Below are 55,683 nucleotides of genomic sequence, written 5' to 3'. Positions count from 1 at the left end.
TCTGGAATATCCAGTCCCTCTAATTCTACTTCTGGTGAAACACGCATGGGAATGAGCCTGTTCAGCCCCTTAAAGAACAGATAAGACAGACCAAAAGCCCAAATCACCAAGGTAATGCACCCAATTACCTGAGCCAGGAACTGACCAAAATCCCCATAAAATAATCCCTTGACCGGGCCAGGAACCCCATTCCACATCCCTCCATAGTAAGCAGAACCATCGGCAAATAGACCGACGGCCAGCACTCCCCAAAGACCACAGACGGCATGAACCGAAATCGCACCCACCGGATCATCCACGTTCAGGTGATCCCAGAATTCGACTGAAATGCAAACTAGCAAGCCCGCGATCGCTCCAATGGTGAATCCGGTGGGTGCGCCTACAAAGCCAGAGGCGTCAGTAATAGACACCAGGCCAGCCAGCAGACCATTCGCCACCATAGCTGGATCGAGTTTACCTACCCTGAAGACCATATAAGCAGCAGCAGTTAGGGTACCCCCAGCACTAGCCAGCATTGTGACTACTGCAATGATACCCACTCGGTTCATCCCCCCTCCGGCAACCCCGAGTGTACTGCCAGCGTTAAAGCCGAACCAGCCAAACGCGAGGATGAGGGTTCCCAATAATCCCATTGGGATATGATGTCCAGGAATCGCATTCGTAGAACCATCGGCATTGTACCTGCCAATGCGTGGGCCTAAGACAATGGCTCTGGCGATCGCACACAATCCTCCAACTCCGTGTACCACCCCAGACCCTGCAAAATCCACGTAGCCATGTCTCCCAACCCAAAATTAACGTCCAGTTGAGACAACCAACCTCTTCCCCAGGCCCAGTTTCCGAATAGGGGGTAGAGAATCATAGAGATGAAGAAGCCGTAGATAAAGAACGTTTTCAGGTTCCATCGTTCTGCCATCGAGCCTGTGGGAATCGTGGCAGCGGTGTCCATAAACACCATCTGAAATAGAAAGAGCGCATAGGTTCCTACATCGTAAGTTTTACCAGTTAAAAACCAATCGTTGACTGCAAAGAGGCCAAATGGCTTGCCAAACAAATTCAAGGTGACTTCTTTTGAGATATCTAATCCGGCAGTACCTCCTAAAGAAGCTGCAGGCATGGCTCCGTGCATCAGGGCAAATCCGGCCATCCAAAAACCAGTTAAGCCAACCACGTAGATCAAAAAATTTATCATCATCGTGTGGGAGGCGTTTTTGGCACGGGTAAAACCTGTTTCCATTAAGGCAAATCCTGCCTGCATAAACATCACCAGAAAGCCTGTGATCAGTGTCCACATCAGATTAATGGCGATTCGGTTTTACCCCCACACTATCGGCTAACTGAGCAGCGAATGGTTCCTTTGTAGCTTGCACCTTATAGGTCTTGTAGTCTCTCAAGCGATCGGCATAATCTGGAGCCTTCTGATCAATTGGCTGGTCGATCACAATACCATTCCCTTCTGCATTTTGTACATCAGCCGCAGTACCCGTTTTGTTGCCTCCCAGATCTCCAGCCAGAGCATATTGAGCGATCAATACAGTGCAGAATACCAGCACCGCTGGCATCATCATCCGGATTAAAAATTTAAGTAATTTGCTACTCTCTTTATGATTTCTTCGCCAACTCTGTTGTCTCATTTCCTATCTCCATAAAGCTGTCTAATGTACCTCAGATTTCTTGTGCAAAAAAGATGCCGCTGAGCACCTAGCAGCACAGGAACAAACGACTTGAAGCAACCCCCTTAATGCTGGAATAGGGCTTCAGGGAAGCTTTTACACAGGAAACATCAGATGGCTGATCCAGTTTTCATGGGAATAATCTCTTTTTACAGGTATTTCCTCGAAGGATCCGTAATAACGCTATAAAAATAGCTTATAGATATAAAATATTTCTCTCTACTGCCGATCTAGATGTCATATAGTGGTTCCTGATCGGATGAAGTACAGCAGGAACCCTGCTGAATAGGCGTTACAGGCATCTCTATGTACCTCACGCCAGCGAGAACCGCTATAGTGCAGTAAGGCGAAAATAATCCTTCGGTTGACTCTATAGCTGTTTCGGGGAGATAGGTAATAGGATCTCCAAGGGGCTGGAGAGTAGGGCTTTACCACGCTTGCGAGCATTGTGAACCACCTCGAAGAACCCCAGATACAGGGGCAATTTTTCTTGAGAAATGCCACGATGAGGCCGCCACCAGGAACGCAGCAACGACCAAAACCCTTCCATTGTATTGACATGGACTTCATAGAAGCCATCGCCAATCTACTAGCAGAAATTGGCTGGCAAAATGGGCGGCGTATCTATGGCACTCTTTTGCACATTGACATCATTGACCAAAAACTTTGGATTCAACGGGATGGTATAGAGGAGGGGATTGCTGATGAACTTGTTGCGTTAGGGGTTCCCAAACAGCAAATTTTTTGGGCTTTAAGCCGATCGATCGCCGCAAAGTCACCGAATTTGCCATCTGATGATCATCATTTCCACAAGCTCACGCTCAAGAATCGATGCAGCTTGGCTTCAAGCTCTATGATGCCTTGCATCTAGCATTTGTTCAGGCTGCTTCGGTAGATATTTTTGACGACGGACGATCGCCTGCTGAGGAAAGCCAAGCAGTATCCTAAAGTCATCGCGATCGCCAAAAGTAGCGCAGCAATATGGTGAAATGGTAGCGACAGCCAATTGTCATCTGTCTACCGTTAGATCTCATTCGTTATCATCAGATTCCCATGAACATGACTCGTCGCCAGTTCCCCGTTGTTCTATCTGCTTTAGCTGTGATAGTTACAGCCTGTACGTCTGCCAATCCTGGTACTTTCACTGGAGGAGCGCCGCAAACTGCAGGAAATGGGTCGATCGCGATCGGGGTGGGGGTGGCGCAAACCAGTAATGTGGCCTTGTTGGGTCAGGAACAGGTGGCCGGAGCCAAAATTGCGGAGAAGTACTTCAATGACAAAGGCGGCATCAACGGAACTCCCATCCGCCTCGTGCTACAGGATACGGCAGGGGATGAGCAGGGGGCGATTAACGCTTTCCAAAGCCTGATCAATCAAGGGAAGGTCGCGGGAATTGTCGGGCCAACGTTGTCTCAGCAGGCATTTAGCGCGGATCCGATCGCAGATCGGGCCAAAGTTCCAGTGATCGGCCCCTCAAACACAGCTAAAGGAATTCCTCAAATCGGTGAATTTGTCTCGCGGGTATCGGCTCCCGTGACAGTTGTGGCTCCTAACTCGGTAAAAGCTGCCCTGAAGCTGAATCCCAATATTAAAAAAGTAGCCGTTTTCTACGCTCAGAACGATGCCTTCAGTAAATCAGAAACAGAAGTCTTTCAGCAGACGGTTAAAGATCAGAACCTGGAACTGGTGACAGTGCAGAAATTTCAAACCACCGACACTGATTTTCAAACCCAGGCTACTTCTGCACTTAACCTCAAACCTGACCTGGTGATTATCTCAGGACTGGCGGCAGATGGCGGTAATCTGGTGCGGCAACTTCGAGAATTAGGCTATCAGGGATTAATTATTGGTGGCAATGGCCTCAATACCTCCAACATTTTTCCAGTTTGCAAATCACTTTGTGATGGCGTGCTAATTGCCCAGGCTTACAGTCCCGAAACTGCGAATGACATCAACAAAGCCTTTCGGGATGCTTACGTCGCCCAGTACAAAAAGGATCCCCCCCAATTCAGCGCCCAAGCCTTTACAGGGATTCAGGTGTTTGTGGATGCTTTAAAGGAACTGGATAAAACCGCCAAAGTGACTCAAAAGCCCTTACCCGATCTGCGAGTTGCTTTAAATCAACAACTGCTTAAAGGGAAATACACCACACCGCTCGGTGAAATTTCCTTCACGCCTGAAGGGGAGATTGTTCAAAAGGATTTTTATGTAGCTCAAATCAAAATGGATCCCGATGGCAATAACGGCAAGTTTACTTTTTTGAAGTAGCCATAATGTCGGACAAGAGCGATCGCTGCTACTGGCTTGAAGCAAGAACAGAATAGCCAAAATAATATCGTTACTCTAGACAATCCAACGGATATAGAAATGATGCTTACTCGCGATGGGTTTATCGTTGTCATCATTTGTATAATGTTTTGCTGATGAGTCATTGCAGATATGCCTGACCTCACAGGCATATCGTATAAATGTCATTAGTATAAATTTCATCAGTAATGCATGATCATTGTCACGGATTACTTGATTGTTTTGTTAAATCCACAATCTCTTCAAAGCAGAAGTCATCCACTAGTTGAGTCAGGGCATTGGCAAGAGAAGCCTGGTCTTCATGAATCTGTTGAATCAATTGAGCAACTAATTTGGCATTCACTTTCATTGCGGCCTGATTCAATTGCTGAACCCACTCTACAGGAATCACAGAGAAACTATCAGTGGTCAGGGTAAAGGGCATAGACTCTTCGTTGACTGCAGGTTGGGCGTGCTGCTTCGCGGATACCACAAAGGTCGGATAGGATTGCGGCTCCGCATAAACGGACTGCAATCCCAGATATTCTGCCATCTTTTCAAAAATGACTTCCGCTTTAAAAGGTTTTCGCACAAAGTCATTACACCCCATCGAAAGAGCAATCCGTCGATCTTCCTCAAACACACTCCCCGTCAGCGCAATGACGATCTGTAGTTCCTGTCTCGTTGCGGCGCAAGCGGCTTTAATCCGTTTGGTTGCCTCATACCCGTTCATCACAGGCATCCGAATATCCATCCAGATGAAATGCGGTGACCAGGCTTCCCATTGGGCGATCGCTTTCTCCCCATTCGCCGCTTCCTGTACCTCAAACCCGATCGGGGCCAATAGTTCAACCAGAATCTGACGGTTCTCCAGCCGATCTTCCACAATCAAGATGCGGTAGGCGGGTTCTCCTGGGGCCAAGCCAATCACTTGCTGATGCGATGTTCCATGCAGATATCCTGCCGCCTCAACGACCTAGGCTTGAATGGATAATCGAAAGGTAGCTCCCTCACCTACCACACTGGTCACGGAAATTTCGCCTCCCATCAAGTGAGCAAACTTCTGGCTGATGGCCAGCCCCAACCCCGTTCCCTCCTGGGATTTGCGTTCGGTTTCCGTTTGCACAAAGGCTTCAAATAAGTGTTCCAATTCTTCGGGCGCAATCCCAGGGCCGGTGTCTTCGACTGCAAAATAAAGAGTGGCAGGAGGTTTTGGATTTTGGACTTTGGGTTTTCCTTTGTTCTGTCTGCTTCCGCCATTGAAACATTTGGTATAACCAATCAATCAGTCCTAGGAGATCAAAGTCATTCTCGTTGAGCGTAATTCTGCCCGCCTCGATCTTGGACATTTCCAGAACATCATTAATCAGCGTCAGTAAATGTTCCCCACTGCGCTTAATGATATGTGGACTACATCAGCAAACCGTTTCAGGTAGAAGAGGTACTGGTGCGGGTCGAAAATCAACTGGCGCTCCGCAGATTACAGGTGCAACGCCAGGCGCGCAATCAACAGCTAGAGGCTGCTGAGGCGGAACTTCGACGTGCCCTGGAACAGGAACAGGCATTAAATCAGCGGATTGAGGAGCTGGCAACCCTGGAAGAGCGCAACCGCATTGCCCGCGACATTCACGATTCTCTGGGACACGCTCTGGTCGCGCTCAATATTCAAATGGAGACAGCACTAGCCCTGTGGAAGGATAATCCAGAGCAGGCTTACGAGTTTTTAGTGGAAGCAAAGCAGTTAGGTTCTAATGCATTGCAGGCAACTCGCCAATCGGTTTCAGATATGCGCTCTGATCCACTTCAGGGTCGGTTATTGGGGGATGCGATCGCTACCCTCTTGCAAGAATTTCAGCGCACGACCGGGGTGCAACCGGAGTATCAAATTCAACTATCTTGTCCCCTGTCTCATCAACTCAGTACGGTGATCTACCGAATTGTGCAGGAAGGACTGACGAACATCTGTAAACACGCTCAGGCCACTGCTGTGCAACTGCAGCTGCGATCGCAGGACTCCGGCCTCTCCCTGACCCTGCAAGATAATGGCAGCGGCTTTCAGATAGCAGCCAATCACTCTGGGTTTGGCCTGCAAGGAATGCGCGAACTGATGTGATTTTGATGGACATCCGGATGCCGATTATAGATGGGGTAACGGCTACGGAGCATTTGTGTCAACAATTTCCAGGAATCAAAATTCTGGTTCTCACTACCTTTGACGATGCCCAGTACATTGCAGAAGCATTGCGAGTAGGCGCAAAGGGCTATCTTCTCAAAGACACCCCTTCCGATGAACTAGCCGAGGTAATTCGTTCCATTCATCGGGGCTATACCCAATTTGGGCCAGGAATTCTGGAAAAGATAATGGCTCGCACACCCACCTCCGAGGCCGATCCTCCCGAAGCGTTGCCACCCGGTCTGCAAGCTCTCACGGCCCGCGAAAAACAGGTGCTGCGGATGATTGCTACGGGAGCCAGTAATCGAGAAATTGCCCAGGCATTGTTTCTCTCGGAAGGGACGGTGCGAAACCATATCTCCCATATTCTCACTCGCCTCAATCTCCGCGATCGCACCCAGGCCGCGATTATTGCTAACTCTTGTCTGTCCTGGTTGGAAAAGGAGTAAGCCCATGACAAATGTCATGGTGCGATCGTGACTTTTAGGGGGTAGAAGCCATGACATTTAGAGGATGAAGGCTCCCTTGCCGATTCGATATTCTATGAGCATCGAACTTAAGGAGGCCCCTCCAACGACTCTCATGTATCGCGGTATTGCCTACAACCAGTCTGCTGCAGTAAGTGTTTCTACCCCCAACAGAGTGATCGGAAAGTACCGGGGTGCCGAGACGCATATTGTTCACCCAACTGAAGCACTAGTGCATCCATCCCGCTGCAACCTGAAATACCGGGGAGTTCCCTATCAGTCCACAGCTAACCCGGTGTTACCAAGCGGCTGGGTGACTGCGTTTTAAACTGTCGAGTCTCCGGGGTTGGTTTCGCTGTCAAATGAACATCAACACAGCAGCATTAATTGCGAAACCCACCCCCACAGGCATCTGCTGGGATCACAATCTAACCTGATATTTTAATCTGGTATTAGTTCCCATAGTCCGGTGGCAGGATTTCAGGTTTCAGAATCTGTTGAATTCGCTCCAAGGTCTGGGTAGCTAGTTGTGCTGGAGAGATTTGGTTATCTGACTGGATTTGCAAGTCGGCTTGGGCGTAGAGCGATCGCCGCTGCTCCATCAAGTCTGATAAGCGGGTTGCTAAATCTGCGGTTTGGAGTAGGGGACGGGTGGTATCTGCTTCCAGACGATGCTGTAATACCGCAATGGGAGCATCCAGCCAGACAACAATTCCGTGACGCAGGTAGCTCCAGTTGGCTTGCCGCAGGACAATTCCTCCACCTGTAGCAATCACTAAACATTTATAGGCAGACAGTTGGGATAACACCTGAGTTTCCAGGTTCCGAAAAGCGGCTTCTCCCTGCTCGGCGAACAGATCGGCGATCGTTTGTCTGGTGGCTTGCTCAATCACAGCATCGGTATCGAAAAACTGGTAGCCTAACTGGTGGGCGATCTCCCGGCCTACGGTGGTCTTGCCCGTTCCCATCATGCCGATTAAGTAAATATTGGTGCCCTTTAAAGAATCCTTCACAAATCTATTAAGTAAGTCAGTAAACACAAACGCTGAGATAGGACTGCCCTTTGTCCTCTGTCATTGGTCGCTGGGGACAAGCCGCTAATCGACCAAACCCATGGTAACTAACGCTGGGGACGATCGCGCCCCTCTCTTTCCCAGGATGCGTCATTGTCCTCTTCAAACCAATCGTCGGCATTTTCCTCAGCCATCGGAGGTCCGTCATCCAGAGGCCGATAAGGGGGGACAATCACCCGATAATCGGCGTCGACTACGGGTTCTTTGGGGCGAGGTGGCGGTTCTGAGTCGCGGTAGCTGTAGGAGTAGGTGGAACCAGAACGATCACGGCGACGGGGTTCCTGGGGTTTTTCAAACTCGGTGCGTGGCCGTTGAGTAGGGGGTGTTTCAGGGCAGAAGGCTGGAGTGCGATCACGCGGAGTTTCCTCCCAATCCTCACTGGCAGGGGCTTCCCAATCATCCAGAGAATCCGGAGCGGCGGCAGTCGATGTAGATGTGGCGGTTGATGATGCGTGCGGAGTGGATGTCTCGTAACCGCTCCAATCCTGCCATGCGGAATCATCCTGGCGGTAGGTCTTGGCTGCGTCCTCTGCAGCCCTAGCTGAATCTGCTCGAGGCGTGGCTGGAGCAGGGGGATTTTCTGCCGCTCGTCGCATTGCTCGTTTAAACTGCGATCGCAGGAACTGCCGCGCCACAAAATGGGACAGACTAAACAGAAAGCTAATCGCCATTGTCGTTAAAGCACACGCGGCCAACGCTCCCAACACCCACCAGGAGAACGGCAACGCGGGAGTTTTTATTCCTAAAAACGTTAGCGCCAGGGTCGGAGTCAGGTTCTGGAGCGTGAACAGAACTACTACAGCGGCGATCGTCAGCAGCAGAATCAGACGAAATAGCATGATTTGAGCACTCTCCCATCAGCCTTTAGCCTTCAGCTTATCTCACAACCCTCCTGGCTGGCTGAGATTTTCTTGAACGCAGCGCTAACATTACGGCATAAAAATAAGGCTGAAGTTTGGAGCAATTAGATTAACTGGGCTTCCCGTTCTCGCTGCATGGTGTGCAGTTCTTGCTCTAGTTCCTTGATGTGAAGCCATCCTACAAAACCGCTGTAAAGACAATTTCCTTGAGGACAAGCAACAAAGACATGGGGAATGCCCAGAGGATCTTTCCAGAGCCGCAGGGTTACGCCATTTTCAAAGGTAAAGAACACTTTGGCCCAGCGAAAGTCCCGGTAGTGCCCATCCGTCATCCCAGGAATTTGTTGCAAGCGATGAATCAGGATATGGGCGAGGTCTGGTTCAGGATGGGGGCCTTTCGGTAAGAGCCAAAACTCTTGAATGGCTACTGCCACGGCAGGATGGTTTCTCAGGGCGGCATGAGAGACTCCTGATAAAAGCACAAACTCTGCCCCAAAGATCTTAGTGGATGACACTGGAATCGTGCCATCACTACCGCCATCAATGTCTCCGGCAATCACTAGGGTGGGAATCTGAGCGGCGATCGCCTCCGCCAGGGTTCTGCGATTCACGCCTAAATCTCGCGCCATTCCCAATCCAATTCCCAAAGGATCCAGGATTCGGGCTAAATCTGCTCCTCCCACAGGCGACCCCACCAGCACTAATGACTCGACATCGTCAAACCATTCAGGATGGCGGTTCAAGACCTCCAGCCAGATCAGCCCACCCAGAGAATGGCCAATGATGCGAATCGGAACTTTGGGGTAACGTAGAGATGTGTTGATTACCAGTTCTTCAACTGTCTGGATCAATGGTTCAATCCGCAGCCAAGTACGCAGATACCCCAAACTGGGAGTAATCACCAAGGTATTGGACTTTGCAAGACTGGAAGCGAGGACTGCAATTCCCTGGCAATCGTCGGCCCAACCATGTTGAGCATAAAGAATAAAGTCTGGTTTGTCAGATGCCATGCCTCACCTATTTTGCTGAATCAGCTTCTGTTACACAGTATTGCGTCATTGCGTCTGGATAATAATCAAACCTTGTCAAAGAGGATGTTTGAGAAGTTCTCCTGCTGGTAACGAAACGATTTAGATCCCCCCTAAATCCCCCTTGAAAAGGGGGATTTAGGGGGGATCAACAGGTGCCTTTCGTCACACAAATGACTTTTCAAACACCCTTTGAGTCTTGACCCGTAGTTTCTCTGAGCGAAAAACAACCGTTTTCTAACTGCATCTGGTTTAACTATTAATTGCAATTGCTACGGTTAGATAAGGCCTCTTTAACCTTGAAGATAAAGGTTTTTCAGGTATGGCAGTTTCTAGGTTACCAGTTATAGCTTTGCCTATTATTAGCAGACTTTAACTGGTGGCAAAGGGAGCAGGCAGAAGAAGCACTTGACTGGTTTGCACTAGAATAAACGGGCTATGACATTGACCTGTACGGATCACGGGCTACTCTTTACCGTGTATTCTGTCTAAACAGGTTTTTCTGCCCTGGCGTAAAGGTTGCCGCTATGTCGAGTCAAGTTGCCCATTCTCAAAATACTTTTAGGGTTTCAGAAGCATCCCTCTCTGCTGGTGGGCAACACTGGGTAGAGGTACTGGTGGATTGTCCTGGTGCTCAGGGGCTGTATACCTATCAGGTGCCCCCTGATCTAATGGTGCAACCGGGAGATATTCTGAGTGTCCCCTTTGGTCGTCAGCAGGTAGGCGCGATCGCCATCGACTGCCCCACCTACCTTCCCGCAGGACTAGAGTTAGCGCAGGTGCGAGCCGTTGACGCGATCGTCCACGCAGGCTTCTTCTCCCCCCGCTACTGGAGCCTGCTTAAACAAGTTGCTGCTTACTACGGCACCTCCCTGATGGCTGTCATTCGGATCGCCCTTCCTCCTGGATTATTAGCCCGATCGCAACGCCGCATCCGCCTCACAGAACCTTCTGCTGATGGGAATTATCCTTCCTCCCCTTCCCCCTCCTCCTCTTCTCCCAATTCCCAATTCCCAATTCCCAATTCCCAATCCCTCTCCCCTTCTGCCCAACATCTCCTTTCCCTGCTCCAATCGAGCAAGACCGGAAACTATAGCTGGCAATACTTGCAGCGCCAGGTTCCGGGAGCCTATCACGGCTTGCAGGAACTATTGAAAGCAGGTTGGGTCGAAAGTTACCTGGAAGCGCCCGCTCCTGTCCGTCCGAAGCAACGGCAAGCCGTTACCCTAACCTCACAATCCTTTGCGCTGGATGACCTGAGTACCCGCCAGCAAGAAATTTTGCAGGTACTCAAGCGGCAGGGCGGAGAGCGCTGGTTAACCGATGTATTACAGGAATGTCAGACTAGTTCTGCAACGTTGAAAAGTCTGGCCCGGAAAGGCTATCTCACCATTCAACCTCAGGAAGTGCTGCGATCAGATACATCTGGAACGATCGTTGCTGACACCCCAAAGCCCCTCACTCCAGATCAATCTGCGGTACTAGAACAACTGCTGGCCCTAAGTGGCTTCAATCAAGTTCTGTTGCATGGAGTCACCGGATCTGGCAAGACGGAGATTTATCTGCAAGCGATCGCGCCCCTCCTCCAACAGGGAAAATCTGCCCTGGTGCTGGTGCCGGAAATTGGCTTAACGCCGCAACTCACCGATCGCTTTCGTGCCCGCTTCGGTGCTCAAGTTTGCGTCTACCACAGTGCCCTATCTGATGGAGAACGGTACGACACCTGGCGACAGTTACTCAAGGGAGAAAGCCAGGTGGTGATTGGCACGCGATCGGCCATCTTTGTCCCCCTCTCCAATCTCGGTCTGATCATCCTGGACGAAGAACATGACAGTAGTTTCAAGCAAGATCAGCCTGCTCCCTGCTATCACGCCCGCACCGTCGCTCAATGGCGAGCCGAACTGGAAAACTGCCCCCTCCTGCTGGGATCGGCCACCCCCGCTCTGGAAAGTTGGGTACTTTGCCACGATCAATCCAAAATCCAAAATCCAAAATCCAAAATCGATTCAGAACCCTTCAATTCAAAATTCAAAATTCAAAATTCAAAATTCCTGTCCCTGCCCACTCGCGTTCACGATCGCCCCCTGCCCACAATCCAGGTGATCGATATGCGCCAGGAATTGGCCCAGGGCAATCGCTCTATTTTTAGCCAGACCTTGCAACGAGCACTGCAAACCCTCCAGGAAGAGGGGCAGCAGGGTATTTTGTTTGTTCCGCGACGGGGCCACAGTACCTTTGTCTCCTGTCGCAGTTGTGGGTATGTGATGGCCTGTCCCCATTGCGATGTCTCTCTCACCTATCACCAGCCCGTTGCCGGCTCCCGGTCTACTCTGCGCTGCCACTATTGCAATTACCAGCAGAGCCAACCCGATCGTTGTCCCTGCTGTGACTCACTGTACTTCAAACATTTTGGCAGCGGTACTCAGCGAGTCGTCCAGGAACTGGCTCAGGAATTTCCTGAGTTAAGAATCCTGCGGTTTGATAGCGATACCACCCGCACCAAAGGGGCACACCGATCGCTGTTGACTCGCTTTGCTGAGGGAGAAGCCGATCTACTGGTTGGTACTCAAATGCTGACAAAAGGAATTGACCTGCCTCAGGTGACCTTAGTGGGCATTGTGGCGGCAGATGGTCTGCTCCATTTCTCTGATTACCGGGCCAGTGAACGCACGTTTCAAATTCTGACCCAGGTGGCAGGTCGCAGTGGTCGGGGCGATCGGGCTGGACAGGTACTCTTGCAAACCTACTCTCCTGACCATCCCGTCATCAAGGCCGTTCAGCAACAGGATTATGCCGCCTTCGTTACCACTGAATTGCAACAGCGACAGGCTCTTCGCTATCCTCCCTACAGCCAACTGCTGCTGTTCCGACTCAGTAGCGAAAATCCTGTGGCCGTGCAACAAACCGCAGACCGAATTGCCCAATTCCTGGCTCCTCTGGAAGCGATGGGTGTGGAGCGATTAGGCCCAGCCCCGGCCACAATTCTGCGAGTTGCCCGTCGCTACCGCTGGCAGATTCTTCTGAAATTCCCGCTGATCGGCACTCCTGAAGCCGTTTCTCTGGTGGATCTGGCCCAGCTACGATCGCTCTGCCCCAGCACCGTCAGCCTGACTCTAGATGTTGATCCACTAACCATTGGCTAAGAATGAAGCTTGATGCTGCTACAAGACGCTGATTGAAGTCGCCAATGAGCTGGAAATAATTCAGCTAAACTTGTATCTATGAAGGCTCAAAGTGCCACGATACAATATCTAAGGCGGGTTTATCAGTGTTAAGCAGATGCAGGCTCTCGATACGATCGCGGCGGTTCCCGGTCACTTCTGGCAATGGCGGCAACAATCGATTTATTACGTGAAAGCAGGAGAACGACGGCTCGATCGTCCTCCTTTGTTGTTGATCCACGGCTTCGGGGCCTCCACCGACCACTGGCGCAAAAACGTTGCTGGGTTAAGCCAGGACTTTGAAGTGTGGGCGATTGATTTGCTGGGCTTTGGCCGATCGGCAAAACCGGAGATTCCCTACAGTGGCGACGTCTGGCGCGATCAGCTACATGATTTCATTACGGAGGTAATTGGTCAACCTGTGGTGCTGGCCGGCAATTCGCTGGGTGGTTATGCGGCCCTTTGCGTGGCGGCTCAACGGCCTCAATCTGCTGTTGGATTGGTACTGATTAACAGTGCTGGCCCCTTTACCGATATTCAGGGCACAACTAAACCCGATCCAGTGCGAGCGGTGATGGGCAGTGTGGTGAGAACCCTATTCCAGCAGGACTGGGCCAGCTTTTTGCTGTTTCAATATGTGCGACAAAAGCCGATGATTCGCAAAACCCTGGAAAAGGTGTATCTGGATCAAAGTGCCGTGACCGATCGGCTAGTGGAAGAAATCTATCAGCCCTCCTGTGATCCGGGTGCGCCCAAGGTGTTTGCCTCTGTCTTCCGCACTCCTCAGGGAGAAAAAGTGGATGTTCTACTTGGCCAACTTACCTGCCCCCTGCTAATGCTGTGGGGCGAAGCCGATCCCTGGATTAATGCCAGAGAACGGGGTGCCAAGTTTCGTCACTACCATCCTCAATTGACGGAATACTATCTGCGGGCAGGTCACTGTCCCCACGATGAAGTCCCCGATCAGGTGAATGAGTTGCTGCGATCGTGGGTCTTGTCTTTATAGCCATCTGCCCCAATGTAAGACTGACCACCGGTACTAGCATCGATGAACAAAACCGCATCGGGTTGAGGTTCATTGTCTAAATCCAGGCGAACCGTTGGATTGTCTCCCAATCGGACGTTTGGAGTGGCAACTTTATAACTCCAGAGCCAACCGATTACATCGCCATGAGGTTCAGTGTGGGGTTCAAAGCGGAGGGGAGAAGCCATGTAAACGATTCCTTCTATCAGTTCGGCCTTTTTCAGGTCAGGCATAGCTGTATAGCGGTGTTCAAACTCCAGGTGAGTCAGACGATCGCCATTTTCCAGCGGCGGAATCGACAGGCCAATTCGATTGAAGGATGCAGGGGAAGAAGTCATGGCAATCACCCAGACAGGAACTAAGGATATTACTGCTGAGACAATCGCTTCACATCTTCACTGCCCAGCAATTTGTGAGCCTCCTGTAAAATCGTGGGAATTTTGTCAGCATGGGGACTGTTTTTCAGGAATGGCTTAATCTCATCCATGTCGATCTGATCCACTTTCACCCCAGGAAACCAGTGGCTGGCCTGTCCCAGCATGTTGTAACGGACTTTGGCAAACTCGATCAGGTCATAGGCAGTCGCCAGATTCCACAACCACAGAATGGTGCGAACATTGAAGCCTCCCGGCATGACTTCTGGTGCAGGTAAACCCACCTCCCAGGTGGTGTACCAGTCTTGCCCTAAACGCGCGATCGCTTCCTGCTCCAAGCGCTGCTGAATCGGAGCCAGAATTGCCTCGGCGTGATCGAGATTATTCAATGCCTTCAAATGCTCATCAAAATCCTGGGGACGGGCTGCTCCCACACTCAAGGTATGTACCTGGGGATGACTGAGACAGAACAAGTCATTAAATACGATCGGACTAAGTGGCGCACAAAGATCTACCAATCGTTGCGGTGGGTTGTAAAGCATTCCGCCTTTGTCAGAGGGGCTGATGATAAAAACGCCCATATCCTGACGGGTGGCAGCAGCGATCGCATCCCAGTTGCGCTGATTGATGTAATACCAGTGCAGGTTCACATAGTCGAATTGCCCTGTCTCGCAAGCTTGAATAATCACGTTAGTAGAGGCGTGGGTAGAAAAGCCAATAAACCGAATCCGTCCCTGCCGCTGAAACTCCTGGGCCACCTCCAGACAGCCGCCCGGACGAATGGCCCATTCCAGAATCTCAGCCGTATTAATGCCATGCAGTCCCAATAAATCAACTGTGTCTAGCTTTAAGTAGTTCAGGGAGGTTTCTAAGTGGCTGCGAAATTCTTGAGGATCAGCCGTCGGAGCTACCTTGGTTTGAACGATTAGCTTCTCACGAGGTAGAGTCGGCAAAATCTGACCCAATTGCATCTCAGAACTACCGTAGCCGCGAGCTGTCTCAATGTGATTAATGCCAACTTCCAGCGATCGCCGAATCGTGGCTGCTAAATTGGCCTGATTATCCGCTGGTACTTCCGACAGGGGAACATCCTGCCACTTGTATTGATAGCGCATCCCGCCGCAGGAAAACACAGGCATTTGCAGTTCAGTTCGGCCAAACCGTCGATATTGCATAGGAGGGAACAGATTAAACACCATTCACTATCCACTATCTCCTATTCATTCATTTCCTGGTTCAATTCCCTGCGATCGCAACCGTGCTCTCATCCGCTCAACTTCTCACTTACTTGGCAACTTCTGCGCGTTGACATTCCTGTTCTGCCCGTTGGTGTTCCTCCTCGGCGATTTACTGCATAGCCCGTTTGGGAGCAGAATGAGTTCTCACTTGGGGTTCACGAGGTGAAGAATTGGCCCTGGAACAGTGCCCTGAGACATAGAACCCCCTTGAGTTTTTCCCCATGGTAGGCGTTAAACCCTATTTCCTGATTTCCCGGACATTAGGCTTACCATCTACGACTTCACCCACCAAAACCAGATCGGTCATACCAACAAACAGGCCATTTTCCAGTACACCGGGAATATTGTTGAGGGTTTGCTCCAGTTCAGCAGGATTATCGATACCGTTGGGAAATTTTACATCTAGAATTAAGTTGCCCTGATCGGTAACCACTGGACCTGCTTTCTTAACACCCATTCGTAACGTGGGTTGGCCGCCCAATTTTTCAATGGCGATCGCAACTGGATTCAACGCTTTAGGCACGACTTCCACTGGTAATAAAAAGTTGAGATTGAGTTTTTCCACTAGTTTGCCGCTATCCACAATCACAACAAATTGTCTAGCAAAGGATTCCACCAGTTTTTCTTGAAAATGAGCCGCTCCACCGCCTTTAATCAGATTCAGGTTGGGATCCACTTCATCGGCCCCATCGATCGCAATATCGATCGCATCCACCACATCTAGACTGGTTAAAGGAATGCCGCACTCCCGCGCCAGCACTTCTCCCTGAAACGAGGTGGTAATTCCTCGAATATCTTGCAACTCGCCGGAGCGCAGGCGAGCACCCAAGGCTTGAATCATAAATGCTGCCGTTGACCCGGTTCCCAGTCCTACAATAGAACCTGACTGCACCATCGCTGCAGCCGCTTCTCCAACCTGCTTTTTACTCAGCGTTACCGGATCTAGATCTACAGACATAGTTTCTCAATATCAATGGACAGTAGTGGGGAAGTTCTAAGTTCTAAGTTCTAAGTTTTAAGTTTTGAGTTGGAACTTACCTTCTGCTAACTCAAAATTGAGAGCTTAAAACTTAAAGCTATTCAAACTTCTTCCTTCGTCAGTCTACTATCTTGGCGTGACCATCTATGAGCCAAACCGACGATTTTTCAGAGGTCGAATATCAAGTCTGGTGTGATCGGGCGGATGCCTCAAAGCAACTGGGCCAGTACGAGGACGCGATTGAGCACTGCGATCGTGCTCTGGAGATTTGTCCTACGGGGCATTCGGCCTGGAATCATCGAGGCATTGCTTTGCATCGTCTGGGGCGCTACGAGGAGGCGGTGGCCAGTTACGACCGGGCCATTCAAAGTCTGCCAACCTTTCATACTGCCTGGTATAACCGGGGGCTGTCCTTAGAAAAGCTCAATCAGAAGATTGCGGCGCTGGCCAGCTATGAAACGGTAGTGCAGCTACAACCGGAGCATGCCCTAGCGTGGCGTCAACGAGGAAAAATTTTTGCGGCCCTGGAACGGTACGAGGACGCAATCGTCAGTTATGACAAGGTATTAAGCCTGGTGCCGGACGATGCAGAGTCTTGGAAGCGACGGGGGCAGAGTTTGCGGCGGTTGGGACAGGATGAGGCGGCTTTAAGTAGTTATGGAACGGCTCTGGAACTGGATCCTGACGACTGCTCGACCTGGAAAGCGCAAGCTAATTTACTGTTTGATCTGCAACGCGATAACGAAGGGCTGCAATGTTTGGATAGGGTGTTGGAGCTAGACCCAAATGACTACCAAACCTGGAACTTAAAGGCGATCGTGCTGGCAAGATTAGACCAATGGGAACAGGAAGTTGATAGCCGCGATAGTGCTTTACAACTGAACTCTACCGACCCAGAGATGTGGACTCAACAAGCGGCTTCGTTACAGAAATTGCGCCGTTATGAAGAAGCCGTGATCAGTTATGACCATGCTTTAGAACTGCAACCGGATAACTATCAACTCTGGCATCAGCGAGGACTGGTACTACGGCGATTAGGTCAGTTTGAAGGGGCAATCGCCAGTTTCAATCAAGCCTTGAGTCTCAATCCTGATTATTACCCTGCAACTCGCAGCCGCCTGTACCTGTTGCTTTCCACGGGGCAGATTGTGGGGCATTTGTTGGGTAATTGCAGTGCGATCGAGCGTCAGTCCCTCTGGAACGACTTGCAAAATGTTGGTCAGTCTTTCGTCAAAACCAAACTGCCGGCTTTGGTGATTTTGGGCCTAACGGCACTGTTCAGTACTCACAGTAAAGGCTTAGCGATCGCGATCGCGGCTGTCTTCACCATTATTGCCATTTGGAGCGATTTAATCCGGGAAGCAGACAAGGGTTAACCGCTATCGAGGTATTACAGCCTGTCTAGGCTACACCTTGCCACCAACCGCTGCCAGAATTTGATCCAGACTCAGTTGCAATTCGGGAAAGACGAGTGACTCAACCCGCTGCTCATCTCGGAATTGCTTCACTTGATACTTGCCTGCCTCGTTCAACGAATAAACCGAAAAAGTTGGTTGCTTGGGAGTGCCTCAGATCGCCGATTTTTAGGCGGGGGACTGATAGCGACTAAGAAAGACCTGGCAGAAATCGCAGATCTAGGAAACAGGCTACATTCTTTCTAACGTCGGAATCCCTAGCAGGGAAAGCCCTAGTTTGAGTGTGCGGGCAGTCAAGTCACAGAGGGCGAGGCGGGAGGTGCGCAGGGGTTCTTCGGCTTGCAGGACGGGGCAGCGATCGTAGAACTGGTTGAATTTCTGGCTGAGTTCAAACAGGTATTGACACAGCCGATTGGGGAATAACTCCTGCCCCACCTGATCCACAATTTCATCCAGTTGCAACAGGTGTCTGGCTAAGACAAATTCGCTGTCTTCCTGCAGCAGAATTTTGGCATCCGCTCCCAACTGTTCAAAGTCAATCTGACCTTTGCGGCTGATGCCCTGCACTCGTACATAGGCATACAGCATATAGGGTGCCGTATTGCCTTGCAAAGCCAGCATTTTATCGAAGCTGAAAATGTAATTACTGGTGCGGTTCTGGCTCAAGTCAGCATATTTAACCGCACTGATACCCACAACTTGAGCGACATGATTGATAAATTCTGGAGTTTCCTGCCGTCCCTCTTCCTGGATCCGGGCTTCTAAATCGGCACGGGCGCGATCGACCGCTTCATCCAGCAAATCTCGCAGGCGGACGGTTTCGCCCGATCGGGTTTTCAGCTTTTTGCCATCCTCGCCCTGTACTAAACCAAAGGGGACGTGAACTACATCAATTTCGTCTGGTAGCCATCCAGCCCGACGCGCCACCTGAAAGACTTGAGCAAAGTGGTTAGCCTGTCCGGCATCGGTGACGTAAATAATTCGGTTGGCTTGATCCTGCTGTATGCGGTAGCGCAAAGCAGCTAAATCCGTTGTGGCGTAGTTGTAGCCGCCGTCAGATTTTTGCACAATCAGGGGCAGGGGATTTCCTTCCTTATTGGTAAATCCTTCCAGAAACACACATTTAGCGCCCTGATCTTGCTCCAGCAACCCCAACTTCTCCAAGTCAGCTACCACATCCGGTAGCAAAGGATTGTAGAAAGACTCTCCTCGTTCCGTGATATTGATATCCAGCAGATCGTAAATCACTTGAAATTCCCGACGAGATTGGTCACACAGCAGTTGCCAAGCGCGACGGCTATCCTCATCTCCTGACTGTAATTGAACAACTTCCAACCGGGAGGCTTCCCGGAAGGCTGGATCTTCATCAAACCGCTGTTTAGCTTTTTTGTAGAAGGCTACCAGGTCGCCCAAATCGATCGCGTCTGCGGTGGTCAGTGCCTCCGGAGCAACTTCTCGCAGGTAAGTGATCAACATCCCAAACTGCGTGCCCCAATCGCCGACATGGTTCAGGCGTAAGACATCGTGACCCTCAAATTCCAGAATTCGGGCAATACAGTCGCCAATGATGGTCGATCGCAAATGGCCGACATGCATTTCCTTGGCAATGTTGGGACTGGAGAAATCAACAATCACCCGTTGCGGATTCTTGGCTGGCTCTACTCCCAATCGAGGATCGGTTTGCATGCGGGCCAGTTGGTTTTCCAGGTAGCTCGCTTTCAAGGTCAGGTTGATGAACCCCGGCCCTGCGATCGCAGGAGGTTCACATGTATCTGCCAGTGCGAGATGTTGCACAATTTGTTCTGCGATCGCTCGGGGAGACTTCCCCAATGGTTTTGCCAGAGACATTGCCACATTGGACTGAAAATCCCCAAACTTGGGATTACTGGTTGGCATCAACATCGGATCGGCGTTGCCAAAGTCCTCTCCAAAGGCGGCGACTAGCGCATGCTGAAACTGGTTTTTTAACTGGGCGATCGTCGAGTTCATTGTTCGCAGTAGATCGTGGACAGTGAATAGCTGGCAAGGAGCGCGATGATGAGAGGGAGTGATGGTGTGACTTCCACCCTTTCATTATCCCTTTGCCTCTGCCATCTTGCTCATCCGCTCACTCTCCTATCATCTCATCATCTCACTCTTCCACCTTTCCTGGGTTTTCGTCTTTTACCAGAGGGAAACTACCGCATGCCACGTCTCTACGATTTGTGGGTAACAACTGTTTAGGAAATCGCCTTAGACGAAGCGCATACTTAAATCTAACCAGGACGATCGCGTTACAGGGGCACTGCTGGAAATGTAATCTACTCCTGTTTCAGCCACAGCCCGAATTGTATCCAGGGTAATATTGCCGGAAGCTTCAATCTTGATCCGTTCATTGGTCTGCCGAATCCGTTGCACCGCCTGTTGCATCATCTCCAGGGACATATTATCCAGCATGATGATATCGGCCCCATGCTGTAAGGCTTCATCCACCATCTGCAGAGTTTCGGTTTCCACTTCAATGGTCAGGGGATAGGGCATATGGGCACGCACCTGAGCGATCGCCGCCCCAATTCCTCCCGCTGCTGCAATGTGATTGTCCTTAATCATTACTGCATCATCCAGGCCCAGGCGATGGTTGACCGCTCCGCCAACCTGCGTGGCATACTTCTCCAGCAATCGCAAACCCGGTGTAGTTTTACGAGTATCCACCAATTGGCACGGCAAGTCGTCAATTAAATCCACATACTTACGAGTCAGGGTTGCAATTCCACTCAGCCGCATGGCCAGATTTAGGGCGACGCGCTCTGCCATTAATAAGGCATCCATGGGGCCTGTTAGCGTGGCGATCGGCTGTCCTTGCTCGCACCATTGCCCTTCTTCAACCGTGGGCTGGAAGGAAACCTGATGATTGAGCAGATGGAAGACCCGGGCAGCAATCGGCAATCCAGCGACCAGACCAGATTCTTTGATCAGCCATTGAGCCTGACCAACTTGAGCGCTGGCCGGAAAGAGAGCTTGCGTTGTGCGATCGCCCCGTCCAATATCTTCCAGCAACCAGTTTTGCAATAGGGAATCCAGCACCAAAAACGGTGGCAAAATAGCCGTTGAATGTTTCATTCCCTTTCCTGACCCCCACAATCTCATACCGCTATTCATGACCCACCATCCACTATTCCCTATCCACCCGATCTCAATCCAAAATCGCCCATCCCACATCCAAAATGCTATCAACCATCAGTTGGCACGATCGCTTTGGCGAGGGCGATCGTTATAGGGTTTTAGCCTTATAGCCTGCTCATTGGAGTTGCCATAGTTGCTAGTATTTTGGAGTAAGGAAACTATTTATTGTCTCAAGGGGATTTATCACTCGCTGCTTTTGGGGATGATTACAGTGGAAATCCTCAAAAGAATCGTTTTGTATGGCATCCTCCTGGGGTTCTGCAATACAGTTCCTTGTTCATCGTCCTACCTTCAATAATATTCATGCAGACTGAAGCATTTAGTGAACTGTTTCCGCTACTAGCTGCCGCCAATACAGAAACATTATCGTGGTTGCTGGCCGCTGCTGTTGAACATGAGTATCCAGCGGGGCGAGCGGTGCTGATGGAAGATGCCTGGGGCAATGCGGTTTATTTTATTGTCTCCGGTTGGGTGAAAGTGCGGCGATTATCCGGGATAGGTGAAGATAAAGTCGTCACTTTGGCAATTTTGGGTAAGGGCGACTTCTTTGGCGAAATGGCCATCTTAGATGAATCTCCCCGTTCAACCGATGTGATTGCAATGTCTGCCGTTAAGCTACTTAGCATTTCGGCCCAACGATTTATTCAAACTCTTTTCAAAGACCCACAACTGCACCATCGTATGTTGCAGCTCATGGTGCGTCGGCTACGTCAAACCAACTTACGCTTCCAACTCCAACACCAACCGCCTGCTATAAAACTTGCGAATAGCCTGGTGTCCCTGGGCGAAAACTATGGTCAGCATACACCCAATGGCACTGAAATCTTTAATATTCCGGCTCAAGATCTGGCGGATGTGAGTGGTATCGGAGTTGAAGAAACCTCCAAGATTATGGAGAAGTTAGAAAGTAAGGGATGGATTACAATCGATCCGGCCAAACAGGCACTTTATCTCGTCAATATGAAGCAGTTGGTCAATTTGGCGAGTAAGGTGTGAGACTGGGGAAAGGGCAGGTCCGCATCGTAAAGGAGCAAATATCAGTATGAATCGTGAAGCGTTTGGGGGAGAACAGGACGCTCAATTTGCCCCCTGGGAAAATTTCAGACCAGGCTCCGAGTTAAAAGATTCACCAGATCATCCTCTGCCCTCTGCACCCGGCTTGCAACTGCACTATCAAGTAGCAATGCCCCACCCCGAAAATCACCTGTTCGAAATCACATTGACGGTGCGGGGATGGCAAAGCGATCGCCTCAATCTGAAAATGCCCGTCTGGACTCCAGGCTCTTACTTGGTTCGGGAATATGCTCGACATTTGCAAGATTTTACAGCTGTAGATGGGCAGATGGGCGCTCCTTTAAGCTGGCAGAAGGTGGGAAAAAACCACTGGCAGGTAAATTCCCAGGGAGCAGATGAGGTCACTATCCGATACCGCATTTATGCCAACGAGTTGACTGTGCGAACCAACCATTTAGATGGTACTCATGGTTACTTCAATGGGGCTGCTCTGTTCTTCTACATTCCGGGCTATGAGCTTTATCCAGTGCAAGTGACGATCTCCCCCCCAAAACCGGAGTGGCAAATTGTGACGGCTCTACCACCAGTGGCCGGAGAGGTAAATACCTTTATTGCTAAGAATTTCGATACGCTGGTGGATAGCCCCTTTGAGATCGGTCATCATACTGTGTTTGAGTTTGAGGCTATGGGCAAACCCCATCAACTGGTCGTCTGGGGTGAGGGTAATCTTGAGCCAGAGCGTTTGATCGCGGATATGCAAAAAGTGATTCAAACAGAAGCTGATCTGTTTGGAGGCTTGCCCTACGACCGCTATGTGTTTTTGCTTCACCTTGCTGGCCAGGGATTTGGCGGTTTAGAGCATAAAAATAGCTGCTCCTTGATCTATCAGCGCTTTGGGTTCCGCAATAAGGACAAATACGATCGCTTCATCCAGTTAGTCGCCCATGAATTTTTCCATCTGTGGAATGTCAAGCGGATTCGACCGCAAGCTTTAGAATCTTTTGATTACGATCAAGAAAACTATACGCCGTCCCTCTGGTTCAGTGAAGGAACCACGAGTTATTACGACTTGCTTATTCCTTACCGGGCAGGTGTGTATGATGCTCAAACTTACCTGTCTGCCCTGAGTAAGGAAATCACCCGATTCCTGACTACTCCTGGACGGAAAGTACAGCCGCTGGCTGAATCCAGCTTTGATGCCTGGATTAAGCTCTACCGCCAGGATGCCAACAGCCCCAACACCCAGATGTCTTACTATCTGAAGGGCGAAATGGTGTCTCTGCTGCTAGATTTGCTGATCCGGGAGCGGCACAACCATCAGCGATCGCTGGATGATGTGATGCGTCAGATGTGGGAACAGTTTGGCAAGCCAGAAATTGGGTTCACATCCGAGCAGTTGCAGCAGGTAATTGAAGCGATCTCAGGCTGTGACCTTTCCGATTTCTTCGATCTCGCCCTGCACAGCACGGAAGAATTGCCCTTTGATGAGTATTTGCAGCCCTTTGGGTTAAGGCTGGTTGGAGACGGGGACGAGAGCGTTCCCTATCTGGGTTTGACGCTGAAAACAGAAAATAACCGGGATGTGATCAAGTTTGTGGAAAGTGAGTCTCCTGCCCAGATGGCTGGAATCGACATGGGGGACGAGCTATTAGCGATTAACGGAATTCGGGTCAATGCCGACCAGTTGCAAGAACGCCTGCGTGACTTCCGGCCCGGTGATACCATTCAATGCACCTTTTTCCACCAGGATGAATTGCGATCGGCCTCAGTGACCCTCTCCCAGCCCCGCCCCAATCGTTATCAATTAGTTCCAGTAGAGCGGCCTTCCCGCAAGCAAGAACAGTATTTTCAGGGATGGCTGGGAATCCCCTTGGCTAAGATAACCAGGCCAGAGCGGTAGGATGTCTTAGGCAATAGCTGGAACGCATCAATGCCTGAGATGAACGTCAGGCTGGCGATCGCTCTTCTCAACCAGACTCTTCAAGTTAATCACCTGCTGAATCCAACGAATTTTAACCTTTCTCTGGAATTCGACTGGCAACCGGAGTAGGAATCTCGCTACAGTTTATTAGGATGTTTGCCAGGAAAAATCAGTGCGACTGTTCACCACGATCGCAGGGTTACGCTCCTACCTGGAGTTGCACCGCTTTAGCTCGCCCCAGCTAAAGGAAATTGCTGTCGGTGAAAATCCTGCCTTAATCCTGCCGCTGGATGTTGGTTTAGTGCCGACTATGGGGGCACTCCACAACGGACATTTAAGCTTGATTCGACGAGCACGACGAGAAAATAAAATTGTGGTCGTCAGCATTTTCGTGAACCCGCTGCAATTTGGCCCCAATGAGGACTTTCAACGCTATCCCCGCACTTTGGAACAGGATAGTGTGTTGTGCGAAGCCGCAGGTGTGGATGCTTTATTTGTTCCGGATGCGATAGAGATGGGAGTGGCGGAGAGAAGGCGTGGGGGAAATGGAGAAGGTAGGGAAGATGGGGAAAGCCACCCCACACCCCACACCCTACACCACACCATTCCCGTGACTCAGGTGCTTCCTCCCTCTGGGATGATCTCTAGTTTATGTGGTCGCACGCGAGTGGGGCATTTTCAGGGAGTGGCGACGATCGTTACCAAATTGTTGAATATTGTGCAGCCGCAACGGGCTTACTTTGGGCAGAAAGATGCTCAACAATTGGCGGTCATCCGGAAAATGGTCGCAGATCTGAATTTACCGGTGGAAATTGTCGGCTGTCCGATCGTGCGGGAAGCCAGTGGTCTGGCGATAAGTTCACGAAATCGTTATCTGACGGCTGAGGAACAGCAGCAAGCCGCCTCGATTTATCAAGGCCTGAAAAATGCAGACAAACTTTTTCAATCCGGAGAGCGTTTGAGTAGTACCCTGATTGAGGCGGTTAAGGAGGTATTAAAAACAGTGCCTGCGATCGCCCCTGAATATATTGAACTTGTTCACCCCATGACTATGGAGCCTTTAACTGAAGTGCAAAATGCTGGTTTGCTGGCTGTGGCCGCTCGCCTGGGTTCTACCCGCCTGATTGATAATATTCTGTTAATCAACCGCCAACCAATTGTGGCGATCGATGGGCCAGCCGGAGCCGGCAAGTCTACCGTGGCTCGGCGGGTTGCTGCAACACTGGGTTTGTTCTACCTGGATACGGGAGCCATGTATCGGGCACTCACCTGGCTCGTCCTGCAGTCCGGCATCAGCATTGAAGATCAACCGGAGATTGCAGAATTAGTCAGCCGATGTGAGATTGAGTTTAGGGAACGGGGATCGGAGATTAGGAATCGGGAATCGGGAATCGGAGATCAGGTCAACCTTCCACCTTCCACCTTCCACCTTCCACCTTCCCCTTCCATCTGGATTAATGGGCAAGAAGTGACGCAGGCCATTCGGAGTTTGGAGGTGACCTCGCAGGTTTCGGCGATCGCGACTCAACCTGCTGTAAGGGAGGCGCTGGTGCGGCAACAGCAACGGTATGGCCAGCAGGGGGGGATTGTGGTTGAGGGACGGGACATTGGTACCTATGTCTTTCCGGATGCGGAGTTGAAAATCTTTTTAACGGCCTCGGTGCAGGAGCGGGCACGCCGTCGTCAGAAGGACCTGCAGACTCAAGGGATCGCCGATATCAGTCTGGGTGAGTTGGAGCAAGCAATTCAGGAGCGCGATCGCAAAGACAGCACTCGTGCGCTGGCTCCCCTACGGAAGGCCGATGATGCGATCGAACTGAATACTGATGACTTGACTGTTGAACAGGTGGTGGACAAAATTGTTGATTTGTATCGATCAGCCATCTGTGTTTGCGGATAAGCTATCTCAATCGGGTTCAGCTAGAGAACAGTCGTTTTCCGATCAGACAAACTTCGGTTCTGGACTTGGACAAGGTTTGTCTCAACCAAGTCCAGCGAGAAAACGATCGTTGTTTAAATATCAGAAATTTGTAACATCTAATACCTTTCATGACCGGATGTAGCCGCATCATCGGTCTGGGAAGGGGAGTCTATTCATCTCTGTATGCAGGCTACTGGTGGGTAATTGGTACAGCATTCTATGCAATAGGGCGATCGCGGCATGAAAAGCTCACTGAGACGAATGTTGATGGGAGGAGCTTTTTTATCGCTCACCCTGGTGATTGCTGTAACTGGGTATCTGCTAGCAGGTTGGAACCTGCTGGATGCGCTTTACATGGTAGTGATTATGGCGTTCGGGGTTGGCTTTGGTGAGATGGGGCCAATGCCCCCTCAGTTAAGAGTTTTCACCATGTTTGTTATCATTGCCGGATGCACTTCTGTAGCCTACATTCTGGGCGGCTTCCTGCAGATGATTACTGAGGGCAAAGTCAAGCGGGCATTAGGGGTAAGGCGAATGATGCGGGAAATTGACACCCTGACGGATCATGTCATTATCTGTGGTTATGGACGGATTGGCCAAATTCTGGCTCGCAAGATGGATGAAGCAGGACAAGTGTTTGTCTTAATTGACAATGACAGTCAACGCGTTGCTGCTGCCGAAGCCAAGGGATATCTCGTCCGTCTGGGTAGCGCTATGGATGAAAATGTTTTGGAGTCCGTTGGCATTCATCGTGCCAAGTATCTAGCTACCGTGCTGCCAGACAATGCCGCCAATGTATTTATTACCCTTACGGCTCGGAGCCTGAATCCCAATCTGTTTATTTTGTCGCGGGGAGAATACCCTTCAACAGAAAGAAAACTGATCCAGGCCGGAGCCGATCGCGTGGTTTCTCCAGCCGCGATCGGGGCATTGCGAATGGCTCACATGATTACCCATCCGGCAGCCCTGGAATTTTTAGACAAGGATAGCGGACGGGCTACCCTGAATGAATTGCTGTCCCAATTGGATATTCAGGTAGATGAATTGATGATTACCGCCAGTTCCAACCTCTTAGGAGCAACTATTGAGAGTGTGGAAATTCAGGGAAAAGGCACCTTTATCGTAGTTGCACTGCGCAAAGCCGATGGGTCTACTATTATTCGTCCCAAACCTGACGAGCCTCTAACCGAAGGCGACACTCTCATCTTGATGGGGCACACAGGTGATATTCCTAAATTTGCCAAGCACCACGCCCTCGAGCGACAAATGCAATATCGTGGAGCCAGGTTCTCCAGTCGATTGAAGTAAAAATTGATATGGCAACTTCCCCTGCTTTAGCCTATTCTCTGCTTCGTGATGCCACCTCTCTCCTCTTGTATCAATCGGTTTTAGAGAATGAAGTTGGACAGTCTTTTTTACACCTACTCCAGGCTATCCATCAGGTTGAGCAGTCCACCACTCCCGATCCTGCGGCCCATCTAGAGTGTTTGCGAGCATACAGCGGCTGGTTTAACCATCTGGCCAATTGCAATCAGGACTGGGCAGAGCATTTAGTCACTCGCATTCTGCGGGATGACAATCCATTTACCCGACAGGCTAGTTGCTGGGATCGGTCTGAGCTACCTGAACCCCTGGTTAACGCGGCTCGCCAGGATTTGCAAGGGTTGCAGCATCTGGCGGATTGCAACAGTTTGCGACTGAGCACCTGGATTGCTACAACCTGCCTGGTTCCGTCGCCATCAATCTGGCAAACTGACTCTCACCCACAGCCAGGTTCTCCCTGGGAATGGTTTCAACAGTCTCAAGACTGGCAAATGCTTGTGGAACCTCTGGCCCGCTATTACCGTACTCATGGCACAGGTATTGTTTCAGAATATCGAGCCTTGCGCTGGCAGTCGGGCCATCTGGTGGGAATTCCTTACCCGGATCCGGTGCAACTAACCCACCTAGTTGGGTACGAGGCACAGCGAGAGGCATTGTTAAAAAATACCGAATTTCTGCTGGCGGGCTATCCAGCTTTGCATGTCTTGCTTTATGGCAGTCGGGGATCGGGAAAGTCTTCCCTGGTGAAGGCATTGTTACATGAGTATGGAGAGGCAGGCTTACGGTTGATTGAGGTCGGTAAGTCAGATTTACGCGATTTGCCTGCGATCGCTGACCAACTGCGAGAACTTCCCCAAAAGTTTATCATTTTTGTGGATGATCTGTCCTTCGAGGAAGATGAGGACACCTTTAAAGCCTTGAAAGTCGTTTTGGAAGGCAACTTAACGGCCCGTCCGCAAAATGTTGTAGTCTATGCAACGTCGAATCGGCGGCATTTAATCCGGGAGTTTTTTGGCGATCGGCCCTGCCCTAAAGACAGTGATGAAGTTCACGCCTGGGATACGGTACAGGAAAAGCTGTCGTTTAGCGATCGCTTTGGTCTCACCTTGACCTTTGAACCCCCAAACCAGGCCAGCTATCTACAAATCGTCCACCATCTGGCCCAGCAAGCCGGAATTGATTTACCTGAATCGGATCTGGACTTTCAGGCACTCCAGTGGGCAACCCAACATAATGGTCGCTCTGGACGAACGGCCCGCCAATTTATTGATTTTCTCAAGGCCGATTTGTCTCTCTTTGGGGAAAGTCAGTAGGACACTTTCTGAATTCTGCTACTTCGCCCATCGGTACTCTTGACAGGTTGCATCACCTGATACACTATCTGGATGTTTTAGGTGCCTGATCCTGTAGCGTTCTAAAAGCCACTATGGAGCTTGGAAATTGGTTTGCTTCAGGCGGGGTGGTGATGTTGCCCCTGCTCGGCTTCTCCATTCTGGCCGTAGCATTAATTATTGAACGAATTGCCTTTTGGATGCGAGTTGCCCACCGTCAGGATCGACTGGTACGAGATGTGCTGGCCCTCTATAAGCGCAATCCTCAAACTGCGTTTCTGAGGTTGCAGGAAAACCTCGATTTACCCATGGCACGGATTTTTTTGGCAGCTCTGGAACTCGATCGTCCAAACCCTGAAGAATTTCGTCTGGCTCTGGAAAGTGCCGCTCAAGCAGAAATCCCCTTACTGAAACGATTTAACACCGTCTTTGAAACGATTATTAGCCTCTCTCCCCTACTGGGTTTACTGGGTACCGTTTTGGGTTTGATCCAATCCTTCGCCTCACTAAAAGTGGGAGATATTGGCGGCAGTAATACAGTCAGTGTAAGCGCTGGCGTGAGTGAAGCCCTGATTTCTACCGCTTCTGGTCTGGCGGTTGCCATCTTCACGCTGCTGTTTGCCAATACCTTCCGGGGGCTGTATTTACGGCAAGTCGCCTTGATTCAAGAATATGGTGGACAGCTGGAATTGCTCTACCGTCGTCGCTCGGAACAGCAAGGAGTTACCCCCTATGCGTCTACCTGAAGAACCCGATCTGCCGTTTCAGATCAACATCGTGCCGATGATCGATGTGATTTTTGCCATTCTGACATTTTTCATCATGTCTTCCCTGTTCCTGACGCGATCAACCGGCTTACCCGTTAACCTGCCCAAAGCCACAACCGCTCAAGACCAACGTTCCAGCAAATTGACAGTTACTGTTGATGCTAGGGGAAATCTTCGTCTCAACCAACAGCCCATTCAACTGAACGACTTGCAATCCCGCGTTCGCGCTTTATCGGGAAGCGGTTCACAATTGGTCATTATTAACGCCGACCAGCAAGTAAGCCACGGTCAAGTGGTAGCTATCATGGATCAACTGCGGCAGATTCCGGGAGTTAAGCTGGCGATCGCGACAAAATAGTTAGCAATAGTTAGCAATCCAGATGATGGCACACCTTCGAGGTAGAAGAAACAGGAAAAGACTTCAAAGTGGCTGAAGATGAGCTGGGACTCAAGTAGCTTCAGTACCTTCAGACGGTTCAAACCAAGGCCGCCTTGGTGCCTTTAGCCCGCTAGTTAACATGCTTCCAATGATGGATGGCTCAAGCATTGGTGGCTCTTTTGAGACTTTGCCATCCCCAGTTTCCACTCCAGCACAAGTCGAGGATCTTGAGAGGGACTATTTTTCCAGAACTGCGGCGATTAATGAAAGGGCAACAACTGGGGCAGTAACAGCACGGAGAATGCGATCGCCGAGAGAGACGGGTTGGTAACCTGTAGCGATCGCTTGCTCAACTTCAGAATCTGTCCAACCTCCTTCAGGGCCGATCGCGATGGAGAGGAAGGATGTGGAGGGTGGGGAGTGGGGGAGATGCGGGATCGTGTGTTGTAAACAATTGAATAGGTGAGGGGCAGGGTAGCGGGTGACGCAGAGGTAGTGAGGGGAGTGGGTTAGTTCGGAAGGGGGTAAGGTTTTGAGGTGTTCCTGAAAAGGAATGGGTTCCTGAATGGTGGGGACGATTTGCCGTTCGGATTGTTCGGCGGCTTCCTGGGCAATGCGTCGCCAGCGTTCCAGTTTTTGAGGGCTGGGATGGAGCAGGGTGCGATCGCTGATCACTGGAGTAATGCAACTCACTCCCAATTCCGTCACCTGCCGGACTACCTCGTCAAAGGCATTACCTTTCGGCAGGGCCATGACCAGAGTGATCGAGATCGGAAGTTCGGTTTGGCCTGCGATCGCCTCCAGAATTTCGGCTTGCAGGTCTGCGTGGGAAGGATGAACCAGTTGCACAAGCCAGGAATAACCCTGACCATCCATCACAATCACGCGATCGCCCTCCCGTAGGCGCAGAACCCGACTCAAATAATGCCGTTGTTCAGCGGTGAAATGAACCACGGGCGGCACAATTTGAGTCGGATTGACAACAATCCGTTGCAACATGGCTCACCTCTCCTGGGAAGCCTGCAGTGGATATACATCTTTGATCACTCTAGCCTCGATATACCATAGACCTTTACGCCTACAATCAATCCTTTCTGGAGGGGGTTCGGGGGACGCAGCCGTCTCCTGAATTCGGGGGGCGGGGGCTGTCCCCCAAGGATTGAACTTGGCAAAACTAACCGTACATAGTAGTCCTCATTAGACTAAATCGCTGGACTCAAGACCCGGTCTGCTGCGGTTTCTGGATTGACTTCAGGAGAATCTTTCTCAGACGCAGGAACCAGTTGCCAGAATTTGGGCAGGTATTCGGACCAGTGCTCCAGAATCTGTTTCGCTTTGGGACTGCGGGTGCGATCGTAATGGGTTTGGATCAGATCCTTCAACTGCTGTTCCCCAACGGGAGACACAATCCGTTGCGGTTTAGCATTCTCTGGGTTGACCTTGATCTGGAAACTGCCATCTTCATCCAGGAAGTACGCCAGTCCACCCGTCATTCCGGCTCCCACATTGCGGCCTGTTTTACCCAGCACCACAATCACGCCCCCGGTCATGTACTCGCAGCAGTGATCCCCTGCCCCTTCAATCACGGCCTTGGCCTGAGAGTTGCGGACTCCAAACCGTTCTCCCGCCTGCCCCGCCGCATACAGCGTACCGCCTGTGGCGCCGTAGAGACAGGTGTTGCCAAGAATGACATTCTCCGACGGCTTATAGGTTGCATCAGCAGGAGGCACGATGATAATTTCGCCTCCATGCATCCCTTTACCTACGTAGTCGTTGGCTTCTCCCTCCAGTCTGAGGGTCAGACCGGGTAGGTTAAAGGCTCCAAAGCTCTGACCCACGGCTCCAGTGCAGTTGAGTGTAATTTGGCCACTGAACCCGTTGTTGCCGTATTGCTTGGCGATTGCTCCAGCTAACCGGGCACCGATCGTGCGATCGGTATTGACAACCTTCACAGCTTTGGTGACATTTCCCTGCTGGGCGATCGCCGCTTGAATGTCGGGGTCGGCCAGTAGCTCATCATCCAGGACAGGGCCATTGCTATGCACCTCTTCATGGATCAGCCAGGAGCGATCGCTGCGAGTATCCGGTAGCTTGGTCAAACAATCCAGGTTCAAGCTTTGGGTTTTAGCGAGTTTGACCCCTTCCCGGAGTTTCAACAGATCGGCGCGACCAATCACTTCATTCAGGGTGCGGTATCCCAGTCGAGCCAGGAGCGATCGTACTTCTTCCGCCACGAACAGGAAGAAATTCACCACATATTCGGGAATGCCGGTAAAGCGTTTCCGCAGTTCCTCTTTCTGGCTGGCCACTCCAACGGGGCAATTGTTGGTGTGGCAGATGCGGGCCATAATGCAACCCTCCGCGATCATGGCGATCGAGCCAAAGCCGAACTCTTCGCCGCCCATGAGCGCTGCCATCATCACATCCCATCCGGTTCTTAAACCACCGTCTACCCGCAAGATGACCCGATCGCGCAGTTGATTTTGCATCAGCACTCGGTGAACTTCGGTTAACCCCAATTCCCAGGGGCTACCCGCATGTTTGATGGAACTCAAGGGAGAAGCTCCAGTGCCGCCTTCGTGTCCCGAAATTTGAATAATGTCGGCATTGGCTTTGGCAACTCCAGCGGCAATTGTCCCAATCCCCACTTCTGCCACCAGTTTCACGGATACCTGAGCCTGAGGATTAATCTGGTGCAGGTCGAAGATCAACTGGGCCAGATCTTCGATCGAATAAATGTCGTGATGGGGAGGGGGCGAAATCAGGGTTACTCCCGGTTTAGAACGCCGCAGCATGGCAATGTAAGGACTCACCTTGGTGCCAGGAAGTTGCCCCCCTTCACCGGGTTTCGCGCCCTGAGCTAGCTTGATTTCCAGTTGCTGGGCATTCATCAAGTACTCTGGAGTTACCCCAAACCGACCAGAGGCAATTTGCTTAATCGCAGAACTGGCGGTGTCACCATTTTTCAGTCCTTTCAAATGGGGCAGGGTGGGAGACAGCCCGGCGCTATCTACATCGGTCAGGGGCTTAAACCGAATTGGATCCTCACCGCCTTCACCGGAATTGGATCTGCCGCCCAGTCGGTTCATCGCGATCGCCAATGTCTCGTGAGCCTCACGGGAAAGGGCACCGAGAGACATGCCCCCGGTACAAAAGCGCTTGACAACCTCCGTAGCGGGCTCCACCTCTTCCAGGGGAATCGAGGGGCGATCGCTCTTGAAGTCCAATAAGTCCCGGAGAGCAGTTAGGGGGCGATTTTCCATGTACTGCTTATACAGTTTGTAATGGTCGTAGGACTTTTCCTCTACGGCCTTATGCAGGTACTTAGACATTTCCGGGCTGTTGATGTGATATTCCCCACCGGGGCGATAGTTAACGAAGCCAAAGTTTTCCAGCTTCTTAATCGTCAGTTCCGGGAATGCCCGACTGTGGATGGAAAGGATTTCATGGGCCAGGTCAGCCACAGTCAGTCCACCCAGACGGGATGCAGTGCCTATAAAGCCAAGCGACAGAAGATCGGAACCAATCCCGATCGCTTCAAAAATTTGCGCTCCCTGATAGCTGGACAGCAGAGAAATCCCCATCTTGGACAGAATCTTCAGCAGGCCATCTGCGATCGACTTGCGGTAGTTAATCTCAGCCGTCTCCAGGGAAATAGCTTTCAGCTTGCCTCGCTCCATGAAGCTTTGAGTTCTGGGATCTGCCCACCACTGCCGCACGGTTTCCAAGGCTAGGTAGGGACACACAGCACTGGCTCCAAAGCCAGTCAGGCAGGCAAAATGGTGTGTACTCCAGCATTGAGCTGTATCCACCACTAGCGAAGCTTTCATTCGCAATCCCTGACGAATCAGGTGATGGTGCACGGCTCCTACAGCCAATAGGGGTGGAATGTAGCTGTATTCAGCACTGATAAGAGCCGGACTACCATCAGCGGCAACCCGGTCGCTCAGAATCAGAATCTTCTTCCCATCACGTACAGCGGCTGCCGCCTTTTGGCACAACTCCTTGACCGCCTGGTGTAATCCATCCGGGCCGCTGGCAATCGCAAACAGAGTTGATAAATCGGCAGTGGCAAATCCTGACTGCCGCACCTGTTCCAGTTCAGGGTCATTCAGAACTGGGGACTCCAGTTTCAATAAGTGAGCAAATTCTGGTTTTTCTTCCAGGATGTTGCCCCGCTCTCCCAGTTGGATGGAGAGGGACATCACCAACCGTTCCCGGTAAGGATCGATCGCTGGATTCGTTACCTGAGCAAAGCGCTGTTTGAAATAGTCGTACAGCAGGTGAGGTTTTTCGGACAGCACGGCCAGAGGAATGTCATCACCCATACAGAAAGTTGGCTCTTTCCCCTGAGCGGCCATCTCCTGAATAATCATTTCCACATCTTCTGCTGTATACCCAAAAGCGGTTTGACAGCGCAGTAGAGCCTCCTTAGCCATCTTCGGTGTGGCTTCTGTTGTCGTTTGGGGTTGCAATTCATAGCGATGCTGCTTCAGCCATTGCCCATAGGGTTTAGCACTGGCAACCCGCTGCTTGATGTCCCAATTCTTGAGCAGTTCATGGGTTTCCAGATCGACGGAAATCATCTGACCTGGGCCTAAGCGACCCTTTTCCATAATTTCGGCTTCAGGAATATCGACGACTCCTGCTTCGGAGGCAACCACAATATAGCCATCACGGGTGATGACATAGCGGGCCGGGCGCAGCCCATTGCGATCGAGTGTCGCTCCCACCACTTTGCCATCACTGAACACCAGCAACGCAGGGCCATCCCAGGGTTCCTGCAGACCGCTGTAGTATTCGTAAAAGTCGATAATTTCAGGATGATCCGCCAGATCTGGCTGGTTTTTGTAGGCCTCTGGCACCATAATCATCAGCGATTCCTGAGGACTGCGGCCCGATCGCACCAGCAGTTCAAGCACATTGTCCAGGTTAGCGGAATCGCTGTTTTCGGCACGGACGGTGGGCATTAAATCCGGTAAGCGATCGCCCCAGCAGGGATGGGCCAGATCCGCCTGCCGTGCCATCATCCAGTTGATATTGCCCAGCAGCGTATTAATTTCACCGTTGTGTCCCAGCAGCCGCATTGGTTGAGCCAGCGGCCACTTCGGCATAGTGTTGGTACTGAAGCGACGGTGGTAGACGGCGAAAGAACTCTTGTAGTCAGGATGGCGTAAATCGGTGTAAAACTCGCCCAAAACGGCCGATCGCACCATGCCTTTGTAAACGATCGTGCGGCAGGAGAAAGAACAAATGTAGAAATTTTCAAAGGCTTGGGGATTGCCCGCTGTTTTAGCTTTGGCTTCAACTGCCTGCAGCACTCGCTTCCGCACCAGATACAGTTGCCGCTCGATCTCATCTCCTGGCTTCTCGGAGCGCACAAAGATCTGCTCAATCTGGGGCTGGTTTGCCCGCGCCTGGATTCCCAAAACTTCTGGACGCACCGGAACCGTGCGCCAACCGAGTACCGCCACTCCTTCCTCCGCGAGCGTTTGCTCCAGAAGTTGACGGGCGATCGCTGCCATTTCGCTTTCCTGCGGCAAAAATACCATGCCTACCGCAATGTGCTCTGGATTGGTAAATGGGATATTGTTTGCCCTAAACCACTGGCTGAACAGATCCCAGGGAATCGCTGTCATAATCCCTGCACCATCGCCAGAGTCCTGGTCGGCACTACAGCCGCCTCGATGTTCTAAACAGGTCACCGCTGCCAGCGCTTTTTCTACCAGATCATGACTGGCATTCGCTTTGGGGGTTGCAATAAATCCTACCCCACAGGCATCCCGCTCTTCGACCAGCCAGCGTTGCCCCTGAAACCCTCCGTTGACTTGAAATTGATGACTGTCCTGGTGTGCCGTTGTGTTACCCATGAGATAATGTGCTTTGCTGATTAGGTCAAAAATTTTTCTAAGACGATGGCGCGTTTCCTCACGCTACCGCTTGACAGCCTGAAGATCGGATTCTTCTTGAAGCAACAGTCTTCCCTAAAAAAGAAAAATTGTTGCTGGGTTCAATGCTTTGCAGCCGAGAGACGCTTCACACAGATCACTATAAAGGGGATCTGGTGCTAAAAAAAGGATTCGCCCCAAACTAGGGATCTTTAAACATACCTGTAAAGGGAATCTGTGCAGAGTCCACCAGGAACCAAATCGTTGAGCGAATGTCGAGTAATTCTTGTAGTGCTGGCACCACCAACGAGTAGACTACTCACCGTGACAGGCCACACGTTTAAGCATTCGGAATCATCATGCCTTTGTTCGATTTGTCCCACAGGTTTCTTCCTCGACCCAGGCTCCTTCTCCTTTGTGGAGTGGCATTTGGGGCTGCTCTGGTTGGCATTGTCGATGGCAGCCAACTGCATGTGGGGATGACTGAACGCGCGATCGCCCAACCGCTCCCAACATTTCCATCTCCCACTCCTGCTATCCTATCTCCCACTCAAATGCCTGTGGGGGCAGCAACAGTCCAACAGGGAGCGCAGATTACCTTAAATGGTCGATCGATCGCGGTTGCCTGGATGCAGTGGCGATCGCCCACAGGTGATCTCCGGACTGGAATCACCGATGCGGGGTTACAGAGCATCATGGGTATCCAATTCCTGAATACCGACAACGTAGCTCAACAGCCGTTTCAGTGGTTTGCCAGTACTGCCAGCTTGCCAACTCGCCTGACGTCCTCTCTCCGTTACCTGGACATCACCGATCTGGCACAGCAGGCCGGATGGCAAGTTCAGGCAACTCCTGAAACCTTACAGATCGTGACACCTGCCGCGAAGGTAATAGGAATTCGTCAGTCCAAACAATCCTGGGGCGATCGCTGGGTGATCCAGGTCGATCGTTCTATTCCCTGGCAGACAGATTTCCAGGGACAGGAACTGGTACTGACTCTAGAAGCTCAGATAGATCCCGCCCTAGTGCAACCGTTAAAACCGAATTCCGGTACCGATCGACAATCCCTGAAACTGGAGTCAATTTCTACCCATCAGAGCCGCTTACGCCTCACCCTGCCCTCTGGTTTGCGACCCCGCGTTTGGAGTACATCAGCCCCCGATCGCATTGTTGTTGATATTCGTCCGGATAGCCTAGTGGAACAAAATATTTTGTGGGCACCGGGGTTGCGCTGGCGGCAGCAGATTGTCACTGTGGGAAATCGTCCCATGCCGGTGCAGTGGCTGGAAGTCAACCCCCGGCAGCCCGGACTGAGTATGAAGCCGATCGCCCCCAATCCCACTTCCATGCTGGGAACGGCTCTCCTGGCCCAAACGGCTACCCAGAATCAGGTTGCGGCTGCCATCAATGGCGGATTTTTTAACCGGAATCGCCAACTGCCGCTGGGGGCAATTCGTCAGGATGGGCAATGGTTATCTGGCCCAGTTTTGAACCGAGGGGCAATTGCCTGGGATACATCGGGCAATGCGCTGTTCGATCGCCTGACCCTTCAGGAAACTCTCATGGCTGGCAATGGTCAACGATTGCCCCTGACTCATTTGAACAGTGGCTATTTACAGGCAGGGATGGCTCGCTATACGAATCATTGGGGGCCGACCTACACGCCCCTGTCAGACAACGAAATTGTGGTGACGGTGCAGAATAACCAGGTTTCTCATCAACAGGCGATCGCCAAGGCAGGCACATCCCCTGTCCCCATTCCTACTGATGGTTATCTTCTGGTGCTCCGCTCTAACCAGGCAGCAGCCTCCCTTTTGCCCGCTGGTACTCCCTTGCAACTTGAATCTGCCACCAATCCACCCACCTTCAACCAATTTCCCCAAATTATCGGGGCTGGCCCACTTTTGATACAAAATGGTCAAATCGTTCTCAATCCCCAGGCTGAGGGGTTCAGTCAGGCATTCATTACAGAGACGGCTCCTCGTAGCGCGATCGGGCAAACCGCTAATGGGACATTTCTTCTGGTCACAGCCTACAACCGTCTCGATGGCACGGAGTTATCGCTCATGGATATGGCGCAATTAATGCAACAATTGGGCGCGATCGCAGCCTTAAATCTGGATGGGGGTAGTTCCAGTACGCTTTTTTTAGGAGGAGAGGTGCGCGATCGTCCCCCTCGTACCGCCGCCCGAGTTCACAACGGCATTGGCATCTTTCTAGCTCCAAATCCTTGAGGAGAGAGAACGGAACTGACTGCTGACTATCTACCATCCCCCTGTCAGAGGTGATCTGGCGGTTAAAACCGCGACTACACTCCCCAAGTCTGCGTCAGCAGACTCAATAAAATCAAGGTTTTCAGTAACCTGCGTCGGCAGGTTTTTCGGTATAGCCGCGACTTCAGTCACCAAGGTGATGAATATTTCTCTGACTCTCTGACCGGATCATAAAATTTCTATCAATTTAAGCCTTCAGAGGCTGACATACCTGGGGGCAGATTTGTTAGTGTTACTGACGGATAAATTACCTGAATCTTTGCGTGTTGCTGATTACGTTTCAATTTTCATATTTCGTCTACCAATTTCGGGTCTTTGGTTCTCTGAAAATTGAAATAACAAGGCATAAACCAAGTTCGTCTAGATAACGGTTGTTTCCCTATTAGGAAAACCAGAATGCTGGACTTGGACAAGCTTTATTTTCAGAATCTCAATGTTTTCAGAATTTTAATTTTGCCAGTACAAAGGAGAAAATACTGTGTCTTCAGCTCAAGAAGTTCAAGCCGTGTCTGCAGTAGCTCTGGTTAGTCCTGCCGTTTCAAAAGGCGTAGCAGCCACTGAGCTACGTCCCTGGGGAGCATTTACAGTCCTGGAAGAAGGGCGGGGATACAAAATCAAGCGGATTGAGGTAAAACCCGGTCATCGACTGAGTTTACAAATGCATCATCATCGGAGTGAACACTGGATTGTTGTTTCCGGCACGGCTAAGGTAATTTGTGGTGACAAGGAAGAAATTCTTCATAGCAATCAGTCAACTTATGTGCCTCAGTGTACAGCCCATCGCTTAGAAAATCCCGGTGTAATTCCCCTAGTGCTGATCGAAGTGCAAAACGGCGAGTACCTGGGGGAAGATGACATTATTCGCTTCCAAGATGACTATTCTCGGACCCCCGCTTAGGACAAATTGGGATCCTAAATATCCAAATATTTGATAACTGAGAAAAATGGGGAAGAGAAATACAAGCTCTCTACCCTATTATGATTTCTTTGCATTCTATACAGTGATTGTATACAGTGATTGCGAGGAGTAGCTGATTCTGAGAAAATTGAGCCATGATTCAGCTAAGCCCAACAGCAACGATCGAAATTCTCAGATTACGCGCCAAAAGTCAGGAACCCGATCCAAAATTGCGGATTGCAGTCGTCAACGGCGGTTGTCTGCCGCTATCCTATTCGCTCTCCTTTGAGAGTGGGGAACAGCCTGGAGATCAAACCTATCGCTGTAACGAGATCACGGTATTGATTAACTCCCAAGCTTTGCCCTATGTGAATGGGCTTGTCATTGATTACTCAGAAGACTTGATGGGGGGTGGATTTCGCTTCCACAATCCCAATGCGCTGCAAACCTGCAGCTGTGGCAACTCTTTTGCCATTGGCTGATGGACAAGCTAAAAACGACCTTTCCCCTTTCCTTTATGGAACAGTTAAAAATTTTAGATTGACATTGACTCGTTAGGATTGGTACCCTGGTAATTTGGAAAAAGTTAGAAGGGATACCGCCGCGTATAGTTAGACATGCCCACTATCCAGCAACTTATTCGTAGTGAACGCGAAAAATTAATCAAGAAGACAAAATCTCCAGCTCTCAAGAGCTGTCCTCAGCGCCGTGGAGTGTGCACCCGGGTTTACACCACAACACCCAAGAAGCCCAACTCCGCTCTACGTAAGGTGGCACGGGTTCGTTTAACATCTGGTTTTGAAGTGACAGCCTATATTCCTGGAATTGGGCATAACCTGCAGGAGCACTCAGTCGTTATGATCCGAGGCGGTCGGGTAAAAGATTTGCCCGGTGTTCGCTATCACATTATTCGTGGAACGCTGGATACGGCTGGCGTGAAGGACCGTAAACAGGGTCGTTCTAAGTATGGAGCCAAGCGACCCAAGTAAGTCGTGATGGTGCTGTAATCCCTCCTAATTCTGGTATATCAATCAGGTTTTACCTCCATTGCCCAAGTTCGGGTTGATGTCAGACCTGAATTTTAGAATCAGTGATGGGAGTTCTCCTCTAGTTTGTTGGTTTGTTTTAGTTCTTCAACACAGTCTCTGTTGCTAAAGGTTACCTATGTCCCGTCGTACTGTTATTCAAAAGCGCCCAATTCCGTCTGATCCGGTCTACAACTCCCGGCTGGTAACCATGATGGCACGGCGGATTATGAGAAGTGGCAAGAAATCTCTGGCCACCCGGATTGTTTACGATGCCTTTAAAACCATTGAGCAACGCACTGGCTCTGACCCGATCGAAGTGTTTGAGCAAGCTGTTAAAAATGTGACTCCGTTGGTTGAAGTGAAAGCCCGTCGGGTTGGTGGGGCAACCTATCAGGTTCCCGTTGAAGTGCGCTCCGATCGGGGGACTGCTCTCGCGCTTCGCTGGTTGATCCAATTTGCTCGCCAGCGCACCGGCAAGTCAATGGCCAGTAAGTTGGCAAATGAGTTGATGGATGCGGCCAATCAAACAGGCAGTGCCATCCGGAAGCGTGAAGAAACGCATAGAATGGCAGAGGCGAATAAGGCATTTGCTCACTATCGCTACTAAGCGCCCATCACCAGTTGCAAGCTCACACTTGTAAGCAAAAGGTATAAAATCTTAACAGAAGCAGTAAGGAATTTCTGCGGCAGAGACTAAGGAGGTAGCTGTGCCACGTACTGTCCCGCTCGATAGGGTTCGAAATATTGGTATTGCTGCGCATATTGATGCGGGTAAGACCACTACAACTGAGCGTATTTTGTTTTATTCTGGCGTGGTTCACAAAATGGGTGAGGTCCACGAGGGAACTGCCGTAACAGATTGGATGGAGCAGGAGCGGGAGCGTGGAATCACGATTACAGCTGCTGCGATTAGTACATCCTGGACTCGGCGCGATCCCGAAAATCCCACTCAGCCTCTGGCTGGGGAACCGGAATACAAGATCAATATTATTGATACCCCTGGACACGTAGACTTCACGATCGAGGTAGAACGTTCCATGCGGGTACTGGATGGGGTGATCACGGTGCTTTGTTCTGTCGGTGGTGTTCAACCCCAGACTGAAACGGTATGGAGACAAGCTGATCGCTATAAAGTTCCCCGGATTGTATTCGTCAACAAGATGGATCGGACGGGCGCGAACTTTTTTAAGGTATACGAGCAAGTGCGCGATCGCCTGCGCGCCAATGCTGTGCCTATCCAGCTTCCGATTGGTAGCGAAGATAATCTGGAGGGGATTGTCGATCTGGTACGGATGCGGGCCTATCTGTATACCAATGACTTGGGAACTGATATTAAAGAGGCTCCCATTCCAGATGGCATCAAAGATCTAGCAGATGAGTATCGACTCAAGCTAGTCGAGTCGGTTGCCGAAACTGATGATGAGTTGACTGAGAAATACCTTGAAGGCGAAGAGTTAACCGAAGCGGAAATTAAGGCTGCTCTGCGGAAAGGAACACTGGAGGGCACGATCGTTCCGATGCTCTGTGGGTCGGCCTTCAAGAATAAAGGGGTGCAATTACTGCTGGATGCGGTAATTGACTATCTTCCGGCACCAATCGATGTTCCTCCCATTCAAGGAACGACTCCTAACGGAGAAACGGTTGAGCGTACTGCCGATGATAATCAGCCCCTGTCGGCTTTGGCCTTTAAGATCATGGCAGATCCTTATGGTCGGTTAACCTTCATTCGGGTGTACTCCGGTGTCCTGCAGAAGGGCAGTTATGTGCTCAACTCCGCCAAGAACAAGAAAGAACGAATCTCTCGCTTGATTGTCTTGAAGGCAGACGATCGCATTGAAGTGGATGAACTGCGGGCAGGAGACTTGGGAGCGGCTCTTGGGCTGAAAGATACCTTTACCGGAGATACTCTCTGCGATGACAGTGCTCCAGTAATTCTGGAATCTCTCTTTATTCCCGAACCTGTGATTTCTGTGGCGGTCGAACCCAAGACCAAGCAGGATATGGAAAAGCTATCCAAGGCTCTGCAATCGTTGTCTGAGGAAGATCCAACTTTCCGCGTCAGCGTGGATCAAGAAACCAATCAGACAGTGATTTCAGGGATGGGTGAGCTGCACCTAGATATTTTAGTTGATCGCATGCGCCGGGAATTTAAAGTTGAAGCTAATGTTGGTGCCCCTCAGGTTGCTTATCGTGAAACAATCCGTAAGCCTGTTCGAGCTGAGGGCAAATTTGTACGTCAGAGTGGTGGTAAAGGACAGTACGGTCACGTGGTGATTGAACTGGAACCTGGGGAGCCCGGTAGCGGATTTGAGTTTGTCTCGAAAATTGTTGGTGGCGTGGTTCCAAAGGAATACATTGCCCCAGCGGAACAAGGGATGCGAGAGGCTTGCGAGTCTGGAATCCTGGCGGGTTATCCAGTGATCGACCTCAAAGCAACCCTTGTAGATGGGTCCTATCACGATGTGGACTCTTCTGAAATGGCTTTCAAAATTGCTGGTTCTATGGCAATTAAGGAAGCCGTGATGAAGGCTGCTCCCGTGTTACTAGAACCCATGATGAAAGTTGAAGTGGAAGTCCCTGACGATTTTGTTGGTAACGTCATTGGCGACCTCAACTCCCGCAGGGGGCAGATTGAAGGCCAAGACAACGTCAACGGAATTGCCAAAGTAGCCGCAAAGGTTCCATTGGCGAATATGTTTGGATATGCTACTGATATCCGAACTAAGACTCAGGGACGGGGTGTCTTCACAATGGAATTCAGCCACTATGATGAAGTCCCCCGAAATGAAGCTGAGGCTATCATCGCAAAGAGCAAAGGGAACGCATAATCAGGAAAAGGAACGCATAATCAATGGCACGCGCAAAGTTTGAACGGACAAAACCTCACGTCAACATTGGCACGATCGGTCACGTTGACCACGGCAAAACCACGCTGACAGCAGCAATCACTATGACTCTGGCCGCGAATGGTCAGGCAGCGGCGAAGAAATACGATGAAATTGATGCTGCCCCTGAAGAAAAAGCACGGGGGATTACGATCAATACCGCTCATGTAGAGTATGAGACGAATGCTCGGCACTATGCCCACGTTGACTGTCCCGGACACGCAGACTATGTGAAGAACATGATCACGGGTGCTGCTCAAATGGACGGAGCGATTCTCGTGGTTTCCGCAGCCGATGGTCCCATGCCTCAGACTCGTGAACATATTCTGTTGGCGCGTCAGGTCGGTGTTCCTCGTCTGGTCGTGTTCCTGAACAAGAAGGACATGGTGGATGATGAAGAACTGCTGGAACTGGTTGAACTCGAAGTCCGTGAATTGTTAAGCTCTTACGACTTCCCTGGGGATGAAATTCCAATCATTGCTGGTTCTGCTCTCCAGGCTTTGGAAGCGATGACATCTAACCCCAAAACCCAAAAGGGTGAAAACGAGTGGGTCGATGCCATCTATCAGTTGATGGATGCTGTTGATGAATACATTCCCACTCCTGAGCGAGATGTTGATAAGCCCTTCCTGATGGCTGTTGAAGACGTATTCTCGATTACTGGTCGGGGTACAGTTGCAACTGGTCGAATCGAGCGGGGTAAGGTCAAGATTTCGGATGAAGTGGAAATCGTTGGCATCCGACCCACCCGTAAGTCAGTTGTGACCGGGATTGAAATGTTCAAGAAGAGTCTGGAAGAAGGGATGGCTGGCGATAATGCTGGAATCCTGCTCCGGGGGATTCAGAAGACTGATATTGAGCGTGGTATGGTGCTGGCAAAGCCCGGTTCTATTACCCCTCATACCAAGTTTGAGTCTGAAGTCTACATTCTCAAGAAAGAAGAAGGTGGTCGTCACACTCCCTTCTTCCCTGGTTACAAGCCCCAGTTCTATGTACGGACGACCGATGTAACTGGTACTATCAGTGACTTCACCACTGATGAAGGTGGCGAAGCTGAAATGGTGATGCCCGGTGACCGTATCAAGATGACTGTGGAATTGATCAACCCGATCGCGATCGAACAGGGAATGCGCTTTGCTATTCGTGAAGGTGGTCGGACTGTGGGTGCAGGTGTAGTATCCAAGATTCTCAAGTAACCCACCGATTTTGTAGAGACGTTCCAGGGGAGCGTCTCTACGTCTCTCTTACAGGTATCTCTGGATTAAATTTGTGACATGTCTTGAGTATTGACTTTAGCCAGTGAGACAGCTTTGCTTAAGTGCTTGTAACTCCCTCGCTACAATCAATTCTCATATTCAGAACCTTGACAATTCATTTGGTGAACATTGATGGCAACTATTCAACAGCAAAAGATTCGTATTCGCCTGAAAGCGTTTGATCGCCGGCTTTTAGATACTTCATGCGAAAAGATTGTAGACACGGCAAACCGCACGAACGCCACCGCGATCGGCCCCATTCCCCTACCCACCAAACGCCGAATCTATTGCGTTCTGCGTTCTCCCCACGTCGATAAAGACTCACGGGAGCACTTTGAAACCCGTACCCATCACCGCATCATCGACATTTACCAGCCCTCTTCCAAGACGATCGATGCTCTGATGAAACTTGACCTTCCGGCTGGGGTAGACATCGAAGTTAAACTCTAAGTATCTCAGAACCCCGAAATCTAAAAGGTTTCGGGGTTCTTGGCTGACAGACTTTAGTTCATTTCTTCAACACTCGCTGTCAATCCCTGGCTCATCAGGGTATTGGCAAGTTGCTCCGCCTTGGAGCGATCGCTAAATGCGCCAGCCTGCATCATGGATTTTCCCTTGTAAGAAATCGGAAAAGCTTCCGGCACAAGCGATCGTACCTGAGTCTGTTGCGTATCATCGATTGCTGCAACCACAACCCGATAACGCACGATGACACCGGTAGAGGTTGTGGGTGCGGCGGCTAAGGATTTAGTTGAGACGGAAGCAGCAGTGCCTGTCGTGTAAACCTTTGGCATTCCACTAATGTTTCCCAAAGGAATATCAGGACTGGGAACTGGTAGGATGCTGACTGCTTGTGCAGGCGGACGGGGTGTGGGCGTGGTTGAGATGGGATTTGCCATCCTAACGGGAGCAGGCGTGACAGTGCCGCTTTCTGGCGGGGGAACTGGAATCGGAATCGCCGTTGCTTGCTTTGAATGATTGGCAAGTGGGCTTCCTGTTGGGAAAGTAGATTCAGATCCGGTTGCCGTGGCTGGAACGGGAATTCGGATAGAGCGACGAGAGGTCACCGCCTGGGTTGGCAAGCTTGAAGCTGTCTCTGCCGTTGGTAAAGGAGCAGGAACGGGCGATCGCGACTTAGCCTGCTTAACGACTACTGTGGCTTCAGGAATTTCTCCTGAACTGGACGGTATAGGAGCCTCAGCAGCGGCTGGTTGGGAGAAACTATTGAGACGTACCACTTGCATGGAGCGCGGTACTGAATTAGATACTGTAGGGTGTCCTGCGCTTCCTGGAACCGGGAAGGATGCAGCTGTAATGCTGTTGGCAGGGACGATCGCCGTTGTAGCGGGCACAGGTGTGTTGGCTGAGCGGGATGGTTGAGCAGGTGCAGCAGTTGGGGGTTCAGTGCGAGTAACGGATAGCGGCTGTATAGGAGTTTCAGCTTTAGTTGCTGGAGGGGCTTGTGTAGCCGTTGCTCTGGGTAGCTGAGTTTCAAAGGGAATGGTGGAAGTTGCCGTAGTTGAGGACGGCATGACAGTAGAAGTAGGGGTTATCAACTCATTCTGCTCGTTATTTTCAATGGAGTTGTTTCCCAGTGTTGGCCGCGCCTGACCCTGCAGGACAATGGCCATTTTGTTGCGAGTAATCCGATTGCCGATGATTTCAGGGATGGCACGATCGCGCACTAGAATGGCAGTGCCCGTTTGTTCAAAGATGTTGTCCTGCACAGAAGGTCGGGCCGTATTCTGAACCCGAATTCCAACATCATCGTTCTGATAGAAGAAATTATTACGAATTATAGGGGCGCTATTCCCTGTTACCACAATGCCACCCTCTTTACTTCCCTGAAAAGTGTTGTTGGTCAGGATTGGGTTGCTAAATTCAACCTGGATACCATACCCTGTGGGATTGGTAATCGTGACCCCAGACAGAGTAGAGTGATTTGCGCCTCCCAAAATGGTGATACTACGACGGGCGGAAGCGGGGCCAGAGAACCAGCCTCCTCCCTGAATCACTACATCCTGTCCCCGATTTTCAGGATTTCCCTGAATCGTAATCCGAGGCCGTAGCGTAATCGGAAACACTTCTCCGGTTTCTACGCTGTAAGTGCCCGGTGCGAGCTGAATCATACTGTTGGGTTGGGCAACCTGGAGGGCTTGGGTAATTGTTTTGAAGGGAGTACGATCGCTGCCGTCGCCAGTACTGTCATTGCCAGTTACCGGATTGACATACAACACAGGATAAGCTGTTGCATTTTCGGTAGACTGAACCAGCCGGAACGGCACTTGAGACGGTAGGATGATTTGAGCAATAGCTCCGGAGCTACCACAACTGATAGCAATGCTAGTGATCAGTCCGATCCTGAGCCAAACCGATAATTGGGATAAGGGATCATTGCAAGCAGTTTGAATCCGGTGCTGGATCAGTTGATACATTGGTGCTGCTCTTAAACTCAATGTTTTTCTCGCTCGCAGAAACGTTGCTAGAATTTTCATGGAAAGCACGTCCAGGAGCGATTCCGTTGTACTCCATTTAGCAGAAGTTGAAGCACTAATTTTTCCTGTGGATGAGGTTGTTGAAATGCCCGATCGCCCAAGTCATCGATTTGTTCAACCTGCGCTGTATCGCATTCTGGATGCCAATCTAGATCGCGCCCGTGAAGGCTTGCGGGTGATTGAAGAATGGTGCCGTTTTGCTCTGGACGATGTACCCCTGGTGGAAGTGTGTAAAGCCCTGCGACAAGAGATAGCTCACTGGCACACCTCAGAATTACGAGCCGCCAGAGACACGCCCGATGATGTGGGTACGGATTTGACCCATCCGGATGAAGCCACGCGATCGGGTGTGCAGCAGGTACTGCAGGCCAATCTCTGTCGCGTTCAGGAAGCTCTAAGGGTGCTGGAAGAATACGGCAAGATATATCACCCGGAGATGGGCGCGGCCTGCAAACAGATGCGCTATCGAATTTACACCCTGGAAAGTACGTTAATGGTGTATGAGCGGCATCAGAAGCTGAAGGATGCGCGACTGTATTTAGTGACTTCTCCCTCAGACAATTTATTCGCCACTGTGGAAGCTGCTTTGCAGGGTGGCCTAACTCTGGTGCAATACCGGGATAAGGAGTCGGAGGATATGGTACGCCTGGAACGGGCCGCCGAGTTGTGTAACCTGTGCCATCAGTATCAAGCACTGTTTATTGTCAACGATCGCGTCGATCTTGCCTTAGCCGTGAATGCGGATGGGGTGCATCTGGGCCAGCAAGACATTCCCCTTTCTTTAGCAAGACAGTTGTTGGGCAGCCAGCGGATCATTGGCCGCTCCACCAAGAACCCGGAGGAGATGCAGCGAGCGATTCAAGAGGGGGCTGATTATATCGGTGTGGGGCCAGTCTATGAAACTCCAACAAAAGCAGGACGGGCTGCGGCAGGTCTGGACTATGTTCGATACGCTGTGGATCACGCGACGATCCCCTGGTTTGCGATCGGCGGCATTGATCTGACCAACCTTCCTGAAGTCCTGGCTGCAGGAGCGGAACGGGTTGCCGTTGTCCGAGCCATCATGCAGTCAGAATCTCCTACCTCTGTAACACAATCCTTTTTAGAGCAGTTATCGAAATAGAAGGCCACGGCTTTGAACCTAAACAACCTTTCCAGATATCCGTTTTGCAGCTTCAGTCTCGTAGCATTTGAGGATTAAATCACTCAAAATATCCAGATCATTGATTGACGAAATGATTACTCTTGTAGTTGCATCTCCAAATGAAGCCGATATCTCCTGAACTTCAAAACCTAATGACATTTTTTTGACTTCATCAAGAGGTAAACGAGTTACAAAGCTTTTCTTTTTAGGAGATAGATATAGCCTTAAAAACTACCATGTTACTTTTTCAACATTCAAACCAAAATATGACACAACATCCTTATACTTGATCTCTAGATTATAGGCTTTAGACTTTGCTGCAATCGCTTTAACTTTCTCGAAGGCTTCCAACTCTTCAGCAGTCGTCTCTATTTTAATATCTTCTGAATCCTGTTCTACTTCATTGTGAATTTCTTCAACCTCTTCTATTAGCTGTGTAGGCGAAGAAATTTCATTAGACTGGCCCATTTCTTTGCTAATAGACTGGGTCATCAAATCAACTAAACTCCCTTGAATAGACTTTTTCACAATTGGTCGGAATTTCTGAACTACTTTGCTAGTAACCTTGCTTTCTATTGCGTATCTAGAACCAAGATTACTAAGCTGAGAAATTAAAAAGTGAATGAACTCATCAGATGGAGAACGCAAAAGGCCATCCATTAATTGAGTCATTCCAGTAAGATAAACCATCTCTTCAGCATGTCGCTTGATTGCAAGTGCATCAAAGTTATCTCTATGAAAAAACTTTAGAGCTTCAACTTTCTTTTGATCGTAATTAAGGATATTGAAGATGAAGAAAGGTTCATCATCCATCATGTTCTCATGACGTAAACCTGTGAAGAAGAGATACTCTATGCCATTTGTAACAATTGCAACTTTAGCTGAGTGCAAGCCGTTGAAGTATCTTTTCAACTGACCATCATGAGCTTCCGGCTTTTGATTACGGGCTTTTGCTTCCACAAGCATGACAATCACATTGCTAATTGATATGGCATAATCTACTTTCTCCATTTGCCCTGATTTCTTGACAGCAAAATCCGCTATGTATTCAGGGATAACTTCTGTGGGATCAAAGACATCGTAACCAAGAGTGCTAAGGAAGGGCACAATTAACCCCATTTTTGTCGCTTCTTCACCGGAGACTTCTTCAGCTCTCTTGCGGACTTGTTCTGCAACCTTGGCGATGTCATCTGTAAAGGCCATGCTTGTTTCTCCAGTAGCTAAAATATATAAATATATTGCCCAGAGCGTTCCAATACTGGCGTTTGCTGCTTACTATCTCATAGCATTGTCAGGAAATTCAGCAATTTTCACTTTAAAGGTGTCATCCACTAAATTCTTGCCTCAAGAGGTTCTTACAATTATTAACATGGCATAGAGTAAAAATGGTTCGCGACTTTGCTTCTGTGCCACAATCAATTGATTCTGTCACGACTACTTTATTTTTATTAGCCCTGGATAGGTAATGGCTCTCACCCTCTACAAGTGGACACTGGATCGGTATCATGCCGCGATCGATGCGGGACTGTTTGATGATCAGCCCGTTGAACTGTTGCGAGGAGATATCGTTGTCATGTTGCCGGAGCGAGAGCCTCACGCCTGCTACAGCAGTGATGCAGCAGATTATCTGCGACGGTTACTGGGAGAACGGGCGGCTGTGCGGGAAACCAAACCTGTGACCCTGCCCAATGCTTCGGAACCTGTGCCTGACATCGCGGTCGTGCAGCCTCCCTTGCGTCGCTATCTCGATCATCATCCCTATCCAGCAGATATTTTCTGGCTGATTGAGTACTCCCAGTCAACGCTGATGAAAGACCTGGGTGAAAAGAAGCAAGTTTATGCTGAGGCTGGAATTCAGGAGTATTGGGTGTCAGACCTGAAGAATAGCCAACTCAAGGTATTTCGAGATTTAGTGAATGGAGCTTACCAAACAGAACTAACTCTTATCCAGGGAACCATTTCGCGGCTATCCTTTCCCGATGTAGTGATAGACGCGCAGCGGCTATTTAGCTAGACCATCTTTGAAACATTATGGAAAGGTTACTCATGAGCTAAATTCTTCCTGAAAGAGTCCGCTGGATCAATGCTGATCTCGAACTGCTGTTTGCCGATGAGTGGAAGAGCTATGAAATCATTGATGGAGAATTGTTTGTGACGCGATCGCCCCATCTAAAACCCCAGAATACAGGGGAAAACATTTATGCGGAAAATTATGAACCTGGTCGAACCTGAGCCAGCTAGGAAAGCCATTGCTCTTACCTGGCATAGCGACCCTGATAATGTCATTCCCGATGTAGTCTGGATTAGTACTGAGCGTCTGAGCCAGTTGATGGACAAAACTGGACACCTCACTGCTGCACCCGAACTTGTGATGGAAGTTCTTTCTCCTAGGGCAACTAATGAGCGACCTTTGCCCAAGCCCATCTAACATCACCGCTGCTACCAGAATTTGAGTGTCTAGTACAAAACTTTTTCTAATAGGCCCACTCGGCAAACCAGGAAATGGCGACTCCCAGGACAGAACCGGCAATCACTTGAAAGGGAGTGTGGCCCAGAAGTTCTTTCAGACGAGCTTCTGAAAGTTGATGGTCGCCTTCAAAAAATTCGTCGATGATCTGGTTGAGCACGCGAGCCTGTTTACCTGCCGCCTGCCGGACACCTGCCGCATCGTACATGACGATCGCTGCAAACACTACGGCGATCGCAAATTCGGGACTGGCCCAACCCAGGGTTTGCCCCACTCCAGTCGCGAGGGCAGTCACAAATGCAGAATGAGCGCTGGGCATTCCACCTGTTTCCACCAGGGCACGAATGTTCAGTTTGCCATTTTTGGCCAGGTCAACGGCAATTTTGAGTGCTTGAGCGATTAAACAGGCTGCAATTGCAACCAGCAGCACCTGGTTGTGGAGAATGTCGCCAAAGTCCTGCATGGTTTTTGAGGGGGATAAGAAAGTCAGTTTGAGCGGAAATAAAAAGTCGGGTGAGGAGCTATCGGAGGGTAAGATGAGCGATCGTTAGCCGTGCTGGAATCCAGCTTACAGGTTTAATGGGTGCGGGATGTAATAAATTCAGCCAGGGCGATCAAAGGAACAGCTTTGTCACAGAACTCAGCCAATTCTGCTTTGGCCCCTGCAATTAAATGCTCAGCCTGTCGGCGGGATTCCTCCAGGCCCCAAATACTGGGATAAGTTGCCTTTTGAGCTTGCAAATCCTTGCCTGCCGTTTTGCCCAACTCTTCTTGAGTAGCGGTGATATCGAGAATGTCATCCACAATTTGGAAGGCTAGCCCAATGTTTTGAGCATATCGGGATAAGCGTTGCAAATCGGCTTCAGACGCACCCGCCAATACAGCCCCAGAGGTGACAGAGGCTTCCAGCAAGGCGGCTGTTTTGTGGTTATGGATGAAGTTGAGCGTTTCGAGGGAGACATCGGGTTTGCCTTCACAGTCCAGATCCACGATTTGGCCCCCCACCAATCCAGCGGCACCTACGGCTCGGCCCAGCATGGCCACCACCTTGAGTAGGCGATCGGCGGGAACATTTTGAGTTTCAACGGCAACATGCTCAAAGGCATAAGCCAGCAGGCCATCGCCTGCTAGAATTGCCACATCTTCGCCAAAAACTTTGTGGTTTGTGAGTTTACCCCGTCGGTAATCATCGTTATCCATTGCAGGCAAATCATCGTGAATCAGAGACATGGTGTGGATCATTTCCAGGGCACAGGCCGTTGGCAGGGCCATTTCCACGGTGCCTCCAGTCAGTTCGCAGGTAGCCAGACACAGGATGGGACGTAGTCGTTTCCCGCCGGCCATCAGGGAGTAGCGCATCGCTTCATAGATTTTTTCGGGATACACCACAGGTAGGGAGCGATCGAGGGCTGCTTCCACGATCGCTTGCCGTTCCTCTAAATAGGTCGTCAAGTCGAAACTAACTCCTGTTTGAGCGGTCGGTTTGTTATCTATGACTACCATTCCTGTTTGCCTCCCCACGAACAGTACCTATTCCTCATCATTTTACGGAGCTTTCTGCACACATCGAACATGAAAATCGAACATGAAGTCCGATTACGAATGTTGTTGGTGATAGCTCTGAACGGTGTTACTTAGCAACATGGCGACGGTCATGGGGCCGATCCCGCCGGGAACTGGGGTAATAAACTCAGCCACCTGGCGCACTGTCTCAAATTCCACATCACCCACTAAATAGGATTTCCCTTCATAGTCAGTAATTCGGTTGATGCCAACGTCAATCACGGTAGCCCCTGGTTTTACCATGTCTGCCGTGATCAATCCAGGTCGGCCAATGGCAGCAATCAGAATATCGGCGCTACTGGCGATCGCGGCCAGGTTCTGAGTTTTGGAATGGGCGATCGTCACCGTTGCATCTGCTTCCAGCAGTAATAATGCCTGGGGTTTGCCTACCAAAATACTGCGCCCAATTACTACCGCATGTTTTCCCTTGGGATCGATTTGATACTCCTGCAACAGCCGCATCACTCCAGCAGGTGTACAACTGCGCAGACCCGGTTCTCCTCGCACCAGGCGACCCATGTTCACCGGATGTAAGCCGTCCACATCTTTACTGGGATCAATCTGATTCAGCAACGCCACGGCGTCTAGATGCTCTGGGAGCGGCAATTGCACAAGAATGCCATCGACGCGATCGTCCTGGTTGAGAGCCTGAATCGCCTGTTCTACCTCAGCCTGCGTCGTTTCAGTGGGGAACTGTCGCCCAAAGGAGGCAATCCCCACCTTCTGACAGGCCCGCTCTTTATTGCGAACATAGGCGGCACTGGCCGGATTATCTCCTACCATGAGGACAGCTAAACCGGGAAGCCTCTGATTTTGCGCCTGGAGAGTTTGAATCTGCTGGGCCAGTTCTTCCTGGATCCTTTGGGCCAGGGCTTTGCCATCAAGGAGTTGGGCGGTTTGAGAAGACATGAATTCGCAACGAAGATGAAATGTTTTCCAGATCGTGTCGTCTTTGCCAACACAGCGTTAAGCTGTCCATAAGTTTCGCAGATTCGCTGACGCTTGTAATGCTGATTTTGACACTTTCTGTTCCTAAATCCCTGGCCACCCTGGTCAAGCTTCAGTTCGTCGGATGGTTATTGCTGCTACCAGTTGTGGGCTGTGTTCGTCCTGCGATTTCAGAATCGGGTGCCAGTCCTGCGATTGAGACGATCGCCATCCAGGATGTTCCATCCCAAGAAAAAGATGCGATCGTTACCCTGAAAGGGACAGTCGGCGATCACGCTCCCCTACTGGGAGGAACCGTTTACCGACTGCAAGACTCAACTGGGAAAATCTGGGTACTCACTACAGGACAGGCCCCCGCAAAAGGCCAGGAAATTATTGTGACAGGCACCCTGCGCTACAAAAGCATTCCGATCGCGGGTCAGGAGCAGGGATCGTTGTATATCGAACAGTAGAGACGTTTCGGCAAAACGTCTCTACCCATCACTCCTGTAACTCCTTCACCCACTGCTCCAACAACCCCGGAGAGCCATACCAGATGCGTCTGGCTTTAGGAGAATGGGTTGCGCCTTCCAGGATTCTGTTATCTGCCCCTTCTAAGTGGGCTGCTGGGATGGGAGTGATACCATCGCCCCAACAGTCTCCCTGGCCACAGGTGAGTTTGTAGCTGCTGTAAGCCAACCAACTTCCCGGACGACGTCGCCCAAAAATGGCTTTCCCAGCCACGCAGACGTACCGAACATCGGAATAGAAGGCACCGGGATAGGTCTGGTTGACAAAATCCAGGTTTCGGCGGGTCCAGCGTTCCAGACTGGTGTGAGGCGTTCCTAAAGTTACCAATGTGTTGACCAGCGAGCGAGCGTTCCAAACACAGGCTTCCGTATCCGTGGGATGGATGCAGTAGGGCTTTTCTCCCAGATAGATGCGGGCTAGCCATCCTCCGGCGGAATGCCCTACCAGATTCACCTGAGCAGCCCCGCTCTGCTGTAAAACCTGCTGCACGGTGGCATCAATCGCTCGCAGAATTGGAGTTACCGATCGCCCGCCGAGCGTCGGAATCCAATCTTGCCAGCGCAGGGGTACGATCGTCGCCTCAATGCCCAGTGTTTGCAGACTGGCTTGCAGGTTCCGGTACTCGATCGCCCCCGCCATGTAACCCGGCAGAATAATGGTGGGTAATGCCATAAGCAGTCTGTTAAGAAATTTGAAGGTCTTCTTTCACTCTACTGGACTTTAGACTGAAAGGTTTAAACCCGGTTGTAGAACAAGAGGATGGATGATGGCTGGAAGGTTGTATGGAATTAGTGTGGGCCCGGGAGATCCGGAGTTGCTGACGGTGAAGGCGGTGCGGTTGCTGCAGCGATCGCCCGTTGTCGCCTATCCTGCTGGAGTGCGAGGGAAAGCTGGATTTGCCGAGCAAATTATCCAATCCTAGTTACACCCCGATCAGGTTCAATTACCCCTTACTTTCCCCTATGTCCAGGACACTGCAATTTTGCTGGAAGCGTGGAAACTGGCAGCTGAACAAGTCTGGGCTTTATCTCAAAACCGGGCAGGATGTGGTATTTGCCTGCGAAGGAGATGTCAGTTTTTACAGCACGTTTACTTACCTGGCGCAAACCTTACAAGCCTCCCATCCCGATGTGGTTGTAGAAGCCGTGCCGGGGGTGTGTTCTCCCTTAGCCGCCGCTGCCAGTTTAGGACTGCCCCTGACCATTCGCCAACAGCGATTAACGGTGCTGCCGGCCCCTTATAATCTGACCGAGTTAGAAGCGGCCTTAAAGTGGGCGGACGTGGTGGTATTGATGAAGTTGAGTTCGGTCTATCCCCAGGTTTGGCAAGTATTAGAGCAGTTCAACCTGTTAAGCCAGAGCTATGTTGTGGAGTGGGCCACCTTACCGCAGCAGCGCCTGTACAAGGGGCTACAAGACCTGCCTGATTTGCAACTCCACTACTTCTCGTTGCTGATTGTACAGGTGGCGTTAGATCCGGATCCTGCCTAGAAGAGACGGAAAGGAAAGGTGGCAGGTTTCTCGGCTGCAGACGGAAAATTGTCTGCCTGCGATCGCCTCCACAACACCTCACGGTTGACTAAGATGGGCTAGAGTAGCTCCTAGATTTCGGCTTCATCATCTTCACAAAGCAGTGGTTCTGCTATGGTTAACTTCTCCTCCCTAAAAAGTGTTCCAGGCCTGTTTCAATTCCAGAACTTGGAAAAGGCAGACCAGTTTCTCCGTCAACCTCTGGCACTGGCTGTATTGGCCTCTCTCGGTACTCATGCGTTGCTGGCCGTGACCTTGCCGATGTGGTCTGCTTCAGGGGAAAAGCCACCGGACACGAAATCGGTTCCTGTGGTCGAACTTAGCCCGCTAGAGCAAGCCCGTCTGCCCCAACCGAATCTCTTCAAGCCCCTGTCGCCTCTACCTAAAACGACTACTAAATCCAGCAAAACAGAATCCCCTGGTTCTTTAGGAACAATTGGCAATTTGGAAGTACCTGCAAACTCGCCACCATTGGATGCGACCCCTTTGTACTCCATTCCTCTTACACCTCCTGCCATTCCGTTTAGTGGTTTGAGTGCCACTTCATCGCTACCAACGCGCTCCCCTGCTAGAAAAGCAGAACCGACTAAAGAAGCGGAAAAAAAACCAGCCTCTGACAAGCAAGAGGATGAAGCTAAGAAAGATACCAACTCAGGCACCTCAAAAGATGAGGCTACCAGTAATGCTCCTTCAACACAGGCTAGTGATTTAAAGTCTCCTGAGAAGTCTGCAACAGGCCAGGAAACAGAGGCTCAGAAGTTGGCTAATCTCTTTGCATTCAATTCAGAAAATACATCTGAGGAAGATTTTCAGAAAAACGCTGTTAACTTTAGCAATTACGCGATCGATCTGTCTCAAGGCGATTTGCAAGAAGACTGGAAAAAATTAGATGCCATCAAAGCTCCCTACCCAAAACAGGCTTGTCAATTCAAGCATGACGATCAAGCAGTACAAGGAGAACCCTGGTTTGGGGTGATTGTGAAACCGGATGGCACGATCGCCGCCAAACCCATACTATTAAAGTCTTCTGGCTTTAAGGGACTGGATGATGCCGCTGCTGAGTTTGTGGCGAAACAGAAGTTTGAACCAGGTAAAAAGTATCAGGGACTCTACTTCCCGGTGAAATTAGCCCCCTCTGCAGAGGACTGTACCGCCACTACCCCCGACAAGCCAGCCTCTTAACTATTGAGGGGTTCGGGGAGCTATAGGTCCCCGCGCTTGTCGATTCCC

Annotated in this window: 51 protein-coding genes and 1 pseudogene; 30 read left to right on the top strand and 22 right to left on the bottom strand. The window is 50.5% G+C overall.

The window, feature by feature from the left end:
* From ACUVQO_RS05305 to ACUVQO_RS05290, 4 genes and pseudogenes are all read right to left on the bottom strand, one after another.
* A partial coding sequence (locus ACUVQO_RS05305; RefSeq protein ID WP_445924846.1) for an ammonium transporter occupies positions 1-749 on the bottom strand: 749 nt, incomplete at its 3' end.
* Positions 698-1,294 carry a hypothetical protein gene (locus tag ACUVQO_RS05300; protein WP_445924845.1) on the bottom strand — a complete coding sequence of 199 codons (597 nt, stop codon included), beginning with the start codon at positions 1,292-1,294 and terminating at the stop codon, positions 698-700. The genes ACUVQO_RS05305 and ACUVQO_RS05300, both read right to left, overlap by 52 nt.
* A gap of 4 nt (positions 1,295-1,298) precedes the next feature.
* Complete coding sequence (locus ACUVQO_RS05295) at positions 1,299-1,568, bottom strand: hypothetical protein (protein ID WP_445924844.1); 270 nt, start codon at positions 1,566-1,568, stop codon at positions 1,299-1,301.
* A gap of 475 nt (positions 1,569-2,043) precedes the next feature.
* A pseudogene (locus ACUVQO_RS05290) lies at positions 2,044-2,256 on the bottom strand (IS1595 family transposase); the annotation flags it as partial.
* On the opposite strand from ACUVQO_RS05290, the gene ACUVQO_RS05285 reads away from it, so the two are divergent.
* On the top strand, positions 2,179-2,544 hold the full coding sequence (locus ACUVQO_RS05285) for an element excision factor XisI family protein (protein ID WP_445924848.1): 366 nt from the start codon (positions 2,179-2,181) through the stop codon (positions 2,542-2,544). The pseudogene ACUVQO_RS05290 and the gene ACUVQO_RS05285 overlap by 78 nt on opposite strands.
* A 182-nt stretch (positions 2,545-2,726) precedes the next feature.
* Positions 2,727-3,941 (top strand): ABC transporter substrate-binding protein, encoded by a 1,215-nt coding sequence (locus ACUVQO_RS05280; RefSeq protein WP_445924843.1) that lies wholly within the window; start codon positions 2,727-2,729, stop codon positions 3,939-3,941.
* Between the two features lie 241 nt (positions 3,942-4,182).
* Here ACUVQO_RS05280 and ACUVQO_RS05275 read toward each other — a convergent pair whose 3' ends face one another.
* The gene (locus ACUVQO_RS05275) at positions 4,183-4,890 is read right to left on the bottom strand and encodes a response regulator (RefSeq protein WP_445924842.1); all 708 of its coding nucleotides are present in this window, start codon (positions 4,888-4,890) and stop codon (positions 4,183-4,185) included.
* A gap of 45 nt (positions 4,891-4,935) precedes the next feature.
* Positions 4,936-5,244, bottom strand: a complete 309-nt coding sequence (locus ACUVQO_RS05270) for an ATP-binding protein (protein ID WP_445924841.1) — start codon at positions 5,242-5,244, stop codon at positions 4,936-4,938.
* 120 nt (positions 5,245-5,364) lie between these two features.
* Here ACUVQO_RS05270 and ACUVQO_RS05265 point away from each other — a divergent pair, with 120 nt between their 5' ends.
* The 3 genes from ACUVQO_RS05265 to ACUVQO_RS05255 all read left to right on the top strand — a co-directional run bounded on the left by ACUVQO_RS05265 (position 5,365) and on the right by ACUVQO_RS05255 (position 6,927).
* Positions 5,365-6,072 carry a sensor histidine kinase gene (locus ACUVQO_RS05265; RefSeq protein ID WP_445924840.1) on the top strand — a complete coding sequence of 236 codons (708 nt, stop codon included), beginning with the start codon at positions 5,365-5,367 and terminating at the stop codon, positions 6,070-6,072.
* A 17-nt stretch (positions 6,073-6,089) separates the two neighbouring features.
* Positions 6,090-6,581, top strand: coding sequence for a LuxR C-terminal-related transcriptional regulator (locus ACUVQO_RS05260; protein ID WP_445924839.1), 492 nt, complete (start codon positions 6,090-6,092; stop codon positions 6,579-6,581).
* A 94-nt stretch (positions 6,582-6,675) separates the two neighbouring features.
* The gene (locus tag ACUVQO_RS05255) at positions 6,676-6,927 is read left to right on the top strand and encodes a DUF4278 domain-containing protein (RefSeq protein WP_445924838.1); all 252 of its coding nucleotides are present in this window, start codon (positions 6,676-6,678) and stop codon (positions 6,925-6,927) included.
* A 124-nt stretch (positions 6,928-7,051) separates the two neighbouring features.
* Here ACUVQO_RS05255 and ACUVQO_RS05250 read toward each other — a convergent pair whose 3' ends face one another.
* From ACUVQO_RS05250 to ACUVQO_RS05240, 3 genes are all read right to left on the bottom strand, one after another.
* The gene (locus tag ACUVQO_RS05250) at positions 7,052-7,612 is read right to left on the bottom strand and encodes a shikimate kinase (RefSeq protein ID WP_445924837.1); all 561 of its coding nucleotides are present in this window, start codon (positions 7,610-7,612) and stop codon (positions 7,052-7,054) included.
* A 107-nt stretch (positions 7,613-7,719) separates the two neighbouring features.
* Positions 7,720-8,511, bottom strand: a complete 792-nt coding sequence (locus ACUVQO_RS05245; protein WP_445924836.1) for a hypothetical protein — start codon at positions 8,509-8,511, stop codon at positions 7,720-7,722.
* A 125-nt stretch (positions 8,512-8,636) separates the two neighbouring features.
* On the bottom strand, positions 8,637-9,542 hold the full coding sequence (locus ACUVQO_RS05240) for an alpha/beta fold hydrolase (RefSeq protein WP_445924835.1): 906 nt from the start codon (positions 9,540-9,542) through the stop codon (positions 8,637-8,639).
* Positions 9,543-10,087: 545 nt separating this feature from the next.
* Between ACUVQO_RS05240 and priA the strand changes: the two genes are divergently transcribed.
* Together priA and ACUVQO_RS05230 are read left to right on the top strand one after the other, a co-directional pair.
* Positions 10,088-12,703: a primosomal protein N' gene (gene priA, locus ACUVQO_RS05235; protein WP_445924834.1), complete on the top strand. Its 2,616-nt coding sequence runs from the start codon at positions 10,088-10,090 to the stop codon at positions 12,701-12,703.
* Positions 12,704-12,839: 136 nt separating this feature from the next.
* Positions 12,840-13,727: an alpha/beta fold hydrolase gene (locus tag ACUVQO_RS05230; RefSeq protein ID WP_445924833.1), complete on the top strand. Its 888-nt coding sequence runs from the start codon at positions 12,840-12,842 to the stop codon at positions 13,725-13,727.
* On the opposite strand, the gene ACUVQO_RS05225 is transcribed toward ACUVQO_RS05230, so the two are convergent.
* The 3 genes from ACUVQO_RS05225 to rpiA form a co-directional block, all read right to left on the bottom strand.
* Positions 13,685-14,083, bottom strand: coding sequence for a Uma2 family endonuclease (locus ACUVQO_RS05225; protein WP_445924832.1), 399 nt, complete (start codon positions 14,081-14,083; stop codon positions 13,685-13,687). The genes ACUVQO_RS05230 and ACUVQO_RS05225 overlap by 43 nt on opposite strands.
* 29 nt (positions 14,084-14,112) lie before the next feature.
* On the bottom strand, positions 14,113-15,294 hold the full coding sequence (locus ACUVQO_RS05220; protein WP_445924831.1) for an aldo/keto reductase: 1,182 nt from the start codon (positions 15,292-15,294) through the stop codon (positions 14,113-14,115).
* A gap of 301 nt (positions 15,295-15,595) precedes the next feature.
* The gene (rpiA, locus tag ACUVQO_RS05215; RefSeq protein WP_445924830.1) at positions 15,596-16,315 is read right to left on the bottom strand and encodes a ribose-5-phosphate isomerase RpiA; all 720 of its coding nucleotides are present in this window, start codon (positions 16,313-16,315) and stop codon (positions 15,596-15,598) included.
* 167 nt (positions 16,316-16,482) lie between these two features.
* Here rpiA and ACUVQO_RS05210 point away from each other — a divergent pair, with 167 nt between their 5' ends.
* Complete coding sequence (locus tag ACUVQO_RS05210; RefSeq protein ID WP_445924829.1) at positions 16,483-17,712, top strand: tetratricopeptide repeat protein; 1,230 nt, start codon at positions 16,483-16,485, stop codon at positions 17,710-17,712.
* A gap of 270 nt (positions 17,713-17,982) precedes the next feature.
* On the opposite strand, the gene argS is transcribed toward ACUVQO_RS05210, so the two are convergent.
* Both argS and nadC read right to left on the bottom strand, forming a co-directional pair.
* The gene (argS, locus tag ACUVQO_RS05205; RefSeq protein ID WP_445924828.1) at positions 17,983-19,740 is read right to left on the bottom strand and encodes an arginine--tRNA ligase; all 1,758 of its coding nucleotides are present in this window, start codon (positions 19,738-19,740) and stop codon (positions 17,983-17,985) included.
* Between the two features lie 243 nt (positions 19,741-19,983).
* Positions 19,984-20,850, bottom strand: coding sequence for a carboxylating nicotinate-nucleotide diphosphorylase (gene nadC / locus ACUVQO_RS05200; protein WP_445924827.1), 867 nt, complete (start codon positions 20,848-20,850; stop codon positions 19,984-19,986).
* 366 nt (positions 20,851-21,216) lie between these two features.
* Here nadC and ACUVQO_RS05195 point away from each other — a divergent pair, with 366 nt between their 5' ends.
* The 7 genes from ACUVQO_RS05195 (at position 21,217) to ACUVQO_RS05165 (ending at position 29,548) form a co-directional block, all read left to right on the top strand.
* Complete coding sequence (locus tag ACUVQO_RS05195; protein WP_445924826.1) at positions 21,217-21,909, top strand: Crp/Fnr family transcriptional regulator; 693 nt, start codon at positions 21,217-21,219, stop codon at positions 21,907-21,909.
* A 46-nt stretch (positions 21,910-21,955) separates the two neighbouring features.
* Positions 21,956-23,827: a M61 family metallopeptidase gene (locus ACUVQO_RS05190; RefSeq protein ID WP_445924825.1), complete on the top strand. Its 1,872-nt coding sequence runs from the start codon at positions 21,956-21,958 to the stop codon at positions 23,825-23,827.
* Between the two features lie 193 nt (positions 23,828-24,020).
* The gene (locus ACUVQO_RS05185) at positions 24,021-25,748 is read left to right on the top strand and encodes a bifunctional pantoate--beta-alanine ligase/(d)CMP kinase (RefSeq protein WP_445924824.1); all 1,728 of its coding nucleotides are present in this window, start codon (positions 24,021-24,023) and stop codon (positions 25,746-25,748) included.
* A 261-nt stretch (positions 25,749-26,009) separates the two neighbouring features.
* Entirely contained in the window at positions 26,010-27,077 is a 1,068-nt protein-coding gene (locus ACUVQO_RS05180; RefSeq protein WP_445924823.1) for a potassium channel family protein, read from the top strand.
* An 8-nt stretch (positions 27,078-27,085) separates the two neighbouring features.
* On the top strand, positions 27,086-28,405 hold the full coding sequence (locus ACUVQO_RS05175) for an ATP-binding protein (protein WP_445924822.1): 1,320 nt from the start codon (positions 27,086-27,088) through the stop codon (positions 28,403-28,405).
* A gap of 113 nt (positions 28,406-28,518) precedes the next feature.
* Complete coding sequence (locus tag ACUVQO_RS05170; protein ID WP_445924821.1) at positions 28,519-29,169, top strand: MotA/TolQ/ExbB proton channel family protein; 651 nt, start codon at positions 28,519-28,521, stop codon at positions 29,167-29,169.
* Entirely contained in the window at positions 29,156-29,548 is a 393-nt protein-coding gene (locus ACUVQO_RS05165; protein WP_445924820.1) for an ExbD/TolR family protein, read from the top strand. Before ACUVQO_RS05170 ends, ACUVQO_RS05165 begins: the two co-directional genes overlap by 14 nt.
* 258 nt (positions 29,549-29,806) lie before the next feature.
* On the opposite strand, the gene ACUVQO_RS05160 is transcribed toward ACUVQO_RS05165, so the two are convergent.
* Together ACUVQO_RS05160 and gltB are read right to left on the bottom strand one after the other, a co-directional pair.
* The gene (locus ACUVQO_RS05160) at positions 29,807-30,568 is read right to left on the bottom strand and encodes a 16S rRNA (uracil(1498)-N(3))-methyltransferase (protein ID WP_445924819.1); all 762 of its coding nucleotides are present in this window, start codon (positions 30,566-30,568) and stop codon (positions 29,807-29,809) included.
* Between the two features lie 203 nt (positions 30,569-30,771).
* Entirely contained in the window at positions 30,772-35,439 is a 4,668-nt protein-coding gene (gene gltB, locus ACUVQO_RS05155) for a glutamate synthase large subunit (protein ID WP_445924818.1), read from the bottom strand.
* Positions 35,440-35,879: 440 nt separating this feature from the next.
* On the opposite strand from gltB, the gene ACUVQO_RS05150 reads away from it, so the two are divergent.
* The 8 genes from ACUVQO_RS05150 (at position 35,880) to rpsJ (ending at position 44,247) form a co-directional block, all read left to right on the top strand.
* Complete coding sequence (locus ACUVQO_RS05150; protein ID WP_445924817.1) at positions 35,880-37,691, top strand: phosphodiester glycosidase family protein; 1,812 nt, start codon at positions 35,880-35,882, stop codon at positions 37,689-37,691.
* A 544-nt stretch (positions 37,692-38,235) separates the two neighbouring features.
* A complete protein-coding gene (locus tag ACUVQO_RS05145; protein ID WP_445924847.1) occupies positions 38,236-38,628 on the top strand; it encodes a phosphomannose isomerase type II C-terminal cupin domain in 393 nt (130 codons plus the stop codon).
* A gap of 155 nt (positions 38,629-38,783) precedes the next feature.
* Positions 38,784-39,110: a HesB/IscA family protein gene (locus ACUVQO_RS05140; protein ID WP_445924816.1), complete on the top strand. Its 327-nt coding sequence runs from the start codon at positions 38,784-38,786 to the stop codon at positions 39,108-39,110.
* A gap of 135 nt (positions 39,111-39,245) precedes the next feature.
* A complete protein-coding gene (gene rpsL / locus ACUVQO_RS05135) occupies positions 39,246-39,617 on the top strand; it encodes a 30S ribosomal protein S12 (RefSeq protein WP_233748618.1) in 372 nt (123 codons plus the stop codon).
* Between the two features lie 175 nt (positions 39,618-39,792).
* Complete coding sequence (rpsG, locus tag ACUVQO_RS05130; RefSeq protein ID WP_445924815.1) at positions 39,793-40,263, top strand: 30S ribosomal protein S7; 471 nt, start codon at positions 39,793-39,795, stop codon at positions 40,261-40,263.
* 100 nt (positions 40,264-40,363) lie between these two features.
* Positions 40,364-42,484: an elongation factor G gene (gene fusA, locus ACUVQO_RS05125; protein ID WP_445924814.1), complete on the top strand. Its 2,121-nt coding sequence runs from the start codon at positions 40,364-40,366 to the stop codon at positions 42,482-42,484.
* 23 nt (positions 42,485-42,507) lie between these two features.
* The gene (tuf, locus tag ACUVQO_RS05120; RefSeq protein ID WP_445924813.1) at positions 42,508-43,737 is read left to right on the top strand and encodes an elongation factor Tu; all 1,230 of its coding nucleotides are present in this window, start codon (positions 42,508-42,510) and stop codon (positions 43,735-43,737) included.
* Positions 43,738-43,929: 192 nt separating this feature from the next.
* Positions 43,930-44,247, top strand: coding sequence for a 30S ribosomal protein S10 (rpsJ, locus tag ACUVQO_RS05115; protein ID WP_190343883.1), 318 nt, complete (start codon positions 43,930-43,932; stop codon positions 44,245-44,247).
* 53 nt (positions 44,248-44,300) lie between these two features.
* Here the strand turns inward: rpsJ and ACUVQO_RS05110 are convergent, their stop codons facing one another.
* Complete coding sequence (locus tag ACUVQO_RS05110; protein WP_445924812.1) at positions 44,301-46,232, bottom strand: DUF1565 domain-containing protein; 1,932 nt, start codon at positions 46,230-46,232, stop codon at positions 44,301-44,303.
* A 127-nt stretch (positions 46,233-46,359) separates the two neighbouring features.
* Here ACUVQO_RS05110 and ACUVQO_RS05105 point away from each other — a divergent pair, with 127 nt between their 5' ends.
* Positions 46,360-47,415, top strand: coding sequence for a thiamine phosphate synthase (locus ACUVQO_RS05105; protein ID WP_445924811.1), 1,056 nt, complete (start codon positions 46,360-46,362; stop codon positions 47,413-47,415).
* 252 nt (positions 47,416-47,667) lie between these two features.
* On the opposite strand, the gene ACUVQO_RS05100 is transcribed toward ACUVQO_RS05105, so the two are convergent.
* Entirely contained in the window at positions 47,668-48,639 is a 972-nt protein-coding gene (locus tag ACUVQO_RS05100) for a hypothetical protein (protein ID WP_445924810.1), read from the bottom strand.
* Between the two features lie 262 nt (positions 48,640-48,901).
* Here ACUVQO_RS05100 and ACUVQO_RS05095 point away from each other — a divergent pair, with 262 nt between their 5' ends.
* Together ACUVQO_RS05095 and ACUVQO_RS05090 are read left to right on the top strand one after the other, a co-directional pair.
* A complete protein-coding gene (locus ACUVQO_RS05095) occupies positions 48,902-49,450 on the top strand; it encodes a Uma2 family endonuclease (protein WP_445924809.1) in 549 nt (182 codons plus the stop codon).
* 186 nt (positions 49,451-49,636) lie between these two features.
* Entirely contained in the window at positions 49,637-49,864 is a 228-nt protein-coding gene (locus ACUVQO_RS05090; protein ID WP_445924808.1) for a hypothetical protein, read from the top strand.
* A gap of 46 nt (positions 49,865-49,910) precedes the next feature.
* On the opposite strand, the gene ACUVQO_RS05085 is transcribed toward ACUVQO_RS05090, so the two are convergent.
* The 3 genes from ACUVQO_RS05085 to folD form a co-directional block, all read right to left on the bottom strand.
* Entirely contained in the window at positions 49,911-50,366 is a 456-nt protein-coding gene (locus ACUVQO_RS05085; protein ID WP_445924807.1) for a divergent PAP2 family protein, read from the bottom strand.
* Positions 50,367-50,479: 113 nt separating this feature from the next.
* Positions 50,480-51,406: a geranylgeranyl diphosphate synthase CrtE gene (gene crtE / locus ACUVQO_RS05080; RefSeq protein WP_445924806.1), complete on the bottom strand. Its 927-nt coding sequence runs from the start codon at positions 51,404-51,406 to the stop codon at positions 50,480-50,482.
* A 93-nt stretch (positions 51,407-51,499) separates the two neighbouring features.
* On the bottom strand, positions 51,500-52,375 hold the full coding sequence (gene folD, locus ACUVQO_RS05075; RefSeq protein WP_445924805.1) for a bifunctional methylenetetrahydrofolate dehydrogenase/methenyltetrahydrofolate cyclohydrolase FolD: 876 nt from the start codon (positions 52,373-52,375) through the stop codon (positions 51,500-51,502).
* Between the two features lie 98 nt (positions 52,376-52,473).
* Here folD and ACUVQO_RS05070 point away from each other — a divergent pair, with 98 nt between their 5' ends.
* Complete coding sequence (locus ACUVQO_RS05070; RefSeq protein WP_445924804.1) at positions 52,474-52,866, top strand: hypothetical protein; 393 nt, start codon at positions 52,474-52,476, stop codon at positions 52,864-52,866.
* 28 nt (positions 52,867-52,894) lie between these two features.
* Here ACUVQO_RS05070 and ACUVQO_RS05065 read toward each other — a convergent pair whose 3' ends face one another.
* A complete protein-coding gene (locus ACUVQO_RS05065) occupies positions 52,895-53,596 on the bottom strand; it encodes an esterase/lipase family protein (protein ID WP_445924803.1) in 702 nt (233 codons plus the stop codon).
* Between the two features lie 121 nt (positions 53,597-53,717).
* Between ACUVQO_RS05065 and ACUVQO_RS05060 the strand changes: the two genes are divergently transcribed.
* The 3 genes from ACUVQO_RS05060 (at position 53,718) to ACUVQO_RS05050 (ending at position 55,635) form a co-directional block, all read left to right on the top strand.
* Positions 53,718-53,846, top strand: coding sequence for an SAM-dependent methyltransferase (locus ACUVQO_RS05060; RefSeq protein ID WP_445924802.1), 129 nt, complete (start codon positions 53,718-53,720; stop codon positions 53,844-53,846).
* A 40-nt stretch (positions 53,847-53,886) separates the two neighbouring features.
* Positions 53,887-54,414: an SAM-dependent methyltransferase gene (locus ACUVQO_RS05055; RefSeq protein WP_445924801.1), complete on the top strand. Its 528-nt coding sequence runs from the start codon at positions 53,887-53,889 to the stop codon at positions 54,412-54,414.
* A gap of 207 nt (positions 54,415-54,621) precedes the next feature.
* Complete coding sequence (locus tag ACUVQO_RS05050; RefSeq protein ID WP_445924800.1) at positions 54,622-55,635, top strand: energy transducer TonB; 1,014 nt, start codon at positions 54,622-54,624, stop codon at positions 55,633-55,635.
* Positions 55,636-55,683: the final 48 nt, after the last annotated feature.

It is taken from the genome of Leptodesmis sp. (assembly GCF_052746595.1).
The sequence above is the reverse complement of the archived record's forward strand: the minus strand, read 5'-3'. Positions and strand labels throughout refer to the sequence as shown.

Coding starts and splice junctions, on each gene's coding strand:
- ACUVQO_RS05300 (WP_445924845.1), bottom strand. CDS start 1,294: ATGTGGACACTGATCACAGGCTTTCTGGTGATGTTTATGCAGGCAGGA.
- ACUVQO_RS05295 (WP_445924844.1), bottom strand. CDS start 1,568: ATGATGATGCCAGCGGTGCTGGTATTCTGCACTGTATTGATCGCTCAA.
- ACUVQO_RS05285 (WP_445924848.1), top strand. CDS start 2,179: ATGAGGCCGCCACCAGGAACGCAGCAACGACCAAAACCCTTCCATTGT.
- ACUVQO_RS05280 (WP_445924843.1), top strand. CDS start 2,727: ATGAACATGACTCGTCGCCAGTTCCCCGTTGTTCTATCTGCTTTAGCT.
- ACUVQO_RS05260 (WP_445924839.1), top strand. CDS start 6,090: ATGCCGATTATAGATGGGGTAACGGCTACGGAGCATTTGTGTCAACAA.
- ACUVQO_RS05255 (WP_445924838.1), top strand. CDS start 6,676: ATGAGCATCGAACTTAAGGAGGCCCCTCCAACGACTCTCATGTATCGC.
- ACUVQO_RS05245 (WP_445924836.1), bottom strand. CDS start 8,511: ATGCTATTTCGTCTGATTCTGCTGCTGACGATCGCCGCTGTAGTAGTT.
- ACUVQO_RS05240 (WP_445924835.1), bottom strand. CDS start 9,542: ATGGCATCTGACAAACCAGACTTTATTCTTTATGCTCAACATGGTTGG.
- priA (WP_445924834.1), top strand. CDS start 10,088: ATGTCGAGTCAAGTTGCCCATTCTCAAAATACTTTTAGGGTTTCAGAA.
- ACUVQO_RS05230 (WP_445924833.1), top strand. CDS start 12,840: ATGCAGGCTCTCGATACGATCGCGGCGGTTCCCGGTCACTTCTGGCAA.
- ACUVQO_RS05225 (WP_445924832.1), bottom strand. CDS start 14,083: ATGACTTCTTCCCCTGCATCCTTCAATCGAATTGGCCTGTCGATTCCG.
- ACUVQO_RS05220 (WP_445924831.1), bottom strand. CDS start 15,294: ATGCAATATCGACGGTTTGGCCGAACTGAACTGCAAATGCCTGTGTTT.
- rpiA (WP_445924830.1), bottom strand. CDS start 16,315: ATGTCTGTAGATCTAGATCCGGTAACGCTGAGTAAAAAGCAGGTTGGA.
- ACUVQO_RS05210 (WP_445924829.1), top strand. CDS start 16,483: ATGAGCCAAACCGACGATTTTTCAGAGGTCGAATATCAAGTCTGGTGT.
- argS (WP_445924828.1), bottom strand. CDS start 19,740: ATGAACTCGACGATCGCCCAGTTAAAAAACCAGTTTCAGCATGCGCTA.
- nadC (WP_445924827.1), bottom strand. CDS start 20,850: ATGAAACATTCAACGGCTATTTTGCCACCGTTTTTGGTGCTGGATTCC.
- ACUVQO_RS05195 (WP_445924826.1), top strand. CDS start 21,217: ATGCAGACTGAAGCATTTAGTGAACTGTTTCCGCTACTAGCTGCCGCC.
- ACUVQO_RS05190 (WP_445924825.1), top strand. CDS start 21,956: ATGAATCGTGAAGCGTTTGGGGGAGAACAGGACGCTCAATTTGCCCCC.
- ACUVQO_RS05180 (WP_445924823.1), top strand. CDS start 26,010: ATGAAAAGCTCACTGAGACGAATGTTGATGGGAGGAGCTTTTTTATCG.
- ACUVQO_RS05175 (WP_445924822.1), top strand. CDS start 27,086: ATGGCAACTTCCCCTGCTTTAGCCTATTCTCTGCTTCGTGATGCCACC.
- ACUVQO_RS05170 (WP_445924821.1), top strand. CDS start 28,519: ATGGAGCTTGGAAATTGGTTTGCTTCAGGCGGGGTGGTGATGTTGCCC.
- ACUVQO_RS05165 (WP_445924820.1), top strand. CDS start 29,156: ATGCGTCTACCTGAAGAACCCGATCTGCCGTTTCAGATCAACATCGTG.
- ACUVQO_RS05160 (WP_445924819.1), bottom strand. CDS start 30,568: ATGTTGCAACGGATTGTTGTCAATCCGACTCAAATTGTGCCGCCCGTG.
- gltB (WP_445924818.1), bottom strand. CDS start 35,439: ATGGGTAACACAACGGCACACCAGGACAGTCATCAATTTCAAGTCAAC.
- ACUVQO_RS05140 (WP_445924816.1), top strand. CDS start 38,784: ATGATTCAGCTAAGCCCAACAGCAACGATCGAAATTCTCAGATTACGC.
- rpsL (WP_233748618.1), top strand. CDS start 39,246: ATGCCCACTATCCAGCAACTTATTCGTAGTGAACGCGAAAAATTAATC.
- rpsG (WP_445924815.1), top strand. CDS start 39,793: ATGTCCCGTCGTACTGTTATTCAAAAGCGCCCAATTCCGTCTGATCCG.
- tuf (WP_445924813.1), top strand. CDS start 42,508: ATGGCACGCGCAAAGTTTGAACGGACAAAACCTCACGTCAACATTGGC.
- rpsJ (WP_190343883.1), top strand. CDS start 43,930: ATGGCAACTATTCAACAGCAAAAGATTCGTATTCGCCTGAAAGCGTTT.
- ACUVQO_RS05110 (WP_445924812.1), bottom strand. CDS start 46,232: ATGTATCAACTGATCCAGCACCGGATTCAAACTGCTTGCAATGATCCC.
- ACUVQO_RS05100 (WP_445924810.1), bottom strand. CDS start 48,639: ATGGCCTTTACAGATGACATCGCCAAGGTTGCAGAACAAGTCCGCAAG.
- ACUVQO_RS05095 (WP_445924809.1), top strand. CDS start 48,902: ATGGCTCTCACCCTCTACAAGTGGACACTGGATCGGTATCATGCCGCG.
- ACUVQO_RS05090 (WP_445924808.1), top strand. CDS start 49,637: ATGCGGAAAATTATGAACCTGGTCGAACCTGAGCCAGCTAGGAAAGCC.
- ACUVQO_RS05085 (WP_445924807.1), bottom strand. CDS start 50,366: ATGCAGGACTTTGGCGACATTCTCCACAACCAGGTGCTGCTGGTTGCA.
- crtE (WP_445924806.1), bottom strand. CDS start 51,406: ATGGTAGTCATAGATAACAAACCGACCGCTCAAACAGGAGTTAGTTTC.
- folD (WP_445924805.1), bottom strand. CDS start 52,375: ATGTCTTCTCAAACCGCCCAACTCCTTGATGGCAAAGCCCTGGCCCAA.
- ACUVQO_RS05070 (WP_445924804.1), top strand. CDS start 52,474: ATGCTGATTTTGACACTTTCTGTTCCTAAATCCCTGGCCACCCTGGTC.
- ACUVQO_RS05065 (WP_445924803.1), bottom strand. CDS start 53,596: ATGGCATTACCCACCATTATTCTGCCGGGTTACATGGCGGGGGCGATC.
- ACUVQO_RS05055 (WP_445924801.1), top strand. CDS start 53,887: ATGTCCAGGACACTGCAATTTTGCTGGAAGCGTGGAAACTGGCAGCTG.